This window comes from Gluconobacter cadivus, assembly GCF_015244745.1.
Classification (GTDB): Bacteria; Pseudomonadota; Alphaproteobacteria; order Acetobacterales; family Acetobacteraceae; genus Gluconobacter; species Gluconobacter cadivus.
In genome coordinates this window covers 56,774-114,146 of record NZ_JABCQI010000005.1, presented here as the reverse complement: position 1 = coordinate 114,146, position 57,373 = coordinate 56,774, and the positions used below count along the sequence as shown (strand labels likewise).

The 57,373-nt window shown below is 57.8% G+C and carries 57 protein-coding genes (1 of these 57 only partly in view); 9 read left to right on the top strand and 48 right to left on the bottom strand.

Annotated elements, in window-relative coordinates; translation table 11 throughout:
• Positions 1 to 29 precede the first annotated feature (29 nt).
• The 39 genes from rplO to fzlA form a co-directional block, all read right to left on the bottom strand.
• Positions 30 to 518: a 50S ribosomal protein L15 gene (rplO, locus tag HKD28_RS08725; RefSeq protein ID WP_194262299.1), complete on the bottom strand. Its 489-nt coding sequence runs from the start codon at positions 516 to 518 to the stop codon at positions 30 to 32.
• A gap of 1 nt (position 519) precedes the next feature.
• On the bottom strand, positions 520 to 708 hold the full coding sequence (gene rpmD / locus HKD28_RS08720) for a 50S ribosomal protein L30 (protein ID WP_011251948.1): 189 nt from the start codon (positions 706 to 708) through the stop codon (positions 520 to 522).
• Positions 701 to 1,276, bottom strand: coding sequence for a 30S ribosomal protein S5 (rpsE, locus tag HKD28_RS08715; RefSeq protein WP_099286913.1), 576 nt, complete (start codon positions 1,274 to 1,276; stop codon positions 701 to 703). The genes rpmD and rpsE overlap by 8 nt, the downstream gene beginning before the upstream one ends.
• Before the next feature lie 11 nt (positions 1,277 to 1,287).
• A complete protein-coding gene (gene rplR, locus HKD28_RS08710; RefSeq protein ID WP_099286914.1) occupies positions 1,288 to 1,650 on the bottom strand; it encodes a 50S ribosomal protein L18 in 363 nt (120 codons plus the stop codon).
• Entirely contained in the window at positions 1,650 to 2,186 is a 537-nt protein-coding gene (rplF, locus tag HKD28_RS08705; RefSeq protein WP_062029308.1) for a 50S ribosomal protein L6, read from the bottom strand. The genes rplR and rplF overlap by 1 nt, the downstream gene beginning before the upstream one ends.
• Before the next feature lie 10 nt (positions 2,187 to 2,196).
• On the bottom strand, positions 2,197 to 2,595 hold the full coding sequence (rpsH, locus tag HKD28_RS08700; RefSeq protein WP_011251952.1) for a 30S ribosomal protein S8: 399 nt from the start codon (positions 2,593 to 2,595) through the stop codon (positions 2,197 to 2,199).
• A gap of 12 nt (positions 2,596 to 2,607) precedes the next feature.
• Positions 2,608 to 2,913, bottom strand: coding sequence for a 30S ribosomal protein S14 (gene rpsN, locus HKD28_RS08695; protein WP_011251953.1), 306 nt, complete (start codon positions 2,911 to 2,913; stop codon positions 2,608 to 2,610).
• Positions 2,914 to 3,045: 132 nt separating this feature from the next.
• Positions 3,046 to 3,609: a 50S ribosomal protein L5 gene (gene rplE, locus HKD28_RS08690; RefSeq protein ID WP_099286916.1), complete on the bottom strand. Its 564-nt coding sequence runs from the start codon at positions 3,607 to 3,609 to the stop codon at positions 3,046 to 3,048.
• A gap of 11 nt (positions 3,610 to 3,620) precedes the next feature.
• Positions 3,621 to 3,941: a 50S ribosomal protein L24 gene (gene rplX, locus HKD28_RS08685; RefSeq protein ID WP_146859703.1), complete on the bottom strand. Its 321-nt coding sequence runs from the start codon at positions 3,939 to 3,941 to the stop codon at positions 3,621 to 3,623.
• Positions 3,941 to 4,309: a 50S ribosomal protein L14 gene (rplN, locus tag HKD28_RS08680; RefSeq protein ID WP_011251956.1), complete on the bottom strand. Its 369-nt coding sequence runs from the start codon at positions 4,307 to 4,309 to the stop codon at positions 3,941 to 3,943. Before rplN ends, rplX begins: the two co-directional genes overlap by 1 nt.
• Before the next feature lie 12 nt (positions 4,310 to 4,321).
• On the bottom strand, positions 4,322 to 4,594 hold the full coding sequence (gene rpsQ, locus HKD28_RS08675) for a 30S ribosomal protein S17 (protein WP_062029305.1): 273 nt from the start codon (positions 4,592 to 4,594) through the stop codon (positions 4,322 to 4,324).
• A 13-nt stretch (positions 4,595 to 4,607) separates the two neighbouring features.
• A complete protein-coding gene (rpmC, locus tag HKD28_RS08670; RefSeq protein ID WP_062029304.1) occupies positions 4,608 to 4,841 on the bottom strand; it encodes a 50S ribosomal protein L29 in 234 nt (77 codons plus the stop codon).
• A complete protein-coding gene (rplP, locus tag HKD28_RS08665; RefSeq protein ID WP_011251959.1) occupies positions 4,841 to 5,257 on the bottom strand; it encodes a 50S ribosomal protein L16 in 417 nt (138 codons plus the stop codon). The genes rpmC and rplP overlap by 1 nt, the downstream gene beginning before the upstream one ends.
• A gap of 57 nt (positions 5,258 to 5,314) precedes the next feature.
• On the bottom strand, positions 5,315 to 5,992 hold the full coding sequence (rpsC, locus tag HKD28_RS08660; protein WP_011251960.1) for a 30S ribosomal protein S3: 678 nt from the start codon (positions 5,990 to 5,992) through the stop codon (positions 5,315 to 5,317).
• Positions 5,993 to 5,995: 3 nt separating this feature from the next.
• Entirely contained in the window at positions 5,996 to 6,424 is a 429-nt protein-coding gene (rplV, locus tag HKD28_RS08655) for a 50S ribosomal protein L22 (protein WP_062029303.1), read from the bottom strand.
• Positions 6,425 to 6,426: 2 nt separating this feature from the next.
• Positions 6,427 to 6,705 (bottom strand): 30S ribosomal protein S19, encoded by a 279-nt coding sequence (gene rpsS, locus HKD28_RS08650; protein ID WP_011251962.1) that lies wholly within the window; start codon positions 6,703 to 6,705, stop codon positions 6,427 to 6,429.
• A gap of 16 nt (positions 6,706 to 6,721) precedes the next feature.
• A complete protein-coding gene (gene rplB, locus HKD28_RS08645) occupies positions 6,722 to 7,552 on the bottom strand; it encodes a 50S ribosomal protein L2 (protein WP_099286917.1) in 831 nt (276 codons plus the stop codon).
• A 16-nt stretch (positions 7,553 to 7,568) separates the two neighbouring features.
• Positions 7,569 to 7,865, bottom strand: coding sequence for a 50S ribosomal protein L23 (locus HKD28_RS08640; protein ID WP_194255033.1), 297 nt, complete (start codon positions 7,863 to 7,865; stop codon positions 7,569 to 7,571).
• A 41-nt stretch (positions 7,866 to 7,906) separates the two neighbouring features.
• The gene (gene rplD, locus HKD28_RS08635; RefSeq protein WP_099286919.1) at positions 7,907 to 8,521 is read right to left on the bottom strand and encodes a 50S ribosomal protein L4; all 615 of its coding nucleotides are present in this window, start codon (positions 8,519 to 8,521) and stop codon (positions 7,907 to 7,909) included.
• A gap of 11 nt (positions 8,522 to 8,532) precedes the next feature.
• On the bottom strand, positions 8,533 to 9,216 hold the full coding sequence (rplC, locus tag HKD28_RS08630) for a 50S ribosomal protein L3 (protein WP_041110841.1): 684 nt from the start codon (positions 9,214 to 9,216) through the stop codon (positions 8,533 to 8,535).
• Positions 9,217 to 9,226: 10 nt separating this feature from the next.
• Complete coding sequence (gene rpsJ / locus HKD28_RS08625; protein ID WP_007282720.1) at positions 9,227 to 9,535, bottom strand: 30S ribosomal protein S10; 309 nt, start codon at positions 9,533 to 9,535, stop codon at positions 9,227 to 9,229.
• A 120-nt stretch (positions 9,536 to 9,655) separates the two neighbouring features.
• A complete protein-coding gene (tuf, locus tag HKD28_RS08620) occupies positions 9,656 to 10,846 on the bottom strand; it encodes an elongation factor Tu (protein WP_099286920.1) in 1,191 nt (396 codons plus the stop codon).
• A 115-nt stretch (positions 10,847 to 10,961) separates the two neighbouring features.
• Positions 10,962 to 11,438: a 30S ribosomal protein S7 gene (gene rpsG / locus HKD28_RS08615; RefSeq protein ID WP_011251968.1), complete on the bottom strand. Its 477-nt coding sequence runs from the start codon at positions 11,436 to 11,438 to the stop codon at positions 10,962 to 10,964.
• A gap of 12 nt (positions 11,439 to 11,450) precedes the next feature.
• On the bottom strand, positions 11,451 to 11,822 hold the full coding sequence (rpsL, locus tag HKD28_RS08610) for a 30S ribosomal protein S12 (protein WP_011251969.1): 372 nt from the start codon (positions 11,820 to 11,822) through the stop codon (positions 11,451 to 11,453).
• A 377-nt stretch (positions 11,823 to 12,199) separates the two neighbouring features.
• Positions 12,200 to 16,519 carry a DNA-directed RNA polymerase subunit beta' gene (rpoC, locus tag HKD28_RS08605; protein ID WP_194267931.1) on the bottom strand — a complete coding sequence of 1,440 codons (4,320 nt, stop codon included), beginning with the start codon at positions 16,517 to 16,519 and terminating at the stop codon, positions 12,200 to 12,202.
• An 80-nt stretch (positions 16,520 to 16,599) separates the two neighbouring features.
• The gene (gene rpoB, locus HKD28_RS08600) at positions 16,600 to 20,772 is read right to left on the bottom strand and encodes a DNA-directed RNA polymerase subunit beta (protein WP_194268029.1); all 4,173 of its coding nucleotides are present in this window, start codon (positions 20,770 to 20,772) and stop codon (positions 16,600 to 16,602) included.
• A 240-nt stretch (positions 20,773 to 21,012) separates the two neighbouring features.
• The gene (gene rplL / locus HKD28_RS08595; RefSeq protein WP_099286921.1) at positions 21,013 to 21,387 is read right to left on the bottom strand and encodes a 50S ribosomal protein L7/L12; all 375 of its coding nucleotides are present in this window, start codon (positions 21,385 to 21,387) and stop codon (positions 21,013 to 21,015) included.
• A gap of 67 nt (positions 21,388 to 21,454) precedes the next feature.
• Positions 21,455 to 21,979, bottom strand: a complete 525-nt coding sequence (rplJ, locus tag HKD28_RS08590) for a 50S ribosomal protein L10 (protein WP_099286922.1) — start codon at positions 21,977 to 21,979, stop codon at positions 21,455 to 21,457.
• A gap of 306 nt (positions 21,980 to 22,285) precedes the next feature.
• Positions 22,286 to 22,978 (bottom strand): 50S ribosomal protein L1, encoded by a 693-nt coding sequence (gene rplA / locus HKD28_RS08585; protein ID WP_194267930.1) that lies wholly within the window; start codon positions 22,976 to 22,978, stop codon positions 22,286 to 22,288.
• 4 nt (positions 22,979 to 22,982) lie between these two features.
• Complete coding sequence (gene rplK / locus HKD28_RS08580) at positions 22,983 to 23,417, bottom strand: 50S ribosomal protein L11 (RefSeq protein WP_099286923.1); 435 nt, start codon at positions 23,415 to 23,417, stop codon at positions 22,983 to 22,985.
• Positions 23,418 to 23,516: 99 nt separating this feature from the next.
• Positions 23,517 to 25,172, bottom strand: coding sequence for an efflux transporter outer membrane subunit (locus HKD28_RS08575; protein ID WP_235993381.1), 1,656 nt, complete (start codon positions 25,170 to 25,172; stop codon positions 23,517 to 23,519).
• Positions 25,172 to 26,464 (bottom strand): efflux RND transporter periplasmic adaptor subunit, encoded by a 1,293-nt coding sequence (locus HKD28_RS08570; RefSeq protein ID WP_194262294.1) that lies wholly within the window; start codon positions 26,462 to 26,464, stop codon positions 25,172 to 25,174. Before HKD28_RS08570 ends, HKD28_RS08575 begins: the two co-directional genes overlap by 1 nt.
• Positions 26,461 to 29,628 carry an efflux RND transporter permease subunit gene (locus HKD28_RS08565; RefSeq protein ID WP_194268027.1) on the bottom strand — a complete coding sequence of 1,056 codons (3,168 nt, stop codon included), beginning with the start codon at positions 29,626 to 29,628 and terminating at the stop codon, positions 26,461 to 26,463. Before HKD28_RS08565 ends, HKD28_RS08570 begins: the two co-directional genes overlap by 4 nt.
• Positions 29,629 to 29,798: 170 nt before the next feature.
• Positions 29,799 to 31,199, bottom strand: a complete 1,401-nt coding sequence (locus tag HKD28_RS08560; protein WP_194268026.1) for a sensor histidine kinase — start codon at positions 31,197 to 31,199, stop codon at positions 29,799 to 29,801.
• Positions 31,200 to 31,215: 16 nt separating this feature from the next.
• Positions 31,216 to 31,947, bottom strand: a complete 732-nt coding sequence (locus HKD28_RS08555) for a response regulator transcription factor (RefSeq protein WP_407925765.1) — start codon at positions 31,945 to 31,947, stop codon at positions 31,216 to 31,218.
• Between the two features lie 61 nt (positions 31,948 to 32,008).
• Entirely contained in the window at positions 32,009 to 33,241 is a 1,233-nt protein-coding gene (locus HKD28_RS08550; protein WP_099286927.1) for a DNA recombination protein RmuC, read from the bottom strand.
• Positions 33,242 to 33,284: 43 nt separating this feature from the next.
• Positions 33,285 to 33,530, bottom strand: coding sequence for a hypothetical protein (locus HKD28_RS08545; RefSeq protein ID WP_099286928.1), 246 nt, complete (start codon positions 33,528 to 33,530; stop codon positions 33,285 to 33,287).
• Between the two features lie 123 nt (positions 33,531 to 33,653).
• Positions 33,654 to 34,829, bottom strand: coding sequence for a BaiN/RdsA family NAD(P)/FAD-dependent oxidoreductase (locus tag HKD28_RS08540; RefSeq protein WP_194268025.1), 1,176 nt, complete (start codon positions 34,827 to 34,829; stop codon positions 33,654 to 33,656).
• 11 nt (positions 34,830 to 34,840) lie between these two features.
• The gene (gene fzlA, locus HKD28_RS08535; RefSeq protein WP_194262291.1) at positions 34,841 to 35,509 is read right to left on the bottom strand and encodes an FtsZ-binding protein FzlA; all 669 of its coding nucleotides are present in this window, start codon (positions 35,507 to 35,509) and stop codon (positions 34,841 to 34,843) included.
• Positions 35,510 to 35,586: 77 nt separating this feature from the next.
• Here fzlA and minC point away from each other — a divergent pair, with 77 nt between their 5' ends.
• From minC to HKD28_RS08515, 4 genes are all read left to right on the top strand, one after another.
• Entirely contained in the window at positions 35,587 to 36,315 is a 729-nt protein-coding gene (gene minC / locus HKD28_RS08530) for a septum site-determining protein MinC (protein WP_194262290.1), read from the top strand.
• Between the two features lie 149 nt (positions 36,316 to 36,464).
• Positions 36,465 to 37,277 carry a septum site-determining protein MinD gene (minD, locus tag HKD28_RS08525; RefSeq protein ID WP_062027254.1) on the top strand — a complete coding sequence of 271 codons (813 nt, stop codon included), beginning with the start codon at positions 36,465 to 36,467 and terminating at the stop codon, positions 37,275 to 37,277.
• A gap of 4 nt (positions 37,278 to 37,281) precedes the next feature.
• Complete coding sequence (gene minE / locus HKD28_RS08520; RefSeq protein ID WP_099286930.1) at positions 37,282 to 37,563, top strand: cell division topological specificity factor MinE; 282 nt, start codon at positions 37,282 to 37,284, stop codon at positions 37,561 to 37,563.
• Positions 37,564 to 37,611: 48 nt separating this feature from the next.
• On the top strand, positions 37,612 to 37,971 hold the full coding sequence (locus tag HKD28_RS08515) for a YidB family protein (RefSeq protein WP_194267929.1): 360 nt from the start codon (positions 37,612 to 37,614) through the stop codon (positions 37,969 to 37,971).
• Between the two features lie 74 nt (positions 37,972 to 38,045).
• On the opposite strand, the gene HKD28_RS08510 is transcribed toward HKD28_RS08515, so the two are convergent.
• On the bottom strand, positions 38,046 to 39,242 hold the full coding sequence (locus HKD28_RS08510) for an SMP-30/gluconolactonase/LRE family protein (RefSeq protein ID WP_194267928.1): 1,197 nt from the start codon (positions 39,240 to 39,242) through the stop codon (positions 38,046 to 38,048).
• Between the two features lie 257 nt (positions 39,243 to 39,499).
• Here HKD28_RS08510 and HKD28_RS08505 point away from each other — a divergent pair, with 257 nt between their 5' ends.
• The gene (locus HKD28_RS08505) at positions 39,500 to 41,938 is read left to right on the top strand and encodes a TonB-dependent receptor plug domain-containing protein (RefSeq protein WP_407925767.1); all 2,439 of its coding nucleotides are present in this window, start codon (positions 39,500 to 39,502) and stop codon (positions 41,936 to 41,938) included.
• 52 nt (positions 41,939 to 41,990) lie between these two features.
• On the opposite strand, the gene holA is transcribed toward HKD28_RS08505, so the two are convergent.
• The 5 genes from holA to HKD28_RS08480 all read right to left on the bottom strand — a co-directional run bounded on the left by holA (position 41,991) and on the right by HKD28_RS08480 (position 49,031).
• Entirely contained in the window at positions 41,991 to 42,992 is a 1,002-nt protein-coding gene (gene holA / locus HKD28_RS08500) for a DNA polymerase III subunit delta (RefSeq protein WP_194268023.1), read from the bottom strand.
• A 3-nt stretch (positions 42,993 to 42,995) separates the two neighbouring features.
• Positions 42,996 to 43,667: a hypothetical protein gene (locus HKD28_RS08495; protein WP_194267927.1), complete on the bottom strand. Its 672-nt coding sequence runs from the start codon at positions 43,665 to 43,667 to the stop codon at positions 42,996 to 42,998.
• Entirely contained in the window at positions 43,667 to 46,264 is a 2,598-nt protein-coding gene (gene leuS, locus HKD28_RS08490) for a leucine--tRNA ligase (RefSeq protein ID WP_194267926.1), read from the bottom strand. Before leuS ends, HKD28_RS08495 begins: the two co-directional genes overlap by 1 nt.
• A gap of 7 nt (positions 46,265 to 46,271) precedes the next feature.
• Positions 46,272 to 46,790, bottom strand: a complete 519-nt coding sequence (locus tag HKD28_RS08485) for a DUF3576 domain-containing protein (protein WP_235993380.1) — start codon at positions 46,788 to 46,790, stop codon at positions 46,272 to 46,274.
• Positions 46,791 to 46,922: 132 nt separating this feature from the next.
• Complete coding sequence (locus tag HKD28_RS08480; protein WP_207728925.1) at positions 46,923 to 49,031, bottom strand: AfsR/SARP family transcriptional regulator; 2,109 nt, start codon at positions 49,029 to 49,031, stop codon at positions 46,923 to 46,925.
• 896 nt (positions 49,032 to 49,927) lie between these two features.
• Here HKD28_RS08480 and acs point away from each other — a divergent pair.
• Positions 49,928 to 51,835, top strand: coding sequence for an acetate--CoA ligase (gene acs / locus HKD28_RS08475; RefSeq protein ID WP_194267924.1), 1,908 nt, complete (start codon positions 49,928 to 49,930; stop codon positions 51,833 to 51,835).
• A gap of 21 nt (positions 51,836 to 51,856) precedes the next feature.
• On the opposite strand, the gene HKD28_RS08470 is transcribed toward acs, so the two are convergent.
• Positions 51,857 to 52,168 (bottom strand): hypothetical protein, encoded by a 312-nt coding sequence (locus HKD28_RS08470; RefSeq protein ID WP_194262407.1) that lies wholly within the window; start codon positions 52,166 to 52,168, stop codon positions 51,857 to 51,859.
• 162 nt (positions 52,169 to 52,330) lie between these two features.
• On the opposite strand from HKD28_RS08470, the gene HKD28_RS08465 reads away from it, so the two are divergent.
• The 3 genes from HKD28_RS08465 to HKD28_RS08455 are packed head-to-tail and all read left to right on the top strand — an operon-like array spanning position 52,331 to position 54,744.
• Complete coding sequence (locus tag HKD28_RS08465; protein WP_194262283.1) at positions 52,331 to 53,311, top strand: AEC family transporter; 981 nt, start codon at positions 52,331 to 52,333, stop codon at positions 53,309 to 53,311.
• Positions 53,308 to 53,781, top strand: a complete 474-nt coding sequence (locus tag HKD28_RS08460) for a low molecular weight protein-tyrosine-phosphatase (protein WP_194267923.1) — start codon at positions 53,308 to 53,310, stop codon at positions 53,779 to 53,781. The genes HKD28_RS08465 and HKD28_RS08460 overlap by 4 nt, the downstream gene beginning before the upstream one ends.
• A 30-nt stretch (positions 53,782 to 53,811) precedes the next feature.
• Positions 53,812 to 54,744, top strand: coding sequence for a 2-hydroxyacid dehydrogenase (locus HKD28_RS08455; protein WP_194267922.1), 933 nt, complete (start codon positions 53,812 to 53,814; stop codon positions 54,742 to 54,744).
• A 2-nt stretch (positions 54,745 to 54,746) separates the two neighbouring features.
• Here the strand turns inward: HKD28_RS08455 and HKD28_RS08450 are convergent, their stop codons facing one another.
• A complete protein-coding gene (locus HKD28_RS08450; protein ID WP_194268021.1) occupies positions 54,747 to 55,505 on the bottom strand; it encodes an NAD kinase in 759 nt (252 codons plus the stop codon).
• A 990-nt stretch (positions 55,506 to 56,495) separates the two neighbouring features.
• Positions 56,496 to 57,373: the 3' end of a flagellar biosynthesis protein FlhA gene (gene flhA, locus HKD28_RS08445; RefSeq protein ID WP_235993391.1), read on the bottom strand. It continues 1,216 nt past the right edge of the window; 878 of the gene's 2,094 nt are visible here — the last part of the coding sequence; its start codon lies off the right edge, out of view; the stop codon is at positions 56,496 to 56,498.

The following is a 57,373-nucleotide window of genomic DNA, read 5'->3' as shown; positions in this document are numbered from 1 at the left end:
AACCCGAACAAAGCCCGGGAGAAGAGAACTCAGGCCTCAGCCTGGGCGTCCTTCTTGGTCTCGAGCACCTTAACGGTACCACCAGCCTTCTCGACTGCTGCCAGAGCAGCAGCAGAAGCGCCAGCAACTTCGATGGTCACGCCATGCGAGAGTTCACCATGGGCCAGAAGACGGACACCAGCCAGCTTGCTTCCGTTGACGAGACCAGCCTTACGCAGGGTCTCCTCAGTGACGGTTGCAGCCTTGTCCAGCTTTCCGTTTTCGATGGCCTTGGAGATCGCACCGAGGTTCACCGGAGCATATTCCTTGCGGAAAATGTTCACGAAGCCACGCTTCGGCATACGACGGTACAGCGGAAGCTGACCACCTTCGAAGCCATTGAGCGAGACGCCTTCACGAGCCTTCTGACCCTTGACGCCACGGCCTGACGTCTTGCCCTTGCCGGACCCGATGCCACGTCCAAGACGCTTCTTGCGATAACGAGAACCCTCGTTGTCACGCAGTTCGTTGAGGTTCATTTCAACCCTCCACCTTGATGAGGTGGGCAACCTTGCGGATCATTCCACGCACGGCCGGAGTGTCCTCCAGCGTGCGCGTGGAACCAATTCCACGCAGACCAAGACCAGTGATGGTCTCAGCCTGGCCCGGTTTACGACCGATGACCGAAGCGATCTGCGTAACCTGAACGGTCTTGCCATTCTCAGCCATTTGTCACCTCCGCTTCCGTCTGGCCCTGCTCGCGCTTGCCAAACAGTTCAGCAGCTTTCTTGCCGCGACGGGACGCAACATGACGCGGGCTGCTGGCCTTTTCAAGCGCAGCGAAAGTTGCCTTGATCATGTTGTGCGGGTTCCGCGTTCCCAGGCTCTTGGCCACAACGTCATTGACGCCGAGGCTTTCGAACACTGCGCGCATCGGACCACCAGCGATGATACCCGTACCGGCTTCAGCCGCACGAACAACAACCTTGCCAGCACCGTAATGACCGAACGTGTCGTGATGGAGGGTACGACCTTCCTTCATCGGCACACGGATCATCGTGCGCTTTGCACGCTCGGTTGCCTTGCGGATTGCCTCGGGAACTTCACGAGCCTTGCCCGCACCGTAACCAACGCGACCCTTCTGATCACCGACAACAACGAGGGCGGCGAACGCAAAACGGCGACCACCCTTTACGACTTTGGCAACACGGTTGATGGTGACGAGCTTGTCGATCAGATCATCGCCCTGCTCGCGCTCACGACCACCACGGCCGCCTTCTCTTGGCTCACGTGCCATGTGTGATCTCCTTAGAACGAGAGTCCGCCCTCACGGGCAGCCTCTGCCAGGGCTTTGACCCGGCCATGATACAGATAAGAGCCGCGATCGAACACGACAGTCTTCACACCAGCTGCAACACCGCGTTCGGCAATCAGCTTACCGATAGCCGTAGCTGCAGACACGTCGGCACCGGTCTTGCCAGCATCGCGAAGCGTCTTTTCCAGCGTGGAGGCGCTGGCGAGCGTACGGCCCTGTGCATCGTCGATGATCTGGGCGTGAATATGCTTGCTGGAACGGAAGACCGACAGACGCGGCCGGCCGCCGCTCTTGCGACGAAGCTGGAAGCGCAGCCGCTGACGGCGGCGTTCCTGCAATCCTTGCTGCGTTGCCATTACTTCTTCTTACCTTCCTTGCGACGCAGAACCTCGGTTTCATACCGAACACCCTTGCCCTTGTAAGGCTCAGGCTTGCGGAAGCTGCGGATATCGAGCGCAACCTGACCAACACGCTGCTTGTCGTTACCCTCAACGACAATCGCGGTCGGACGCGGCGTGGTGATCTTGATGCCTTCCGGAATCGGATAGACAACATCGTGCGAGAAGCCGAGGTTCATCACCAGGTTCGAGCCCTGAACAGCAGCACGGAAACCCGTACCCTGAATTTCAAGCCCCTTGGTGAAGCCGTCCGACACACCCTTGACCGTATTGGCGATCAGAGCGCGGGTGGTTCCCCACATGGTCCAGTTTTCACGCGAACGACGACCAAGAGGAGCAACGGAAACATTGCTACCTTCGATCTTGACTTCCACATGACGGGAAACCGGAACGGTCAGTTCACCGAGCTTGCCCTTGGCTTTGAAGATGCCATCAGCAACGGAAACCTGCACGCCAGCCGGAACTTCGACGGGATATTTACCTACGCGAGACATGCGACCCTCCTTAGAAGACGCGGCAGAGGACCTCGCCGCCAACGTTGGCAGCGCGAGCCTCGACGTCCGACAGGACGCCACGCGGGGTGGACAGGATCGACACACCAAGGCCGGCATAAACGCGCGGAAGTTCCTTGATCTTCGAGTAGACGCGACGGCCGGGCTTGGAAACGCGATGGATTTCCTTGATGACCGGCTGGCCTTCTACATACTTCAGCTCGATACGGAGCTGTGCAACACCCTTGCGGAGCTCTTCAGCAGCGAAGCCACGGATGTAGCCTTCACGCTTCAGGGCTTCCAGAACGCTTGCGCGCAGCTTGGATGCAGGCGCAACGCAGACAGCATGACGGGCACGCTGCGCATTGCGGATCCGGGTCAGCATATCGCCCAGTGGATCAGACAAAGACATTCGATCTACCCTTTACCAGCTCGACTTGACCATGCCAGGAATCTGGCCGGCGGAGGCAAGATCACGCAGAGCAATACGGCTCAGTTCGAACTTGCGATAGTTGGCACGGGGGCGACCAGAAAGCTTGCAACGCAGACGGACACGGGTCGCGGATCCATTGCGCGGCATCTGGGCCAGCTTAAGGGTCGCATCAAAGCGGTCTTCAACCGACAGTGTACGATCCTTGATGATGTTCTTGAGAGCGGTCCGCTTTTCCTTGTCGCGCTTCACCAGGGCAGCGCGATGGTTATTACGGTTTACCGCTGAGACCTTCGCCATCTCGAATTTTCTCCCGGAACCTGTCAGGCCTATCCCGACGGTTTTCCAATCAGCGTGTCTATAAAGGAAAGCGGCCTTCCAATGGAAGGCCGAATCCTGATTTTAACCGTGATCGGTCTGAAAAATTATGGATCAGCCGTTGAACGGCAGATCAAAGGCCTTCAGCAGGGCCTTTGCTTCAGCATCAGACTTGGCGCTGGTCACGAAGATGATGTCCATGCCACGAACGGCATCGATCTTGTCATACTCGATCTCAGGAAACACGATCTGTTCCTTGATGCCCATGGCAAAATTGCCGTGTCCATCAAAGCCCTTGTTTGCCGGCAGGCCGCGGAAATCGCGGATGCGCGGCATGGCGATCGTCACCAGACGGTCAAGAAACTCGTACATGCGGGCACGACGGAGCGTGACCTTACAGCCAATGGGCAGACCTTCGCGGATCTTGAAACCGGCAATAGCCTTGCGAGCAAGGGTCTTGACAGGTTTCTGACCCGAAATCACAGTCATTTCCGCAAAAGCGGCATCAAGCTTCTTCTGGTCACCGGCGGCTTCACCAACGCCCATGTTCAGCACGATCTTCTCGAGCTTGGGAACCTGGAGTTCGTTGGCATAGCCAAACTGCTCACGAAGCTGCTTCTTCAGCACGTCTTCGTAACGCTGGTGCAGACGCGGCAAAGCGTTCTTCTGTTCGCTCATTGTTGCGTTCCTCAGCCTTCGATCACTTCGCCGGTTGCCTTGGCAACACGAACCTTGCGACCGTCTTCCAGAATGCGGAAGCCAACACGCGTCGGCTTGCCGCTCTTCGGATCAACCAGCTTCAGGTTGGAGAGATGGATCGGCATTTCGCGCTCGATGATTCCACCTTCTCCGCCTGCGCGGTTGGGCTTCGTGTGACGCTTGGCAATAGCCACGCCACGTACAACAGCCTTTTCGGCCTTCGGCATCACCGCGAGAACTTCGCCGCGAACACCACGGGACTTGCCGGAGAGGACCAGAACCTGGTCACCCTTTTTGATACGAGCAGCCATTACAGCACCTCCGGAGCCAGCGAGATGATCTTCATGAACTTGCGCGCACGCAGCTCACGAACCACCGGGCCAAAGATACGCGTACCAATCGGCTCCTGCTGCTTGTTCAGAAGAACAGCGGCATTCTTGTCGAAGCGGATGGCTGAGCCATCTGCACGACGAACCGGATAGGAGGTGCGAACGATAACGGCCTGATGGACGTCACCCTTCTTCACCTTGCCGCGGGGAATTGCTTCCTTGACGGACACGACAATGACGTCGCCGACCGAGGCAGTCTTCCGCTTGGAGCCGCCCAGCACCTTGATGCACTGCACCCGACGCGCGCCGGAGTTATCGGCGACGTCAAGGTTGGTCTCGGGATGAATCATGTGCCTACCCCCTTATGCGCTGACGGAAGAGGACGCTGAAGCCAGCTCCTCACCGTTGCGCGACACGACAGACCACGTCTTGCGCTTGGAGATCGGTGCGCATTCTTCAATACGAACCAGATCGCCCGTCTGGCAGACGTTTTCTTCGTCATGAGCCGCGTACTTCTTGGAGCGGCGAATAAACTTTTTGTAGAGCGGGTGCATGATGCGACGATCGACAAGAACGGTAACCGTCTTGTCCATCTTGTCGCTCGTGACCCGACCTGTCAGGACGCGCCTTGGCATCGTCCGTCTCCTCTCAGGACTTAGCGGCGGACGTTTTGGCGCCCGCACGGTTCTTCGATGTGTGAGCCAGTGTCTTGATACGTGCTACTGCACGGCGCACGACCTTGACGCGGCTTGTGTTCTCCGACTGCCCCGTGGCAGCCGAAAAACGATGGTTGATCTGTTCGCGCTTGAGGTCGAGCAGAAGAGCATTCAGCTCATCTTCGCTCTTCGCGCGCAGATCGGCAGGCTTGTACGTGTCGGCCATTACGCGTCTCCGATACGCTGAACGAACTTGGTCTTGATCGGAAGCTTTGCAGCCCCCAGACTCAGGGCCAGCTTGGCAACCTCAGGCGGAACGCCTTCGATCTCGAACAGGATACGACCCGGCTTGACACGTGCGGCCCAGTATTCGGGGTTACCCTTACCGGAGCCCATACGCACTTCTGCAGGCTTTGTCGAGACCGGAGTGTCCGGAAAGATACGAATCCACACGCGACCGGCACGCTTCATGGCACGCGTGATCGCACGACGGGAGGCTTCGATCTGGCGAGCGGTAATCCGCTCCGGCTCCAGCGCCTTCAGGCCGAAGGCACCGAAGTTCAGCTGGGTTCCGCTTTTCGCCAGACCGTGAATGCGGCCCTTATGGGCCTTACGAAACTTTGTCCGCTTCGGGGAAAGCATGTTGTTAAATCCTCAAATCAGCACCAGCAAAGGAACTGTGAGCTTTCGCTCACAGTCTTAGCGCTGGGGAGCCTGCTCCGCAGCACGACGATCCTGTGCCAGCGGGTCATGAGCCAGGATCTCACCCTTGAAGATCCATACCTTCACACCGCAGGTACCATACGTTGTCTTGGCAGTTGCCGTACCGTAATCGATATCGGCGCGAAGGGTATGCAGGGGAACGCGTCCCTCACGATACTTTTCGGCACGAGCGATTTCAGCACCACCCAGACGACCACCGCAGGTGATCCGGATGCCCTGGGCACCCAAACGCATTGCGGACTGGATTGCGCGCTTCATGGCACGACGGAATGCAACGCGACGCTCCAGCTGCTGAGCGATGTTCTCGGCAACGAGAGTGGCATCGATTTCCGGCTTGCGGATCTCGACGATGTTCAGCGCCACATCGGTCTTCGCCATACGGCTCAGTTCCTTGCGCAGCGCGTCGATGTCCTGGCCCTTCTTGCCGATCACGACGCCCGGACGGGCAGCGTAGATCGTCACGCGGGGCTTCTTTGCCGGACGCTCGATAACAACGCGGGACACGCCTGCGCCGGACAGCTTGCGACGCAGGAATGCACGAAGCTTCAGATCTTCATGCAGCAGACGCGCATAGTCTTGACCAGCGTACCAGCGGCTGTCCCAGGTACGGTTGACGCCGAGCCGAAGCCCGATCGGATTGACCTTATGTCCCATGGATCAGGCTGCCTTCTGCTCTTTGTTGGTTCCGCGAGACGGCTTCGTCTCTTCCGGTGCTTCCGCACGCTCGGCAACAACAATCTTCAGGTGGCTGAAGAACTTCTGGATCTGAGAAGAACGGCCACGGCCACGAGCGTGGAAACGCTTCATGACAATGGACTTGCCGACTTCTGCAGTCTTGACCACCAGCTGATCGACATCGAGCTGATGGTTGTTCTCAGCGTTGGCCACGGCGCTCTCAAGAGTCTTCTTAACCTGCTGCGCGATACGACGACGCGAGAAGGCAAGAGCGGCGATAGCCTTGTCAGCCGGCTGATTGCGGATCATCGCCGCAACCAGGTTCAGCTTTTGCGGGCTGACGCGGATATTGCGGGCGATAGCCTGCGCTTCCGTGTCAGCAAGCGTGCGGATATGCTTTGGCTTGCTCATTTTCAGCCCCGCTTCGACTTCTTGTCAGAGCCATGACCGGTGTAGGTCCGTGTCGGCGAGAACTCACCGAACTTGTGACCGACCATGTTCTCCGTGACCTGCACTGGCAGGAACTTGTGACCATTATAGACGCCGAACGTAAGTCCAACGAACTGCGGAAGGATCGTCGAACGACGCGACCAGATCTTGATCACTTCATTACGACCCGAAGCGCGAGACGCTTCGGCCTTACCGAACAGATACCCGTCAACGAACGGGCCCTTCCAGACGGAACGTGCCATCTCTGTTTGCCCCCTCTTACTTGCCGGACTTACGGCGACGGATGATCAGGCTATCCGTCTTTTTGTTAACACGCGTCTTGTAACCCTTGGTCGGAACACCCCACGGGGTAACCGGATGACGGCCACCAGAGGTCCGGCCTTCACCACCACCATGCGGATGGTCGACCGGGTTCATGACAACGCCACGGTTGTGCGGACGACGTCCGAGCCAGCGGGAACGACCAGCTTTGCCCATGTGCTGGTTCATGTTGTCCGGGTTGGACACGGCACCAACGGTTGCCATGCATTCACCACGAACAAGACGCAGCTCACCGGACTGCAGCTTGATCTGAGCGTAACCGGCGTCTTTACCGACCAGCTGGGCATAGGTGCCAGCGGAACGGGCCAGCTTGCCGCCAGCGCCCTGCTTCAGCTCGATGTTATGCACGATCGTTCCGACCGGCATTGCACCCAGCGGCATGGCGTTGCCAGGCTTGACGTCCGTGTGGGCGCCGGAGATGACGCGATCGCCAACCTTCACGCGCTGCGGAGCAAGGATGTAGGCGAGTTCGCCGTCTTCATACTTGATCAGCGCAATGAACGCCGTGCGGTTCGGATCGTATTCGAGACGCTCGACCGTTGCGGCCACATCGAACTTGCGACGCTTGAAGTCGACATAACGATAGGACTGCTTGTGCCCGCCGCCACGGAAACGAACTGTGGTACGACCGTGATTGTTACGGCCGCCGGACTTGTTCTTGCCTTCCGTGAGCTGCTTGATCGGCTTGCCCTTGAAGAGCTCGCTGCGATCAATCAGCACGGTGCCGCGTGTGCTCGGCGTCGTGGGATTAAAGTGCTTGAGTGCCATGGTATCCTACCCCGCGTCAGCCCAGCTTGGCTGTAAGGTCAATGGACTGACCTTCAGCAAGCTGTACATACGCCTTCTTGATGTCCGAGCGACGGCCGGGACGACCCTTGACGCGCTTGACCTTGCCCTTCTGGACCAGCGTGCTCACGCCGGTCACCTTCACGTTGAAGAGTTTCTCAACCGCGACCTTGATCTGAGGCTTCGTCGCACCGGGAGCGACCTTGAACACCACCTGGTTACGCTCGGAAAGAAGCGTCGCCTTTTCGGTGATCAGCGGTGCACGGATCACGTCATACAGGGTTTCCTGAGACATGTTCTGTGCAGTCTTGTGTGCGTTCATGACGGTATTGGTGGTCATGCCAGACGCTCCTTAAGACCCTCAAGACCGGCGCGGGTGATGACCAGCACGTCGTGGTTGAGGATGTCATAGACGTTTGCACCAATGGTCGGCAGAACGTCGATCTTCGGCAGATTGGCGATTGCGCGAGCGAACTGCTCGTCAACAGCGCCATCAACGATCAGTGCGGACGTCCAGCCCAAAGCCTTGATCTTCGCTGCGGCTTCACGGGTCTTGGTGACACCGTTGGCTGCGTCGAGAACGATCAGCTTGCCCTCGGCAGCCTTCTGCGACAGGGCGCAGATCAGGCCGAGACGACGGACCTTCTTGGGAAGGTCATAGCCGTGATCGCGAACGACCGGACCATGAACAACGCCACCCGTACGAAACTGCGGCGCACGCAGAGAGCCCTGACGGGCAGAACCCGTGCCCTTCTGACGGAAAGGCTTCTTGGTCGTGCCAGAAATCTCACCCATGCCCTTGGTACGGTGCGTACCGGCGCGGCGCTTTGCCAGCTGCCAGTGCACGACGCGTGCCATGATGTCAGAGCGCGGAGTGACCGCGAAAATCTCTTCCGGAAGCGCGACAGAGCCTGCGCTACCATTATCGAGGGTCTTGATATCGTATTCCATGCCCCTCGTCCTCAACCGGCGGCTGCCACTGTTGCTGCCGGGTACGGCGCATCAGCATGGCGAGCCTTCTTGATTGCATCGCGAATCAGCACAAGGCCGTTTTTCGCACCAGGAATTGCACCCCTGACCATGATCAGGTTGCGCTCTTCATCCACGGCAGCGATCTCAAGGTTCAGCGTGGTAACACGCTCGTCACCCATGTGACCTGCCATCTTCTTTCCCTTGAAGACCTTGCCAGGATCCTGGCGCTGGCCTGTAGAACCATGGGAACGGTGGCTGATGGAGACGCCGTGGGATGCTTCGAGACCTGCGAAGTTATGACGCTTCATAACACCCGCAAAACCCTTGCCCTTGCTCTGGCCCGTGACGTCAACTTTCTGTCCCACAACGAAGTGAGCAGCGGACAGCTTGGTTCCAGCTTCCAGCAGGGCGTCTTCAGAGACGCGGAACTCTGCCAGATGCTTCTTTGGCTCGACCTTGGTCCGGGCGAAATGGCCACGGTTCGCCTTGGTGACATTCTTCACCTTGGCATTACCAAGTCCGAGTTGAATGGCGGTATAGCCATCGCGCTCGTTCGTGCGGGCATCCACAACCTCGACATTGTCAAGGTGAAGGACCGTCACAGGCACATGCGTGCCATCTTCCTTAAACAGCCGGGTCATTCCCAGCTTCTTTGCAATCAATCCGGTTCGCATCGTCTGGACCTTAGAGTTTGATCTCGACGTCCACGCCAGCGGCGAGGTCGAGCTTCATGAGGGCGTCCACGGTCTGCGGGGTCGGCTCGACGATGTCGAGCAGCCGGCGGTGAGTCCGAATTTCGAACTGTTCGCGGCTTTTCTTATCCACGTGTGGCGAGCGGTTCACCGTGAACCGTTCGATATGCGTCGGCAGCGGGATCGGACCCCGAACCCGCGCACCCGTACGCTTCGCCGTGTTTACGATCTCTTTGGTGCTGTTGTCCAGCACGCGATGATCGTACGCCTTAAGGCGAATGCGGATGTTCTGGTTGTCCATGTTCTTGTTCGTCCAACTCAAAAATTCGGGTGTCGTCCTACTGCCATTGCCCCTGAAAGGGAACCCCGGTCAGAAAAAATCTGACCGGGGCTGTCAAAGCCAACAGCTAAACGCAGGACTTTAGGCGGTGATGGAAGAAACCACACCGGCACCCACGGTACGGCCACCTTCGCGGATCGCGAAGCGCAGGCCTTCGTCCATGGCGATCGGAGCGATCAGCTCCACGTCCATGGCAACGTTATCACCCGGCATGACCATTTCCGTGCCTTCCGGCAACGTCACGACGCCCGTGACGTCGGTCGTACGGAAATAGAACTGCGGGCGATAGTTCGTGAAGAACGGCGTGTGACGACCGCCCTCTTCCTTCGTGAGGATATAAGCCTCAGCCTTGAAGTTCTTGTGCGGCGTGATGGAACCGGGCTTTGCCAGAACCTGGCCACGCTCGACGTCTTCACGCTTCGTGCCACGAACCAGTGCACCGATGTTGTCACCAGCTTCACCGCGATCGAGCAGCTTGCGGAACATCTCAACGCCCGTAACAGTCGTCTTGATGGTGTCCTTCAGGCCGACGATTTCGACTTCGTCACCCACGTTGACAACGCCGCGCTCAACACGACCCGTGACAACCGTACCACGACCCGAGATCGAGAACACGTCTTCGATCGGCATCAGGAACGGACGGTCAACCGGACGCTCCGGCTGCGGGATGTAAGCGTCAACCTGCGTCATCAGTTCGAGAACGCGGTCTTCACCGATTGCTGCGTCGCCATCTTCCAGCGTCACAAGAGCGGAGCCCTTGACGATGGGGATATCGTCGCCCGGGAACTGGTAGGAAGACAGAAGTTCACGAACTTCCATTTCCACGAGCTCGAGCAGCTCCGGATCATCAACCTGGTCAACCTTGTTCAGGAACACGACCAGAGCCGGAACACCGACCTGACGAGCGAGCAGGATGTGCTCACGCGTCTGGGGCATCGGACCGTCAGCAGCGGAAACGACGAGAATCGCGCCGTCCATCTGAGCAGCACCCGTGATCATGTTCTTCACGTAGTCAGCATGACCCGGGCAGTCGACGTGAGCATAGTGACGGTTAGCCGTCTCGTACTCAACGTGAGCCGTGGAAATGGTGATGCCACGAGCACGCTCTTCAGGAGCCTTGTCGATCTGGTCGTAGGCGCTGAACGTTGCGCCACCGGACTTTGCCAGCACCTTGGTGATTGCAGCAGTCAGCGAGGTCTTGCCGTGATCGACGTGACCGATGGTGCCGATGTTGCAGTGCGGCTTCGTCCGCTCAAATTTAGCCTTTGCCATCGTCTTTCTCCAAAACCCCGCTCCACCTGGAACGGGAGTAAGACTGAAAGTTCAAACCGGTCAGTGTACGATCCCAAGATCGTGACACTGCCGGAAGCCCTTTAACCGGTTCTGATTACCAGCGATAGTGGCTGAATGCCTTGTTGGCTTCAGCCATGCGGTGCGTGTCTTCGCGCTTCTTGACAGCGGAGCCACGATTGTTGACCGCATCCATCAGTTCGTTGGACAGACGCTCCTGCATCGTGTTCTCGCCACGCTTGCGGGAGGCGTCGATCAGCCAGCGGATCGCGAGGGCCTGACGACGCTCGGCGCGGACTTCAACCGGAACCTGATAGGTTGCGCCACCGACGCGACGCGAACGGACTTCAACCGCAGGCTTCACGTTGTCCAGAGCCGAGTGGAACATGGCCACCGGATCTGCAGTCGTGCCGCCGCGACGGCGCATGACTTCGAGCGCACCGTAAACGATGCCCTCGGCAGTGGATTTCTTACCATCGTACATCAGCGCATTCATGAAGCGCGTAATGACGACGTCTCCGAACTTCGGATCGGGAAGGATCTCGCGCTTTACAGCGCGGTGACGGCGACTCATTCCAAATACCTCTTACTTCGGACGCTTCGCGCCATACAGCGAACGACGCTGACGACGCTTGGCGAGACCCTGTGTATCAAGCACACCACGCAGGATGTGATAACGGACGCCAGGAAGATCCTTCACGCGGCCACCACGGATCAGAACAACGCTGTGTTCCTGAAGGTTATGACCTTCACCCGGAATGTAGCTCACGACCTCATACCCGTTGGTCAGACGCACCTTGGCGACCTTACGCAGAGCGGAGTTCGGCTTCTTCGGCGTTACGGTATACACACGCGTGCAAACGCCGCGCTTCTGCGGGCAGCCCTGCAGTGCGGGGACCTTGTTCCGCTTTGCGGCCGGCTCACGGCCGTTCGCGATCAACTGGTTGATGGTCGGCATGCGCCCTTCCCAATCCTTGTCCTATTTCAGACAGCAACATTGCTGTTCCTGTCGTGACATTTGTTCCAACCGACATGCGGTAGGACCGCCTGCCATTTCCACATCGTGAAAAGGAAACAGCCTGAACTGTTCCCTTCTCTCTCCAGCGTGCGGCCTTGGCATTTTTCCCAAAGGGAAATTAGCGGCACCGCATGCGATTCTTTAAACTTCGTCGGCTTTCTCAGCCTTCCGAGAAGGCATGTGCCGAGGGCGCGGAACCTACGAAGGGTTCGACGCCAAGTCAAGTGGTTCAGCTGAAATGGCCCGATTCTGCATTGAAAGTTTCCAGAATCGGGACGCGATGATCCCCGCCTTCTTTAAAAGCGGGGATCCCATTTTCATTCCGCTGCGTCTTCGACAGCTGCCTGCGACGTTCCACCAACACGCTGACGGTCCTGAGTGGCCGCGATACCCCGCAGACGGTTCATCACACTGCCCGTTCCTGCCGGGATCAGACGTCCGACAATCACGTTCTCCTTGAGACCATTGAGGGTATCGACCTTGCCCGACGTTGCCGCATCCGTGAGGACGCGTGTCGTCTCCTGGAAGGAGGCCGCAGAGATGAAGGACTGCGTCTGCAGCGAGGCCTTTGTGATGCCCTGCAGAACCGGCATGCCCTTCGCAGGTGTATCCCCGTTCTCAAGCAGACGCTGGTTTTCACCCTCGTACTCGATACGATCAACCGTCTCGCCGATCAGATAGGTCGAATCACCCGGCTCGAGGATTTCCACCTTCTGCAGCATCTGGCGAACAATGACTTCGATATGCTTGTCATTGATCTTCACGCCCTGCAGTCGATAGACGTCCTGGATCTCGTTGACGAGATAGTCGGACAGGGCCTCTACACCCATGACTTTGAGAATGTCATGCGGCACGCGCGGACCGTCGACCAGCGGATCACCCTTCTGGACAAAGTCGCCTTCCTGAACGGAAACGTGCTTACCCTTCGGGATCAGGTACTGCGTCTCCTCACCTGTGTCGTCGTTCTTAACGATGACACAACGCTTGGACTTGTAGTCCTTACCGAATTCAATACGTCCTTCGCCTTCGGCGATGATCGCATGATCCTTCGGACGACGCGCCTCGAAGAGTTCGGCCACACGCGGCAGACCACCCGTAATGTCACGGGTCTTGGACCCTTCACGTGGAATACGGGCCAGCACGTCACCGGCATTGACCTCTGCTCCGTTCTCCACCGACAGAATACTGTCCGGAGAGAGGAAGTAGCGGGCATCGTTACCGTTAGCGAGTTTGACGACGTTTCCGGAAGCATCTTTGAGCTGCAGACGCGGACGCAGGTCCACACCCTTTGCTGCCTGCTTGTAGTCAACGACGACCTTCGAACTCAGACCCGTGACTTCATCCATACGCTCGACGAGCGTGATGCTGTCGATCAGGTCGAGATACTCGACCGTACCCGCCTGTTCGGTGATGATAGGCAGGGTGTACGGGTCCCACTCAGCCATCTTCTGGGTCCGCGTCACCGCTTCACCTTCAGAGACCATCAGACGCGCACCGTAAGGTACACGATAGCGGGCACGCTCCACACCGTTCTCGTCGGTCAGCAGGATTTCGCAGTTACGCGACATCACAACCAGAACCTTCTGCGAGTTCTCGACGACGTTCCGGTTCTTGATCGTCACGATACCATCGCGGGAGGCTTCAACCATCGACTGCTCAGCGCCACGCGTTGCCGCACCACCAATATGGAAGGTACGCATGGTCAGCTGGGTACCCGGCTCACCGATGGACTGTGCCGCAATAACGCCAACAGCCTCACCGATATTGACCGGCGTACCACGTGCCAGATCGCGACCATAGCAATGGCCACAGATTCCAACGCGGCTGTCACAGGTCAGAACGGAGCGGATATCAACGCTTTCCACACCCGCCTTTTCGATGAGCTCAGCTTCAGCTTCCTCGATCAGCGTGTTGCGCGGCAGAATGACATCCTGCGTGACCGGATGCAGTACATCCTTGGACAGGGTACGACCCAGAATACGTTCGGACAGGGAAGACACGACTTCGCCGCTATCCATGACGGCGCGAACCGTCAGACCGCGTTCCGTACCGCAATCCGGCTCGACGATGATGCAGTCCTGTGCCACGTCAACCAGACGACGGGTCAGGTAACCCGAGTTCGCCGTCTTCAGCGCCGTATCCGCAAGACCCTTACGGGCACCGTGGCTGGACGTGAAGTAATCGAGAACCGAGAGACCTTCTTTGAAGTTCGCGATAATCGGCTGCTCGATAATCTCGCCCGAAGGCTTCACCATCAGGCCGCGCATACCGGCGAGCTGCTTCATCTGGGCCGGCGACCCACGGGCACCGGAGTGGCTCATCATCCAGACCGAGTTCGTCGGCTTGCCAATGACCTGCTTGGAGATCTCCTTGAGCATCGCAGCCTGGACTTCGTCCGTGCAGCGTGACCAGGCATCGACCACCTTGTTGTAGCGCTCGCCAGCCGTGATCAGACCGTCCTGATACTGCTGTTCGAACTCCTTGACTTCTTCCGACGTCTTGCCGACCAGCGTTGCCTTGGCATCCGGAATGATCATGTCATCCTTGCCGAAGGAAATACCGGCGCGAGCAGCGTGACGGAAACCAAGCCCCATCAGGCGGTCGCAGAAAATCACCGCTTCCTTCTGACCACAGTGACGATAGACCGTGTCGATCACGTCGGACACGTTCTTCTTCGTCAGCTGCTTGTTGATCAGGCTGAACGGGATGGCCTGATGCTTCGGCAGAATCTGCGCGATCAGCGCACGACCCGGCGTCGTGACGATCGTCTGACGGACTGACTTGCCGTCGGCATCAATCGTCGCCAGACGCAGACGGATCTTGTCATGCAGCTTGAGCGAGCCGGAAAGCATGGCGCTTTCGATTTCGGCAACATCCGAATAAGCCGGCGGAGCAGCCGTGACGACCTTACCATCCTTGATGACGGCATCATCCGGCGTCTCGCGGTATTCCGGAACCTCAAGGCTCAGGTAATACAGGCCCAGAACGATATCCTGAGACGGCACGATGATCGGCTTGCCGTTCGCGGGGCTAAGGATGTTGTTCGTGGACATCATCAGGACGCGAGCTTCAAGCTGAGCTTCAAGCGACAGCGGCACATGAACGGCCATCTGATCGCCGTCGAAGTCGGCGTTGAACGCAGTGCAGACCAGCGGATGAAGCTGGATGGCCTTGCCTTCGATCAGCGTCGGCTCGAACGCCTGAATACCCAGACGATGAAGCGTCGGCGCACGGTTCAGCATGACCGGATGCTCGCGGATCACTTCTTCGAGGATATCCCAGACTTCCGGGCGCTCTTTTTCCACCATGCGCTTTGCAGCCTTAATGGTGGTGGCGTGACCATACTTCTCAAGCTTCGAATAGATGAACGGCTTGAAGAGTTCGAGCGCCATCTTCTTCGGAAGACCACACTGATGCAGCTTCAGTTCCGGGCCGACCACGATAACCGAACGACCGGAATAATCGACGCGCTTTCCGAGCAGGTTCTGACGGAAACGTCCCTGCTTGCCCTTCAGCATGTCGGACAGCGACTTCAGCGGACGCTTGTTGGCACCCGTGATGGCGCGGCCACGCCGTCCGTTATCGAACAGGGCGTCGACAGCTTCCTGCAGCATGCGCTTTTCATTGCGGACAATGATGTCCGGCGCACGCAGTTCGATCAGCCGCTTCAGACGGTTGTTACGGTTGATGACGCGACGGTACAGATCGTTCAGATCGGACGTTGCGAAACGGCCACCATCGAGCGGCACCAGCGGACGCAGTTCCGGCGGAATGACCGGCACGATGTCCATGATCATCCAGTCCGGACGCGAACCGCTTTCCACGAAGGCTTCGACCAGCTTCAGGCGCTTGACGAGCTTTTTACGGGCAGCTTCCGAAGTGGCCTTGCGCAACTTTTTGCGCATCATGGTCTTTTCGGAATCGCCTTCCATGACTTCAGCATCATAGTCGAACGGATCCGGAAGGCCCTTCTCCTTTGCCGCAAGACTCAGGTCGCGTTCCTGATCGTTCGGAATACCCCAGTCGTAGCTGGAGAGCGCGCGCTTGATGGCTTCCGCACCGATTCCGACGTCAATGCCTGCATCGGGATATTCATCCAGCAGGTCTTCGCAGCGGATTTCGTCCAGCAGATACTGGTCGCGCTTCTTGCCGTTCTTATAAGAGTCGATCTGATCGGATTCACAGACGCCCTTATCGAGAATTAGGAACTTCTCGAAATACAGAACCGGCTCGACGTCCTTGAGCGGCAGATCCAGCATGGTCGCGATACGGCTCGGCAGCGACTTCAGGAACCAGATATGTGCGACAGGCGATGCCAGCTCGATATGGCCCATGCGCTCGCGACGCACCTTGGCCAGCGTAACTTCAACGCCGCATTTTTCGCAGACAATACCGCGGAACTTCATCCGCTTGTACTTGCCGCAAAGGCACTCGTAATCCTTGATCGGGCCAAAGATACGCGCACAGAACAGGCCGTCACGCTCGGGCTTGAACGTCCGGTAGTTAATGGTCTCCGGCTTCTTGATTTCGCCGTAAGACCAAGAGCGCACCTGCTCGCTGGATGCGAGCTGGATCTTGATCTGGTCGAAGGTCACCGATTGGCCGGTCTGACCCAGAATCTTCATGAGTTCGTTCATGCGCCGAAACCCCAATGTGTCCCGCGGCGTACCGCGGACACTTTAAAAATGAACCGTAGCGAGAAGGAGGGAGCGGGCAATTAAAGCCCGCTCTGCTCGAGTTCGACATTCAGGCCGAGCGACTTCAGTTCCTTGATCAGAACGTTGAAGCTCTCCGGAATACCGGCTTCGAAATCGTCCTGTTCGCGAACGATTGCCTCGTAGACCTTGGTACGGCCGGATACGTCATCCGACTTCACCGTCAGCATTTCCTGCAGCGTGTAGGCTGCACCATATGCTTCAAGGGCCCACACTTCCATTTCACCAAAGCGCTGACCACCGAACTGCGCCTTACCACCCAGCGGCTGCTGCGTAACAAGCGAGTAAGGACCGATCGAACGGGCATGGATCTTGTCGTCGACAAGGTGATGCAGCTTCAGCATGTAGATATAGCCGACCGTTGTCTGACGTTCGAACAGCTCACCCGTACGACCATCAATCAACTGCGACTGTCCGGACTTGTTGACACCTGCCTTCTCGAGCATCTCTTCGATGTCGGGAATGGAAGCGCCATCAAACACCGGCGTGGCGATCGGAAGACCTTTGCGAAGATTGTTCGCAAGTTCGATCAGCTGTTCGTTCGGCAAGGTCGTGATGTCGTCATTATAGACCGCATCGCCATAAACCTCACGCAGACGGTCGAGCAGCTCCTGCTTGCGCTCACCAGTACGCTGATACTCATCAACCATATCACCGATGCTTGCACCGATATTGGCACAGGCCCAGCCCAGATGGGTTTCAAGGATCTGACCGATGTTCATGCGCGACGGCACACCCAGCGGGTTCAGAACGATGTCAACGGCCTGACCATTCTCAAGGAAGGGCATGTCTTCGACGGGAACAACGCGGGAGACCACACCCTTGTTACCGTGACGACCGGCCATCTTGTCACCCGGCTGAAGCTTGCGCTTCACGGCAACGAAGACCTTGACCATTTTCATCACACCAGGCGGCAGCTCGTCACCGCGCTGCAGCTTCTCGACCTTGCTGTCGAAACGCGCATCGATCCGGCGGGTCGCTTCCTTGAACTCACCACGAAGCTTTTCAAGCTCCGCCATGACGTCGTCGGATGTAACCGTAATGCTGGCCCAGGTCGCGCGATGATGCTCGTCCAGAACCTCTTCCGTGATCGGCGTGCCCGAACGGAGGCCCTTGAAGCCGGCACCAGCCGTCTGGCCCACCAGACGCTCACGGAGACGGTTATAGAAGCTGCGCTCCTGAATGCCGCGTTCGTCATCACGATCCTTCGTGAGACGCTCGATCTCGGCACGCTCGATCGCCATGGCGCGCTCGTCCTTGTCCACGCCACGGCGGGAGAAGACACGAACGTCAACGATCGTGCCGGTCGTACCGGGCGGCAGCTTCAGGGACGTGTCACGAACATCGGAAGCCTTTTCACCGAAGATGGCGCGCAGAAGCTTTTCTTCCGGCGTCATCGGGCTTTCACCCTTCGGCGTCACCTTTCCAACGAGAATGTCACCCGGATTCACTTCCGCGCCGACATACACAATACCGGCCTCGTCGAGGTTGCGCAGGGCTTCCTCGCCGACATTCGGAATGTCGCGCGTGATTTCTTCCTGACCCAGCTTCGTATCACGGGCCATGACTTCGAATTCTTCGATATGGATCGAAGTGAAGACGTCATCACGGGCGATACGCTCGGAGATCAGAATGGAATCTTCGAAGTTGTAACCATTCCAGGGCATGAACGCGACGAGCACATTACGACCCAGCGCCAGTTCACCAAGCTCGGTGGACGGACCATCAGCAATGATGTCGCCAGCATGAACCGTATCACCAACCTTCACCAGCGGGCGCTGGTTGATGCAGGTGGACTGGTTGGAACGCATGTACTTGCGCAGACGATAGATATCGACACCCTGCGTGGCACCTGCTTCGTCCGTGGCACGAACAACGATACGGGCACCGTCGATCTGGTCGATCACACCGCGACGCTTGGCAACGATGGTCGCACCAGAATCGTGTGCAACCGCAGCTTCCATACCAGTACCGACCAGGGGGGCGTCAGCCTTCACCAGCGGCACAGCCTGACGCTGCATGTTCGCGCCCATCAGTGCACGGTTGGCGTCATCGTTCTCAAGGAACGGAATGAGCGCTGCAGCAACAGACACAAGCTGCTTCGGCGAAACGTCACACGCTGTAACCTGCTCCGGCGGAACGACGCGGAAGTCACCCGAGCGGCGAACAGAAACCAGTTCGTCCGTCAGACGACCCTGATCGTCCTGCTTGGCATCGGCCTGGGCGACAACGAGCTTCTCTTCTTCCATGGCGGAAAGATATTTCCAGCCATCCTGAAGAACGCCTTCTTCTACCAGACGATACGGCGTCTCGATGAAGCCGTACTTGTTCACCTTGGCATAGGTCGACAGGGAGTTGATCAGACCGATGTTCGGGCCTTCCGGCGTCTCGATCGGGCAGATACGGCCGTAATGCGTCGGGTGAACGTCACGGACTTCGAAGCCTGCGCGCTCACGGGTCAGACCGCCCGGGCCAAGCGCCGAAAGACGACGCTTGTGCGTCACTTCGGAAAGCGGGTTCGTCTGATCCATGAACTGGCTGAGCTGAGAAGAGCCGAAGAACTCACGCACGGCAGCAGCAGCGGGCTTCGCGTTGATAAGATCATGCGGCATGACCGTATCAATATCGACAGACCCCATGCGCTCGCGAATGGCACGCTCCATGCGGAGCAGACCGACGCGATACTGGTTTTCCATCAGCTCGCCGACAGAGCGGACACGACGGTTGCCGAGGTTGTCGATATCGTCGATCTGGCCGCGGCCATCCTTCAGTTCGCACATGATCTTGATCGTGCGCAGAATGTCTTCCTTGCGCAGGACACGCAGGGTGTCGGGCGCATCGACATCAAGACGCATGTTCATCTTCACACGGCCGACCGCGGAGAGATCGTAGCGGCCCTGATCGAAGAACAGTCCACGGAACATGGCTTCAGCCGTTTCCTTGGTCGGCGGCTCACCGGGGCGCATGATACGATAGATATCGATCAGGGCTTCATCACGGCAGCTGTTCTTGTCAGCAGACAGCGTGTTGCGGATCCAGGGGCCGTGCGAACCATCAACGGACAGGAGCGGAAGCTCCGTAATGCCCATCTCTTCAAGCGCCGCCAGACGGTCTTCCGTCAGCTCTTCGCCTGCTTCACCGTAAATCTCGCCTGTATTCTCGTTCACGAGATCATAGGCAAGGAAACGGCCAAGAATATCGAGACGACCAACCTGCACAACGCGGGTCTTCTCGGCGATCTTGCGAACCATGCGCGCGGTCAGCTTGGCATCGGCTTCGGCAACCACCTCACCCGTATCGGCATCGACCAGCGGGCTGAGCAGCTTCAGGCCGCGGAAAGCATCGGGATCAAACGGACGAGCCCACTCGCCACCCAGACGGGTGAAAGGAACGGTCTGGTAGAAATAGGACAGGATTTCATCCTGATCCATTCCACGGATATCGAGACCTTCGACATCACCGCCTTCGACGATCTTCTGCTCACGCTGCGCGAGGTAATTTGCACCTTCAAGCGCATAAAGAAGCGTCGTGACCGGCAGTTTGCGCTTACGGTCGATACGGACATAGATCAGATCCTTGGCATCGAATTCGAAGTCGAGCCAGGAACCACGATAAGGAATGACACGGGCGGCAAAGAGATACTTACCCGAAGAATGCGTCTTGCCCTTATCGTGATCGAAAAACACACCCGGGCTACGATGCATCTGGGAGACAATGACACGCTCGGTGCCATTGATGATGAAGGTGCCGTTATCGGTCATGAGCGGCATGTCGCCCATGTAAACCGGCTGTTCCTTCATGTCGTGGATCGAGCGCGAACCAGTGTCCTCGTCGATGTCCCACGTCGTCAGACGGAGAATGACCTTCAGCGGCGCTGCATAGGTCAGACCACGCTGAATGCACTCTTCAACATCATATTTCGGATCTTCGAATTCGTAGGACATGAAGTCCAGACGGCCGCGACCCGCGAAATCGTTGATCGGAAACACCGAACGGAAGACTTCCTGAAGGCCGGCATCCTGCCGACTGTCAGGGCTTACGTTCATCTGCAGGAATGCCTCATAGGAGGCGCGCTGCACGTCGATCAAATTGGGCATCGGCGCAATTTCGGGAATACGCCCGAAACTTTTGCGGATCCTTTTGCGTCCCGTGAACGATTTGGTGATCGCGTTCATCTCTTCTGCCCTCTGCACCAGACCTTCGAGTCGCCCGTAAACTGCGCTGGAGAACTGGCTCCTGCATTGCGGACGACCGGAACGACCGGCCATTATGAAATTTTCAGTACGTGGCGAGCCGCGCACTATACGCCTCTTCCGCTCCAACGGCAAATCGGGCGGGAACCGCATGCGATCCCCGCCCCATCTGTCTGCCAGGCAGTGGCTGCGACGCGAACGCCGCAACCCGAAATCAGTAGATTACTTGACTTCGACCTTGGCACCGGCGTCTTCAAGAGCCTTCTTGATCTTGGCAGCTTCGTCCTTGGACGCGCCTTCCTTGACGGTCTTCGGTGCGCCTTCGACCAGGTCCTTGGCTTCCTTCAGACCGAGGCCCGTGATGCCACGGACTTCCTTAATCACGTTGATCTTCTTGTCGCCGGCGTCAGCCAGGACAACCGTGAATTCGGTCTGCTCTTCAGCAGGTGCAGCAGCAGCGCCGCCAGCAGCAGCAGCAACTGCAACCGGAGCAGCAGCGGAAACGCCCCACTTCTCTTCGAGCAGCTTGGAGAGTTCTGCAGCTTCCAGAACGGTCAGAGCGGACAGCTCTTCAACAATCTTTGCCAGATCGGCCATGGTCTTATCCTAAATAGATGTACTGTTGATCAGGTTCAGGCCTACGCCGCAGCGCAGACCATCATTCTCAGGCGGCTTCTGCTTCGCCGGCCTTGGCATAGGCACCAAGAACACGAGCAAGCTGGCCAGCCGGCGCCTGGACAACGCCTGCGATACGCGTTGCGGGGGTATTGATCATACCCACCAGCTTCGCACGCAGCTCGTCCAGCGACGGCAGCTCGGCGAGGGCCTTGACTCCGTCGACGCCAAGCGTCTGGGAACCCAGGGCGCCACCAAGCACCACCAGTTTGTCATTCGTCTTGGCGAACTCGACGATCACCTTCGCCACCGATGCCGGGTCCTCGGACCACGCAAGCGCGGTCGGCCCCTTGAGCAGCGGCGCGATGCCGTCGAATTGGGTCCCATCCAGAGCGCGGCTGGCCAGCCGGTTCTTCGCAACCTTGTATGTCGCTCCTGCCGCACGAATGCGTCGACGCAGTTCCGTCACATCGGCAACCGTCAGACCCTTGTTCTGGGTGACGACAACCATGGACGTGCTGCCAAACACATCGGCGAGGAACTCAACAAAGGCCCGTTTTTCCGTACGGTCCAAAACCTGTCTCCTCGTCAGTCCGACTTGCGCCGGACCAGGTTACCCATGGAGTTGGCTCTTTCGAACCTTCTCCGCTCGCCTGTCCACAGAAGTGAGCGAACCCAGCACATCGCAGCAGAGCCACTGAAATACTGTCGCCCCGTCTGACGCCCGCGATTTCGAAAAATCCTTAAGGACCAGAAGGCCCACGTGCGGTCTTGGACAGGTTTGGAAACGACCCGCGAACAGGCCGCCCCTCAGCCATCACACCCGAAAGCGTGACGTCATTTCGTGGAGGTCTTTCCCAGAAGGAAGACCTCCTGTCAATCAGGCTTCGAAGCTCGAAACGTCAACGCGAACGCCCGGACCCATCGTGGAAGACAGAGCTGCCTTCTTCAGATATGTGCCCTTGGCACCCGTCGGACGAGCCTTCTGAACGGCATCGACCAGAGCGTTGATGTTCTCAACCAGCTTGGCTTCGTCGAAAGACGCCTTGCCAACACCTGCATGGATGATACCGGCCTTCTCGGCGCGGTATTCAACCTGACCGGACTTGGCTGCCGTGATGGCACCCTTAACGTCCATGGTCACCGTACCGAGACGCGGGTTCGGCATCAGACCACGCGGTCCGAGGATCTTACCCAGACGCCCCACGAGAGCCATCATGTCCGGCGTTGCAATGCAGCGGTCGAAGTGGATTTCGCCAGCCTGGATTTTTTCAGCCAGATCTTCCGCACCAACGACTTCCGCACCAGCGGCGAGAGCTTCTTCAGCCTTCGGGCCACGGGCGAACACGCCAACGCGCAGGGTCTTGCCCGTGCCGTTCGGCAGGGAGATCAGACCACGGACCATCTGATCGGCGTGACGCGGGTCGATGCCGAGGTTCAGCGAGATTTCGATCGTCTCGTCGAACTTTGCCTTGGCATTGCTCTTCACCAGAGCCACAGCCTCGGTCAGACCGTACGGCTTGTTACGCTCGACAGTTGCCTGCGCGGCGTTCAGACGCTTGTTCTTGGCCATGAAATCAGCCCTCCACCACGTTCAGGCCCATCGACTTGGCGGAACCGGCGAGCATACGCACGGCGCCATCAATGTCGTTGGCGTTCATGTCCTTGAACTTCTCTGCTGCGATTTCGCGGAGCTGAGTTGTCGTCACGGAACCCACTGCAGCGGACTTGCCGACCGTCTGGCTGCCCTTGGAAATCTTGGCGGCCTTCAGCAGGAAGTACGTGTTCGGCGGCGTTTTCGTCACGAAGGAGAACGTGCGATCCGCATAGGCGGTGATAACCACCGGGATCGGCATGCCGGGCTCGAGCTGCTGGGTCTTGGCGTTGAACTCCTTGCAGAACTGCATGATGTTCAGGCCGCGCTGACCCAGAGCCGGACCAACCGGCGGAGAAGGATTGGCTTTACCAGCCGGGATCTGAAGCTTGATGTAGCCAACGATTTTTTTGGCCATATCCGGGACTCCCCTGTTTGTCGTTCCCGAACCGCGGTTCAACGGAGTCGGCCATGCCGCCTCCTCCCGCGTTCGAAGTGAGGCGGACCCCTAGACCAGTTAGGGCTGTCCCGTCAAGCCTTGCGAAACACTGACCGACGACTGATCACCCCGCAGATCATTGTCCAGAGGCGACGCATGGTTGTCGATGCCGCTGACCGGCTTCGGAGTCCGCAGATCCTTATACTGAAGCGGACCAAATGGATCGATCTGCTTGATGCCCGGCAAATCGCTGGCACTCCAGCCACCGCCCAGAGCGCGCACCAGCCGCACGGAAGACTGCACCTGCGCCGTCTGCACCTCGACTTCCGCCAGACGCGCCTGAAGCGCATCCTGCTGCGCCACAAGTGCGTCAAGATAGTTGGATAGCCCGCCTGTATAGAGCGCCATCGTCATGTTCTGCGTCCGCAGCGCAGCTTCCACGGCTTTCTGCTGCTGGTCCTGAGCGGTCTTGAACTGCCGGGTCTGCGTCAGACCGTCCTCGACGTCCTGAAACGCAGCCAGAACAACGGAACGGTAATTGTCCACCATCCCGCGGTACTGCGACCAGGACCGCTGCAATGCCGCACGCCTCAGGCCACCCGTAAAGGCCGGCTCGACCGCCTGCACGGCAATTTTCCAGAAGGCGCGGGAAATACTGGCCAGATCGAAGCCACCATCCTCGAATCCGCCCTCCGCGCTGAAAGTAATGTGCGGATAAAAGGCAGCACGCGAGACACCGATCGCCCGGGCGGACGCCGCCATCTGGCGTTCGGCAATCGCGATGTCAGGGCGACGTTCCAGCAGGGATGCGGGCAGCCCGGCGTTGATCTTCACAGCCCCGAAATGCATCTTCACGTCCTTGACGGGCGCGATGTGAAATCCTGCCGGGGCCGTGTTCAACAGAACGGCGATTGCGTGTTCCATGACATTGCGTCGGGCAATCAGATTGCTTTTTGCGGCCTGCGCTGAATAGAGCTGGGTTTCTGCACGCGAGACGTCCAGACCCGCGCCGATCGACCCGGCCTGACGCAGTTCCGTGATCTCAACGGCCGCACGGAAGTAGCGGATGGAATCATCATAGACCGCGTTCTGGGCATCAAGGCCGCGCAGGGCGACGTAATCTGATGCCAGTTCTGCTTCGAGACTCAGTCGTGCCAGCGCATATTGTCCGGCTGAAGCCTGAGCGAGGTTTTTCTGCATTCGCGTCGTGTTGCGAATGGAATTCCAGAAATCCGGCTCCCACGTCGCAGCGCCGCTGTAAGCCTGATTGGATTCATAAACGAGGCTGCTGCTGCGAGCCGGATTGTTGTACAGCCTCCCGATTGAGCCTTTGTTGTCACTCATATGCGCGGAGCCAGTCACCTGCGGGTACAGGCGACTTTCCGTCTCACGAGCAACATCGCGGGCCTGCGTGAACGCCTCTGCCTCCGCCTGCAGGTCTGGGTTGACGGCCAGCATACGCTGTTCAAGCCCATTGAGAATGGGATCGTTGAACATGGTCCACCAGTCACTCCGGACGACACCATCCGCAGGCTGCGCGTTGACCATCAGCCCCTTCCCTTCCCATCCTTCAGGATAAAGGAATTTCTGGGGATGATAGTCGGGGGACAGATCACAGGACGCAAGCCCGATCGACAGAACGCCGGCCAGCGCTGTCGTGATCCGCCAGATCGAACGATTACGGCCCGTCACATTCGTCTGGGTGGGGGATGACTGGGAACTTTCCGGTTTCATCAGCGCGATCCGGCCTCTTCGGGGTTTGCGTCATGCTGGCGGACAGGCTGCTGATCCGCATCCTGCACCGCCTTGCCTGGCGTGTTGTATCCCGGTGTGGTCGGGACGATCCTGACTTCGTCCCCTTCCAGCAGATCAGCCGTAGGGTTGGCAACCACGCGGTCGTCTTTTGTAATACCGCTGAGCACCTGAACTGTCGTCCCGAAATTGATGCCCACGGTGACGTTCACCAGATGCGCATGGTTGTTGATGACTTTTGCCACCTGCGTCCCTTCAGCCCGATAGATGATCGAGCCTTCCGGCAGAATCAGGATATTCGGGTTTCCGGGAGCCGAGATATGCGCTGTCGCATAGGAATTCGGCCACAGCAAATTATCATCGTTATCCAGCGTCAGCTCGGTCGTCACTGTGCGGGTCGCGGCATTGAAGGCATTGGCGGTTGCGAGGAACGTCGCCTTAAAACGGCTGCCCGGATACTGCGGCACCGTCAGTTCAGCTTCGATCTTTGGCGAAATCACACTCGCAAAATCCTGCGGCACTGAGACGAACACACGCATCCGGTGCACGTCGGCGACCGAGAACAGTTCGGATGCCGCACCGCGGGAATTGACGTTACCACCGCCCGCATTCACATAATCGCCCACATTCACCAGACGGGACGTAACGATGCCGTCAAAGGGTGCGACGATCTTTTTGAAGTCCTCAAGTGCCTGAAAACGGTCCACGTCATGACGTGCGGCTTCAAGCTCGGCTTTCTGGGCAGCAGCATTGGCAGCCTGCACGTCCACTTCCTGACGCGAAACAGCCTGCGTTCCTTTCAGCGCCGTCCAGCGCTGTGTGGTAATGACGGCCAGATTATAGCGCGCCAGAATGACGTTGTAATGCGCTTTGGCAGCCTCGAACTGGGCGTCGATGCTGGGTGTGCTGATTTCCGCCAGAACGTCCCCGCGCTTCACATGCGCGCCATAGTCCTTGTACCACATCTTCACATAGCCCGAGACCTGCGCGTAAATCGGCGCCTCGTACCATGCGGCAAGATTGGCTGGCAGATCGACCTGCCGCGTCTTCGGTCCCGGCTGCGGCGTAATCAGCGTAACGGGCGGGATGGCGGCTTCTTCGGTCGCGCCGCGCAGGGCATGATAATGCGTTCCCCGCTGCACGATCCCCCAGGCCGCCAGAGCAATCGCCAGCAGGATCACCACCAGCAGGATGAGTTTGCCGCGCGCGCCTGAACCCGTGCGGACCGGATGGTTTGTCGGAGGCACGTGCCCCTGATCCGTAGAATGGCTCACGCGCGGTCTCCTTCAGGCCCAGCAGGCCGCTTGTAGTGCATAAGGGCAAAAACACAGGGAACAAAAAGCAGGGTGGCAACGGTCGCGACCAGCAGGCCACCAATCACTGCCTTGCCCAGCGGGGCATTATCAGAATTGCTGATGGACATCGGGATCATACCGATGATCATGGCCATCGCCGTCATCAGGACAGGCCGGATACGCTCATATCCCGCCTCCAGAGCAGCAAGAACAGCATCGCCGTGCTCCTCCATCCGCTCACGGGCAAAGGCAACCACGAGAATGGCATTGGCCGTGGCCGTTCCCATGCACATGATCGCTCCCGTCAATGCTGGAACCGACATCGGGGTGTGTGTCAGGAAGAGGCTCCATGCAATGCCACCCAGAGCGCCGGGAAGCGCAGAGATGATGACGAACGGATCAAGCCAGGACTGAAAATTCACGACAATGATCAGGTAAACCAGCACGATCGACAGGGCGAGACCACCCACAAGCTGGACATACGCATCGTTCATCGTCACGGCCTGTCCACGGACCACCATGGTCGAGCCATGAGGCAGGAGCTTGCGCTCTTCATCCACGACCCGGTTCACGGCTCTTGAGACAGTTCCCAGATCCATGTCCTCCGGCGCGGCATAGATGTCGAACACGGGCATGATGTTGTAATGCGCGACCTCTGAAGGCGTCCCGGTCTGGACCAGAGCACTCAGCCCTCCCAGAAGCTGCGGCGTCTGGTTGGTCGGGTTGCCGTCTCCCTTGTCGATCGGGAGGATTTCCAGATCGTTCATGGTCTGGAGATAGTTTGCCGGCGTCTGTACATCGATAAGCTGCGACGTTCCTTGCGCGTTCAGATAATAGGTCTGGCCAACCTGTCCGCTACCGGACAGCGTGACAAGAGCATTCAGCGCCACGTCCCGCTCGGTAATCCCCGTCCCCAGCGCGAAGCTGCGGCGGTTGTTCACCAGAATGGTCGGCTGCGTCATCGGTTCCTGAATGGAAACATCGGCAATTCCAGGAATATGCCGCAGTTTCTGGGCAATCTGTGTCGCGAACTTGAAGTTCCCGCTCAGATCACGACCCACGATCTGCACGTCAATCGGAGATGGCAGACCGAAATTCAGAATCTTGGCCGTCAGATCGCCCGGCTGGAACGTAAACACCGTGCCTGGGAAATCGTTCGTCAGACCTTTACGGAGCTTACGACGGTATTCGGGGATCGGGCTTTCGGAATTACGAAGCTGGATAGTGATGTCGCAGTCCTGTGATCCCACGGTCGGAGACGGGATCATGGCCTGATTCAACTGACTGAACGGCAGGCCACAGTTATTGACGACATTGACCACCTGCCCCGGCAACAGACTCCGGATGCGACGCTCAGCCAGCCCTGCGATCTTACCCGTTTCTTCAAGCCGGGTACCGACCGGCGCACGCATGTGCATCTGCATCGTTCCGGACTTGATCTCAGGGAAGAAGTCCTGACCGATGAAGAGAATCAGCGCCATGGACGACACGGCCGCCAGCAGGAACAGCAGGACGAAGCGTCCGCGGATCGCAATCAGGTTTTCAAGAATGACCTTGTAATGCTCGCGGAAACTCGTGAACCGCGCCTCAAATCCCCGCTGGAACCGCCCGAAAAAGCCGGGCTTGCGGTTGTGCCACTCGGGGTCACGATGCATCCGCACCTGAGCCGCCAGCATCCAGTTCGCCATGGTTGGCACCAGCGTCCGAGACAAGATGAAGGAGGCGATCATGGCAAAGATGATGGCCTCAGCCATCGGCATGAACAGCCAGCCTGAAATTCCGGTCAGTTCGAACAGCGGCAGCCACACGATGCAGATACAGGTCGTGGATACGAAAGTCGGGATGACGATCTGGTTGGCGGCATCAATGATGGCGTCCTCAAGATCTTTCCCGGTTTCGAGATGCGCGTCGATGTTTTCGATCATGACTGTCGCGTCATCGACGAGAATACCAACCGCCAGGGCCAGACCGCCCAGCGTCATAACGTTGATGGACTGCCCCGCTATGCTCAGCCCGATGATCGAACACAGCATTGCCAGCGGGATGGACGTCGCCACGATGATGGTTGAGCGCCACGAGCCGAGAAACAGCAGAACCGTCAGGCTGGTCAGGATTGCGGCCGTGATCATTTCACGCACCACGTCCACAACCGATTCCTTCACGAAGCTTGAAGCATCGGTCAGGACATTCACCGTCGTTCCGGCCGGCAGCGTTGCCTCGACCTGTGGCAGGAGTTTCTTGATGCCGCTCACAACGGAAAGCGTGGAGGCGTCACCGCTCTTGAGAACGACGATCAGCACCGCCTGCTGGCCTTTCACAAGGACCGCATTGATCTGCGGTGGCCCTCCCCGATGCACCCACGCAACGTCGCGCAGATAGATCACGGAATTGCCGACCTGCTTGATCGGCATCTTGTTGAAGACCTCCAGATCAAGGGGCGTCGAGTTCGTTTTCACCATCCAGTCAAGCTGGCCAATCCGCTGATCGCCTGCCGGAAGAACGATATTCTGCAGGTTCAGCGCCGTCGCCACGTCTTCCGGGGACAAGCGATGCGCCAGCAGCTTGATCGGGTCGATATCCACCATGATGTCCGGAGCCAGACCGCCATAGGGATTAGGGATCGCGGCCCCGGGCACGGAAATCAGTTCCGGCCGGATCAGGTTGGACGCCATGTTGTAGATTTCCGACCCGGACATGGTCGGATTGTTGACCTGCAACGTCAGAACCGGAACGGACGACGCATCCATTGCCAGAATCAGCGGTGGGGTCGAACCATTCGGCAACTGTTTGATGACCGTCTGGGACACCGACGTAATCTGCGTCTGCGCAACCGCCGTATTGGTTCCCGGCTGGAAGAAGACCTTCACGATGCCACGTCCATAATAGGACGAGCTTTCGATATGTTCGATATTGCTGACGGTCGCCGTTAAGGAGCGTTCGTAATAATAGACGATACGCCCCGACATGTCCTCGGGCATCAGGCCCGTATAGGACCAGATGACAGCCACGATCGGGATCTTGATCGAAGGAAACACGTCCGTCGGCGTCGAAACGATAGCCCGAACCCCGAAGATCAGGATCATGATCGACAGGACAACGAAAGTATAAGGCCGCTTCAGCGCGGTAACGACAATAGCATTCATGCGATCAGACACCCCCTTGGGGCTCTTCCTGGTCCGGTCATTCTCAACGGGCGTCCCCTTGCAAATTGATCCGAGTCATATCCATCGAGACTCAGACGACAAGGAAAATTCTGTTTAAATATCAAGACACACGGCAAATATTGACATGTTGCGCAATATTCCGTGTCTTTTCAGACAGGCGTCGCAGGCGCGAAATGAATGGTAAAAACCGCTCCAGGCAGCGTGTGACCGGGCCTCGCAGACACGATCTCCACCGATGCTCCATGCAAGCGCAGGATCGCCGAAACAAGACTCAGTCCCAAACCACTTCCGGGAACATGGCGACTTTTATCCGAGCGATAAAAACGCCCCATGACGGCCTTGCGCTCATCTTCGGCAATGCCGATTCCCGTATCACTGACACGCAGCCAGCTTGATCCGTCTGCTCCCTGCCCCGCACTCAGCCGGACCATTCCGGGAGCGGGCGTGAATTTGATCGCATTGTCCACGAGATTGGCCAGAACCTCGTTCAGCAGGTCCATATCCCCGAACAACGGGACCGCTTTCTCCGAGTCTACAACCTCCAGCAGAATACCTTCCGTCTCGGCGATCGGTTCGTACAGATCCACCACTCCGGCCAGCAGTTCTCGCAGATCGAGCATCGCAAACCCGGCCCGGCGGCGGCCATTCTCAATCTCGCCGATCCGAAGAAGAGCCGTAATCACGGAGAAGCATTGCTCCAGATCCAGCGTGGCACGCTCGATCGCCCCCTGAAGCGCTGCGGGGTCGTTGGTAACGGACGACACCCGCTCCAGCCGGGCCTTCACCCGCGCCAGAGGTGTTCTCAGATCATGGGCAATGTCGTTGCCCACGTCCCGGATCTCGTCGAGCAGATGCTCCAGACGGTCCAGCATCCGGTTGACCGACACGGCCAATCGCTCAATGTCGTCGCGTTCGCGCCCGGTCGGCAGACGTTCGTGCAGGTCTCCATCCATGATGCGGTCGATCGCCTCATGCATATCCTTGACGCGACCCAGCGCCCGATGGCTCAGGAAAATTCCTGCCATCAGGGCGAACACAACGATTGGCACCACGGACATCAACGCCGCACGCTTGGTGATGTAGCGCAGTTCGTTGGCCATATGCAGAGAGCGCGCCAGAACAAGAATACGGTCCCGGTTTCCCTGCACCCCCTCTACCTCAACGGCCAGATAGCGCATTTCATAGGGCGTATCGCCAGGCGGCGCGTCCCAAAGACGCTGGGTTCTGGGAGAAACTTCCAGTCCGACAGGCCATTTCTTGATGTCGCCCGCAATCCGGTTGCGGTTCATATCAAAGAGCGCAGCCCCGTTGAGGATCACACGCAGGTCCGTCTTGCTGCGCTCCCGCACCTCGTATTCAAGCTGGGCAGGGCTTTCCTGAATGAGTTGGTCCGCTTCACGCTGCAGCAGATCTGTCGAGCGCTGTTGCTCGTATCCATTCATCTGCTCGTAGACGAGCCCGAACTGCAATGCCATTGCGGCGATGATGGCCACGACAAAAGCCAGCGTCAGGCGGAAGGTCGCGGTACGGAAAAGATCAGCCCGGAACAGTTCGGAAAAGCGCAGTTCAGCCCGTGACACGCAGACTGAACCCGGCACCGCGAATACTGTGAATGAGCGGCGGCTCGCCAGGCAGATCAATCTTGCGACGCAGCTTTCCGATATGGACGTCCACCAGATTTGTCTGCGGAACAAAGCGGTAATTCCATACGTCTTCCAGTAGCATCGTCCGCGTCAGCACCGTGTCCGGGCGACGCATCATGTATTCCAGAAGGCGGAATTCCCGCGGAAGCAGTTCAATTTCCTGTCCGTTCCGGAACACCCGACGCTCGATCAGATCCATTTCAAGCGGACCAACGCGAAGCACCGTCACACGACTATCCGTCGGACGCCTCAGCAAAGCTTCCAGACGCGCAGCCAGCTCTTCCATCGCGAAGGGCTTGGTCAGATAGTCATCGCCCCCCGCCTTGAGGCCACTAACACGGTCGTCCACAGCGGAAAGCGCCGAAAGCACCAGGACCGGAATGGTAATGCGCTGCGCCCGCACACTCTCAATCACCGTCAGCCCGTCGAGTTCCGGCAACATCCGATCCACGATCATCAGATCGAACTGCCCGGTACAGGCCTGATCCAGACCTTCGACGCCCGTCGCGGCCCGCGTGACATCATAGCCGCGCGTCGTGAGTTCCTCCACGACCTCGGCCGCAATGCTGTCATCGTCTTCGATCAGCAGAAGCCGGGGAGAAGGTTCGGAAAGGCGCTCAGGCGCTCCGGAATCATGTGCAGACGTCATGGTCATGATCTTCACATGGGGCAGCCCCCGATGTCATCCAATTAAAATCGGTCTTAAAGGCAGGATCTCAGGGGGAGGACGGATCTTCCAGAGCCTCTTCCATCTCGTCGGTCGTTCCGTCCAGCGCCCGCAGCCGCCTCCCGAGCACACGTGTCCGCCGACGGGCTTCTTCGATCGTATTGCCCATCGTCCCGGCATTGCGATGCAGCTTTTCCAACACCTGATCCATCCGCAGCATTTCCTGCCGCGTCGCCCCCAGAAGCCCGGCAATCGCCTCTGTCCGTTCTTCAAGCGTGAGCGTGACATATCCCAGATGCACCGTCCGGAGCATCGCCGGAAGCAGCGAGGGTCCCATCACCATCACGCGATGCAGCCGCCCGATTTCGTCAATCACGCCGGGCATCCGGGCAATTTCGGCATAAAGCCCGTCGGTCGGCAGATACAGCACGGCAAATTCCACCGTCACAGGCGGAAGAATATATTTCGACGCAATTTTCTTGGCTTCGAACCGGATCACGTTTTCCAGTTCGCGCCGCGCCTGACGTTCCGCCAACGCATCCCCGGCATCCGAGGCGTTCAACAGCCTTTCATAGGCTTCGGTTGGGAATTTACTGTCAATCGCCAGCCGTGGCGGCGTTTCCGTGCCGCGCACCGGCATCTTGACTGCGAATTCGACATTCTCACCCGCCATTCCCAGCCGGAAATTCGTATCGTAGCTGCCCTCAGGAAGAATATCGTCAAGAATGGACCGGCACTGCGCCTCACCCCAGCCACCACGCGTCTTCACATTGGAAAACAGCCGCTTCAGATCGCCGATCTGCGCGGTCACACTCGTGACCTCGCCCAGCGCCTTCTGCATGGCGCTGAATTGCTCCACCACACGCTGGAAACTGGTCTGCATCTGCTTTTCCACAGCACCGTGAAGCTGTTCATTCACGGTCGCCCGGATCCGCTCGATCTGCTCGTTCTGGCTTTGCGCCATCTCACGCAACGCATCTGATAACAGAAGGCGACCTTCTGCCTGATCCTGCCCCAGATTACGCGCCAGCAGACTCAGCCGCTCGCTGGTTTCCAGCCTGAACTGATCCAGCCGTCCCGACAGAACGCGTTCGACTTCCGACAGATGGGCCCGATGATATTCGACGTCCTGCGAGCGCTCCTGCGCCTCACGCTCAAGAAGGCGCTCGAACCGTCCGCTGCCATTACCGCTCCGCAGGATCGCCAGCAAAGCAACCACCAGCGCGACCGCCGCAACAATCCAAGGGAAAAACTGCGCCATTCCGGAAATATTCTCCTGCATGGCGCAGTCCTAGCCGTTCAACGCAAACCGGCCAATGCCGCGCTTACGGCTGATGGATATTTCCGTAAGACGCTGCCCCCAGACCGGGGCAGGAACACGGCGCGCCAAGCGGAACCTGCGTCGGCATCTTGCAGGTATAGATCCCGGCCTTGCAGGTGTAGCCATAGCCGGCGATGGGCGTTCCCGGCGCAATCGGCCCGGGCGCTGCTGTCCCGACACATGCGCCCAGCCCCAGAAAAGACAGACCTGCCGCAGTACGCAGAACATGACGGAAAACGGAACGAGACATAATGGATGTGTCCTTACATCGGCTAGGGTGAAAACCGGTCCTTAGAGAAGCGCAAACGGATCGCCACGTCATCGGTTTCCGCCTGATCGAACGCCAGCATGGCAATCCTGTGGCAATGCCACCTCAGCGATGCCCGCCTGCGGCCTGCCCTGCCGCCACACCGCTGGCCCAAGCCCACTGGAAATTGTGTCCGCCAAGCCAGCCCGTGACGTCCACAGCTTCTCCGATCGCGTAAAGCCCGGGAATTTCCCGGGCTTCCAGCGTCTGGGACGACAGATCCCGCGTGTCGATCCCGCCACGCATGACTTCCGCCTTGGCGTAGCCCTCCGTCCCGGCGGGACGAAGCTGCCAGTTCGAAATCCGCTCAGCCAGTGCCTTGATCGCACGGTCCGGCTGGTTCGCCAGCATCGTATCGCCCATTCCCACCGCCAGAGCACGCGCCAGCCGTTGGGGCAGAGCTTCCAGCAGGCTCGGCGGGAGCGCTTTCGGACGGTCTTTTTTAACCTTCAGCAACACGTTCAGCGCATTCTGCCCTGGCAGCAGATCAATCTGCGCCGCATCACCGTTTTCCAGATAGGACGAAATCTGCAAAATCGCCGGACCTGACACGCCGCGATGGGTGAAGACCATCCCGTCCTCAAAGCGCGGCCCTTTCTTGCCCACCCGCGCCACAATCGGCAGCGAAACGCCTGCAAGCTCCGGATCGGCATCTTCCAGAACCAGCGGCACGAGCGCCGGGGCCGTCGGCACCACGCGCAGTCCGAACTTCCGCGCCAGCCGTAACGACAGATCAGAAGCCCCGAGCTTGGGAATGGACAGCCCACCCGTCGCAAGGATCACAGAGCCCGTGCGGATCTCGCCGCCATCCGTGACGACAATAAATCCGTGCTCTGCCCGGCGCACGTCCAGAATCCGCGTCTGCACCCTAAATTCGCAGCCAGCGGCCCGACATTCCGAAACCAGCATATCCACGATCTGCCCGGCCGAGCCATCACAGAAAAGCTGTCCACGCGCCTTCTCGTGCCAGGCAATGCCATAGCGGTTCACGAGTTTCAGAAAATCCTGCGGCGTATAGCGTGCCAGCGCGGAGCGGGCGAAATGACGGTTCTGGGAAATGAAACAGTTCGGGCCGGTTTCGAGATGTGTGAAATTGCACCGCCCGCCGCCCGAGATCAGGATCTTGCGTCCCGGCTCCGCCCCGTGATCCAGAACCAGAACCCGCGCACCGTTCTGCCCTGCAACAGCCGCCGCCATCAGCCCCGCTGCACCGGCTCCGAGCACAATCACATCGGGGTTCATCATAGCGGCTCTCAGAAATCCAGATTGGCGTAATGCGCGGGCGGCGTGATGCCACTGACCTTGTCAGAGAGCAGGCCCCGGAAACAGGGCCGGGACTTTACCCGGGCATACCAGTCCTTCGCGGCGGGTGCCTTGGACCAGTTCACGTCGCCGATGAAATCGAGCGCCGACAGATGCGCCGCAGCCGCGAAATCCGCCAGTGACAGCGCAGGCCCCGCCAGCCAGGACCGCGTTTCCGCCAGCCAGCCGATATAATCGAGATGAAAACGCATGTTCGCATAACCGGCCCGCAGCGCATTACCGTCCGGATGGCCACGCCCGAACTGGCGCTTGTCCACCTTCTCGCCCAGAAGGTTCCGGGTGACTTCCTGTGCGAAACGGGTCTCGAACCAGTCCACGAGCCGCCGGGTTTCGACACGGTCGGCAAAAGTACGCCCCAGAAGCGGCGTATCGGGATAGGCGTCCTCCAGATATTCGCAGATGACGCGTCCGCCAGGCACGGCCAGACCATTTTCCTCAACTAGCACAGGCACTTCGCCTGCAGGGTTGAGATGCAGAAATTCCTCACGCTGCTCCCACACCCGCTCGATGACGGGTTCGAACGGGAGTCGCTTCTCGGTGAGGGCAAGCCTCACGAGACGGCATTGCGGAGAAAGTGGAAGGTGATGCAGGATACGCATTGCCACTTTCTAAGTCAGCCGATACCCGCTCACAAGAGCCTCACCGACTGCCCGACACAGGTCCGACGATTTTCACGATGCCCGATCCCGTTTCCGTACCCTCTTCAACCGCCCCCATGCGCATCCGTGCCCGTGGCCGTTCCTTCCTTGCGCTTGTCCTGTCGCCCGAGGCGCCCCTCCCCCTCTGGCTGGACGGTCTGGACTATCAGGTCGCCCGGTCCGGCGGATTGTTCACCGGAAAACCGATCATTCTGGATCTGGGTCTTCTTGATGAAAACACGCCGGGCCTTGCGACGCTTTTGGACGACATCCGGGGCCGAGGCGTCCGGATCATCGGCCTTGAAGGAGGAAGCCGTCACTGGCCGGCTGTCGCGCACTGGGACTGGCCGGAAATGCTGGACGGTGGCCGCCCTGCCGGGGAAGTCGAAATTCCGGAAGACCCGTCCACCAGCGCCGCTGGGCCGGTTTCGGGCGGTGGGACGCTCATTATCGATCAGACCGTGCGGTCGGGCCAGAGCATCCAACATATGCAGGGCGATGTGATCATCCTAGGATCGGTGTCTTCTGGTGCTGAAATCGTGGCTGCGGGTTCAATCCACGTTTACGGAACCTTGCGTGGGCGAGCGATTGCGGGCGTGGGCGGGCAGTCCCAGAGCCGTATTTTCGCCAGCCGCATGCAGGCCGAACTTCTGGCGCTCGATGGCTATTATGCCGTGACGGAAGACATCGACCCCGCCCTTCTGGGGCAGGCCGCACAGGCTGCTCTGGATGAAGACCGTGTCCGTGTTCTGCCGCTCCCCGTGTGATCCGGGCAATAACGTGATGCGGGCTGCCATGAAAGCACCCCTATTCGCAGGTTGCCGCGACGCATAAAACATTCATAGAATAAGATATCGGCCCGCGTTGGCCTGTTATGGGCAGGCGCAGACCGAAGAGACGTTTTTCTGGAGTATTCATGTCCAAGGTTCTGGTTGTCACTTCCGGCAAGGGTGGCGTCGGCAAGACGACATCGACCGCCGCGCTCGGCGCCGCTCTCGCTCAGAGCGGACAGAATGTGGTGGTGGTTGATTTCGATGTCGGGCTTCGGAACCTCGACCTGGTCATGGGCGCCGAACGCCGGGTGGTTTTCGATCTCATCAATGTCGTGCAGGGCGATGCCCGCCTGTCGCAGGCGCTGATCCGCGACAAGCGCTGCGAAACCCTGTCGATCCTTCCGGCCTCCCAGACCCGGGACAAGGACGCCCTGACCTCCGAGGGCGTCGCCCGCGTGATGGATGAGCTTCGGGAGAAGTTCGACTGGGTGATCTGCGACAGCCCGGCCGGTATCGAACGTGGCGCGCAGCTTGCCATGTATCACGCCGATATGGCCGTGATCGTCACCAATCCCGAAGTCAGCTCGGTGCGTGACTCCGACCGGATCATCGGCCTGCTCGACAGCAAGACCAAGAAGGCCGAGCAGGGCGAGAAGGTCGACAAGCATCTGCTTCTGACCCGCTATGACCCGGCTCGTGCGGCACGAAAAGAAATGCTGAGCGTCGAGGACGTCCTCGAGATCCTCTCCATTCCGCTGCTCGGCATCGTCCCGGAGAGCGAGGACGTGCTGAAGTCCTCCAATGTCGGCGCGCCTGTCACTCTGGCTGCGCCCACAAGCCTTCCTGCCCGCGCTTATTTCGAAGCAGCCCGTCGCTTGAGCGGCGAGAAGCTCGAAGTCTCGGTACCCGTCGAAAAGCGCGGTTTCCTTGACTGGCTTTTCAAGAGGGACGCATGAGTTCATGAGTTTTCTCGCAAACATCTTCGCGCGTCGCCAGCAGTCCAGCAGCGTCGCCAAGGATCGGCTCCAGATCCTCCTCGCCCATGAACGCAGCGCAGGCGGTGAGAGCGGCGAGTCCGATCTGATCCGCCAGCTTCACAAGGAAATCATGGAAGTCATCGCACGCCATGTCGCCGTTGATCAGGACAAGGTCCAGATCAAGGTTGATCGTGGCAGCGGCTGCTCCATGCTCGAAATCGACGTCGAAGTTCCGCAGGAACTCAGCGGCAAACGGACTTCGTAACACAACTGCGGCCCGAAACGCCGCGTCTGAAAGAACGGAACAACACGGATGAGCGGCTTTCTCGGAAACCTCATGAACCAGGCTGTAGGCGCGATCGGCGGCCAGCTGGGTGACAAGTTTGGCGGCAGCATCGGCGAATTCCTCAAGGGCGATGGCCTCAACATGCTCATCAGTCAGGCCCAGAGCGCCGGTCTGACCGACAAGATCCATTCCTGGATCGGCAATGGCGAGAACCTGCCCATCACCACTGACGAACTGCGCAGCCTGCTGACGGACCAGCAGATCCAGACGATCGTCGCCAAGACGGGCCTGCCTGCCGGAACGATCCTGCCTGCGCTGGCACAGCTTCTCCCGGCTGCTGTCGACAAACACACACCCGAAGGTCAGGCACCGTCCACGACGGCCTGACATCCGGTTCAGACAGACAACAGGCCTTCAGACGCCCCGGTGGAACTGTCCACCGGGGCGTTTTGCGTTCGGGTTCAGGTTTTCTGACCGTTTGGTAGCGCATCATAAGGCTGCTTCTGTTCGATCGGAAAGCGGATCAGCAGATAGGGTGTGACCCTGCGGTCCTTACCGTCATTGAACGACGCCAGACGGTTCCACTGCCCGAACGTGCAATAAACATGATCCGCCGTTGCGAAAATGCCGTCGGGTGACAGGGCGCGTGGATCACGGAGCATCATTTTGAAAGATCCATCCTGATCGCGCCTCAGGATGCAGTCATGCTCATAATTCGTCGTGTAAAGCCGGTCATGGTCATCCAGCGCCAGTCCGTCCGCCACCCCCTTTTCGCCTTCGTCGCGGATGGCAGGCGCCAGAACCGTGTCGTCCGATGTCGGATCTGCCAGCAGGTCCACAGGCAGGCTGTAGAGCCGACGGCTGGTTAACGGCGCGAAATAGAGAGTTTTTTCGTCTTTCGTCAGGGCAATCCCATCTACGCCACCAGAGACCAGTTGGGGATGTCCGGGAATGTAACGACGGGGTTCTCCCTCCACGATGGCCAAAAAACCGGCCTCCGGCAGAATGGCGGGATGTTTGGTCAGGAGCCGCCGTGCCTGCTGGGTGGCAACATCGACAACCACAAGAGCGGGACTGGTTCCGAAAGACGAATCCGTCACGAAAACCGTCCCCTCAGCGCCGTGGGACAATGAAACCCGAAGATCGTTCATGTGACTGTCCGGCAACAGGGCGGGCGCTTTGAGAATGATTTTGTGAGCGACACGATTTGTCGTCGGGTCGATACAGACGATCTTGGCGGCTCCGGGCTGAAGAGGATGCCCGGCGCGCTTGCCGTCATCAATCACCCAGAGGCGGCCCTCACGATCCGTGGTCATGCCGTGAACGGAAACAAGGCACTCTGCCGGAGCATTGCCCGGAAGACTCATCTCGGCGTTGGGGTATGGCACGACCTTTCCGTCCACCAGTTCGCCAAGCGTTGCGCCCTTATGATCCACCGCATGGCGCGGAAAACCGACAAAGGTCCGGCCATTCGGAAGCACGACGATCCCGGAGGGACCGGGGCCGTCAAATTCGGCGACGACATCAAGCGCGCCATAGGGGCCGGTTCCGTTATCCTCGTTTCCGGCGGCCCGTGCCTGAGAACTTGGCAGGGCTGCCGTGACTGCAAGAGATGCCGGGGCTGCCGACGCTGCCTGCAGGAAATGACGTCGTTTCATGTGCATTCTCCGAAATTCATTTTCAAAACAAACCGTTTCCATAACGCCCGATCCGTGTAAGGAACGCCACAGGCCCTGCAAAATGTGATCGGAATTTTTCTGGAACCGGAAAATTATGTTGACCTTCCGCAAATACGAACCAATTTTGTGGCTCATATAAAATACTAACCTATTGCGTGGTAAAAGTGCTGACCCAGCTTTCCCTTCGTCATCTGACCCTTCTGGGCACGTCTCTTCTCGGCTCCACATTCCTCCTTGTGACCGCCGAAGGCCGTGCTGCAACACCGCAGCCAGTTCCGGCTCACTCCGTTTCAGGCGCGCATAAACAGGCGCGGACAACGCCTGCGGCCAGAAAGGCGAAGCCTGTCCAGACGCCACGGCATGAAACCGAGGTTTCGGGAGGAACAGAAGCGGTCGTCGTGACGGGAACGCGCGAGTTTGGCAAAAAGGCGCGGGATTCGATCGCTCCGGTCGATATTGTAACGAACCGCCAGTTAACAGGAACGGGTCAGCCCACGCTGCGTGACTCCCTGGCACTGCTGCTGCCTTCCCTGACCGTTCCCACAGGTGGCTTCGATGCGGGTGCGCTGACCGACAGCATTTCGCTGCGTGGCCTCAACCCCAATGAGACGCTTGTGCTGGTGGATGGCAAGAGGCGCCACACCACAGCCAATATCTATGCCGATGGCGGACCAGCGCAGGGCTCCACGCCTGTCGATATCGACATGATTCCCATGGCCATGATCGACCATATCGAAGTCCTGCGTGACGGTGCGTCCGCACAGTATGGGTCCGACGCCATTGCGGGTGTGGTCAACATCATTCTCAAGAAGCAGAACCATGGTCTGACCATGCGTTCGAACACCGGGATCACGAGCGAAGGCGATGGTTTCCAGCAGGGCGTGTTCATTGATGGCGGCCTGAACCTGAACAATCGCGGTTTTGTTCATATCGGCGGCGATTTCGTCCATCAGGACCACACTTTCCGCTCGGGGAACGACAACCGCACCCACACCGACGTCAACCAGCTTCTGGGACAGCCTGAACAGACGCGTGAAAGCGTCGCCATCAATGCGGGCTATGACATCACCGATGATATCCAGGCCTATGCCGGTGCGACCTATGCGCATCGTCATGCGGAATCCTATCAGAACTACCGCCTGCCCTCTTCGCTCGCCAAATATCCCGGCTACGCGGCGATCTATCCGTATGGCTATTCCCCCATCGAGGCTCTGGAAGAAGACGATTACGAACTGACGGCTGGCCTGAAAGGCACGCTGGCGGGCTGGCACTGGGACGTGTCGTCGGTTTTCGGTCGGGATTATGATGCTGTAAACGCCGACAGCACCACGAATGTGGGACTGTACACAGCCACGGGCGAGACGCCGACATCATTTGCCGCGCAGTCCTATAACAACACGCAATGGACAAACAGCGTCGACCTCAGCCGCAAGTTCCGGACGTCGTTCTGGCCATATGCCATCAACGTCGCAGGCGGTGCGTCCTATCGCTATGAAGCCTATGCAATCGGAACCGGCTCTCCGGCCAGCTATAACTATTCCAGCTCGGACGGCTTTCCCGGCACCAACCCGGCCAATGCCGGAAAATGGTCCCGTGACGTTGCGGCAGGCTATCTCGACATCTCCACCAACCTGATGAAGCACTGGCAGGTCGATCTTGCCGGACGCGTCGAGCATTACACGGATGTCGGCAACACCAAGACCGGCAAGATCTCTACCCGTTACGATTTCAGCCCGCGCTTCGCGATCCGCGGTACGTTCAGCAACGGTTTCCATGCCCCGACGCTGGCGCAGGAGCATTATTCCGCGCTATCCGTCTCGCCGACCGCTGCCAGTGGCATCATTGCAGCAAACTCCCCCGGTGCGCTGTCCAACGGCGCATCAGCATTGAAATCGGAGTCCTCCACGAGTGCTGAAGGCGGCATCATCGTCGAACCGATCAAGAAGCTGCATGTCACGGTCGATGTGTACCAGATCGATCTGCGAGACCGGATCATGCCGGGCGGCTCGATCTATGGCGACCAGGCCCGCAAGGCTCTCCTCGCCGATAATTTCAAACTCCCGCCGGAAGCTTCTACTTGGACCGGCAGTCAGCTCGCCACGCACTGGTTTGCCAATGTCGCCAACACCCGGACGCAGGGACTTGACCTGACAGCAACCTATCCGACCGATTTCGGACGTTATGGCCATGCGGACTGGGATGTTGCGATCAACCTCAACCGCACGCGCCTGCGCCATCAGGCCAGCAGCTCGAATGGCACGCCGCTTCTGACGGCGCAGTATATCGCCTACATCACCACCGCATATCCGCGCAGCAAGATCATCTTCGGCGGGACCTGGCATTCCGCGCGCAACAAATGGGCGGTCTCCGTCCATGAGATCCGTTACGGCGAGACGACGTCCCAACTCACCTATTACACAGGGCCCTACGCCTACTCCACGAGCCACTATCTGGAATTCCAGAATGTGCCGAAATGGACGACGAATGCTTCCGTGACCTACAATATCAGTCCCAAATGGAGCGCCACGATTGGGGGTAACAATATCTTCGCCAAGTTCCCGTCTGTGGTGCCTGAAGGAAACCGTTATCTCGGCGTGCCCAAGTACTACATGAGCACATCGCAGCTCGGCATGAACGGCGGATATTATTACCTGGACGTTTCGGCGCGCTTCTAAGCCGTATCGGGGCATGCGAAGAGGAGCGCATGTCCCAAACCAGCTTGTTAAATCAGGCTTTTCGAACTGTACAAAGCGACGCGATATGGCGTCTGCATAGCGCCATATCGGGCGAAGCGCTCTGCTTGCAGGCCAGTTCGAAAGCCTGTGTTTCCCGTGCTGCCAGTGCCAGCGCCGGGAGAGACCAGCGATCCAGTGCCTGACCGAAAGCCGCGGTGCGTTTGAAAAATACAGGCGGCTTCAGGGCCTTCATGGCTTCAGCCCGCCCCTGCCCGTCCTGCACAGCCTGAGCAACTTTCTGAAGCCGCACCAGCACACCCAGAACCGTACGCGCCACCGCTACAGGATTTGCCCCATCAGCCAGAGCCCGTTCGAGCGCCTGATCGGCCATCATGCGATTTCCGCACAGAGCCGAAAACGCCGCATCTTCCAGAGAATTACCACCGGCATCGCCAACGCAGTCCTGAACAGCCTGCACATCAAGACGGCCATTCGGCCCGGCATACAGCAGAAGTTTTTCAACTTCCCCCCTCACCCCGCTGCGGTCAGACCCCAGCACGCCCAGAAGCCAGATAAGGGCATCGCGATCAATGGTGACGCCCGCCTGAGCCAGTGCTTCCGTCACAGTTTGGGAAAGAGCGCGCCCCTCTTCGGGGTAGCAGGCGATGGACGCAACCTGTTTGTGGGCTTCCGCCAGAGCACGCAGCTTCGAGCGTGCTGTAATCCCCGGAGCTTCGAGCACGACCAGAGCGTCCGTATCTGCGTCCAGTACCCGTTTGAATAGGGGAGCAAGGCTATCCTGCCCGTCCCGCACCCAGACGACACGCCGGCCCCCGATCAGGGAGAGCGCGGTGGCTTCTTCTTCAAGACGGTCCTGCGTTTCCCGATCAAGCTGCGCCACCTGAAACGGATCGTCCGTCGTGCCGGCAACCCGCCGGACCGCCTGCGCAGCCCGTTCCCGGATAAGGCCGGTATCCTCTCCATGAAGCACGATCGCCCGCCAGGAGCCGGCATCATCCAGTGTTCGCCCAATATTCCGCGCGTCGATTTTCACCACTTACTGGGCGGATGTGCTGGTCGTGCTACGGGACAGACGGCCGGTGGCAGATGCCGGGAAGCCGTCAACGCCCGTCCGATCCGTCGCTGCGTTCCCGTTGTCGTCAGGCATCCGGTCTGTGTTCAGATAGCGCGGCAGTTCATCGGGAGCCGCTTTCTCGGGCATGTTATGACTGCGGAACCAGATCGCGAGCTGCTGCGTCACGGTCTGTGCCAGCGTATCGGAAACACGCGCCTGAAGAGTTTCATCATTCAAGGTTTGAGCAAAATACTGCTCGAAACTCGTATTAAAACCATCCAGCGTCGTCGCATCACCCTGCGCCAGCATACGCGGGTTCTGCTCCACCGTTATAAGCACCCAATGCGCCGAACCCGTACTGCGTGTCCGGCCCGAGGTGTTATCCTGATGGATGTCGACAGCTTCCTCATTCATGCTGGAATAGACTTTCAGCATGTATTTGTGAGGATCTTCCGGCCCGGCGCCCGCCAGATTTTTCTGCAAAGCCAGACGCAGCAACTGGCCGTAACGCCCTGGAATATTGTCCACATAAACCTGGGCCAACTCTTCCGACATATCGGTTTTTGGCGTCAGCTTTCCATAGAGGGGTGAGAAACCACACCCCCCCAGCAGAAGACAAGCCGTGAGCAGAAAAGTGCCGCGACGGTCAGACATCACCCGGCAACCACGAAGTTGACGATCCGGTTCGGAACATGAATTTCCTTCACCAGACGCTTTCCTTCAAGCAGACGCGCCACGTTCGGCTCGTTTTTGGCGGCGGCAAGCACATCGTCTTTCGGTGCGTCCGGCGGAACCTCAATGGTCCCGCGCAGCTTACCGAGGATCTGCACGCCAATCGTCACACTCTGGACGGCAAGCCACTGTTCTTCGGCTTCCGGCCATGGACGATCCACGACCAGTGCACTTCCCGGCTCCAGAATCGCCATCATGTCTTCCGCAAGATGCGGCATCATCGGTGCTGTCAACAGACACAGGACCTGCGCCGCTTCACGGCGGGCCGCCGCGATGCCGTCTCCTTCAAGACGCTCGGCCTCGGCCAGTGCCGAGGTCAGTTCATGCAGACGCGCCACAGCAACATTTGGCGTAAAGGCTTCAAGCGCCTCACCTACAGCGACGATGGCCCTATGGGTCACACGACGCAGATCTTCCCCGACGGGACCGTGGATGCTCTCGGCAGCATCACGGCTTGCAACCGATGCAACCAACCGATGCAGCCTCTGGCCGAAGCGGGCAGAAGCTGCCACGCCGGAGGCCGTCCACTCCATATCCCTTTCAGGCGGACTATCGGACAGAACGAACCAGCGGGCCGTGTCAGCGCCGTAATGCTCAATGATGTCGACGGGAGACACCGTATTGCGCTTGGATTTAGACATTTTTTCGGAACGGCCGATCTGCACCGGCGCTCCCGTGTCCCGACGCACAACCGTGTCACCACGACGCTCGATTTCTTCGGGATAAAGCCAGCCGCTCTCGTCACGGTAGCTTTCATGCGTCACCATACCCTGAGTGAAAAGACCGGCAAACGGTTCGTCCACATCCAGATGACCGGTTTCATGCATAGCCCGAGTGAAGAACCGTGCGTAGAGCAGATGCAGGATCGCATGCTCAATGCCGCCGATATACTGATCAACGGGAAGCCAGCCATTCGCCGCAGCCGGGACCGTCGGGGTCTCGGCATGGGGACTGGTGAAGCGGGCGAAATACCACGAACTGTCAACGAAGGTGTCGAAGGTGTCAGTTTCCCGGACAGCGGGCGTGCCGCAATGCGGGCAGTTTACATGCTTCCAGGTCGGGTGATGGTCGAGCGGATTCCCTGGACGGTCAAAGGTCACGTCTTCCGGCAGGATAACGGGAAGCTGATCGTCGGGAACAGGAACCGGACCACAGGTCTCGCAGTGAATGATGGGTATCGGGCAGCCCCAGTAGCGCTGACGAGAGATGCCCCAGTCGCGCAGGCGCCAGTTCACGACGCCTTTTCCTGCCCCCAGACCTTCGAGACGCTCGATCACCTTCGTGCGGGCGGTCGCGGGATCCAGTCCATCCAGAAAGCCTGAATTGAACAGGGTTGCATCGCCCGAAACGGCCTTTTTGCCCAGAACGAAAGTTTCAGCATCCTGTCCCGCAGGCAGCAAGACCTGCGGAACCGGCAGATCGTATTTACGGGCAAAATCAAGGTCGCGCTGATCGCCACAGGGACACCCGAAAACAGCGCCGGTACCGTAATCCATCAGCACGAAATTGGCGATCCAGACGGGAGCGGTCTTTTCAGGATCGAGCGGATTGGCAACACGCAGTCCGGTATCAAAGCCACGTTTTTCAGCAGCTTCGATCACCTCTTCCGACGTTCCGAGACGACGACATTCTTCAATAAACGCAGCGGCCTGCGGGTTGCTCTCGGCAACCTTGCGCGCCAGAGGATGCTCCGCCGAAATCCCGACGAAGCTGAGACCGAACAGCGTATCAGGGCGCGTCGTGAAGACTTCGATACTGTCCAGATCCGCATCATAGCCCACAGGAGGCTGATGGAGAGCAAAGCGCACCCGTGCGCCTTCGGAACGTCCGATCCAGCGCTCCTGCATCGTGCGGACGCGCTCGGGCCACCGGTCCAGCGTCTTGAGGTCATCCAGCAGCGGCTGGGCAAATTTCGTAATCTTCAGGAACCACTGGGAAAGCTTCTTTTTCTCGATCAGAGCCCCCGAGCGCCAGCCGCGTCCGTCGACGACCTGCTCGTTCGCAAGAACCGTCTCATCGACCGGATCCCAGTTGACCAGAGAGTCCCGGCGCTCAACTAACCCAGCCGCCAGCATATCGACGAACAGTTTCTGCTGTTTGCCGTAATATTCGGGGAGGCAGGTTGCGATCTCACGATCCCAGTCCAGCGAGAAACCAAGACGCTGGAGTGTGCCGCGCATGGCTGCGATGTTGTCCATCGTCCATTTGCCGGGATGAACATTCCGCTCACGAGCCGCATTTTCCGCCGGAAGGCCGAAGGCATCCCAGCCCATCGGATGCATGACCGCAAATCCGCGGGCCCGCTTGTAACGCGCCACCACGTCCCCGAGCGTGTAGTTCCGCACATGCCCGACGTGAAGCTGTCCGGACGGATACGGAAACATCTCCAGCACATAATATTTCGGGCGGTCGGCCGGAGGAACATCAGGAACGGCAAAAGTGTTCCGGCGTTTCCATTCATTCTGCCAGAAGGGTTCGCGGTTCTGGAAATCGAATGCGGGGGCTGGGGTATCGTTCATGTCTGGCTCAGTTGTCCCGCTCGCCATTTTCAGCGCGCAACTGACGCGCGCGCGTCAGGATACGGGTAGTGATATCGGAGGTTGTCGTTGCGGAAACAGGGGTATCTTCCCACTGCCCATCCTGAAGAACCTGCCGGAAGACGGAAACCCGCAGAGCATCCGAACGCAGGCGGCGGTCCAGAACATAGGCCGCAATTTTGAAGCGCTCATTCTGAGTGGCGGAAGGCTGGTACCAGTCCGTCAGAATGACGCCACCCACAGCATCGGCGGACGCCAGCGGCATGAACGACAGCGTATCGATCGCGCCGCGCCACAGATAGGCATTGACCCCGCCACGAAGCTCGTCGGCACCGCCTTCAGCGCCACGGTCCACGCCCAGAAGATGGTTGCGTGGAGCAGTCAGGGTGCTGGGATCACGTCCACCACCGCATGCGGAAAGCGCGGTAAGAGCCAAACATCCAAGGGCAAAGCGGGCCGCTGGTCGGTGGAAGGGTCGAAGAACGGTCAACTGGATGCGAGACATCATGGGTGGTCCTGCGGGCCGCGCCAGGGCCGGTCACAAGCAAGGATACAGACTGGCGAGGCCTGTAGCCGGCAACTTCTTGAGTGTTCATATCGCGCCGACGTCGCAAGGCCAAGCGCCTGAAGGAAGATGTTGCTATTCTGCGGCCATACCTGTCTGCCTCAGCACCTCAGCCAGTCTCGCCTGCTGTGCAGGTTTTGCAAACGCAAAGCGGCTGACAACTCTGGAAATCGTCAGGTCAGGCACCAGACGCAGAAGATGACGACAGACCTGATGGACCTCTTCCGCTGCCCCCCCTACCTGAAGCAAAGCAACAAGGTAGTGCACCAGAGCGCTCGGATAGGATGGATACAGACCAGACATCAGTCGTCCCATTGAGATGACGTCCTGATACTCTTCGCCCAATAACAGGATCATCATGAAAACAGGCCGCAAAAGTTCAAGGAACTGAGAACGGCATCCGTTTTCCAAAAGAATCTTCACGCTACGGGTGGCGGATTTTGTTTCTCCCCGCAAAAGATTCATAACGACGCCAGCCATCAGAGCATCTGGAGAATCCTGGTGATTGCTGTCATTGCGAACGATGCTCCCGATTGCATCCTGAACAATCGATACAGCCATACCGTGCTTGGCAGGATCATACATGAGATATGCGGCCAACAGGACTTCGACCGCATGTAAATCAGGCATCAGCAAAATAGCTGCACGCACACTTCGCAGCCCACGAGCAAAGATGGAATCAGCTTCCGGGCCCCATTCATTCTGAAAACGGATATAGCAATACATCGCGTCAATAAGAGCGATCGTCCCATCATCCTTTTCACAATCGACAGCACGATCCAGGAGAGAATCGATCCTGTCGAAGAGCGAAAAATCGTGCCTTAAAAGCAGTGTGAAAGCTCTTAGGGCCATTCCTAATGGAGACAGTTCGTTGTCCGGGCGCCCCGCAATACGTCGGGCTTCCGCAACGAAAATACTCCACTGCATGGCCTGCGCGGGGGCCATGATGCTGTTTTGGGCCTGCTCGGGCGCAGATGACGGAAAGTCATAATGCGTTCCCCAGATGATGACACCACCCCGTCGCACATCTAGCACACGAAGAATGAGGCGGCTGTCAGCACCATCTGTCCCGGCCCGCAGATTGCCTGAGATGATATAGTCTGCACCGAGCGCCTGGTACGCCATCGCGGCATTGATGGAATCAGAAGGAGGAGTATCGGGAGGGGAAATAATATCGAAGGTTCCCATGCTTACAAACATGAGTTCCAGTTGGTCCCGAAAAGTCTGTCCATGCCGCACAAGGCTCTCATCGGCACAGGAGGGAGCCAGAAAAACCAGCGAGATCTTACGCAATTCTGCTTCGGGGAAATGGGAGGAAGCGTAATGCGGCGGCAATGTCAGCATCGGGTCTGACCGCTGCATGGCAACAGAAAAAAGCGCATCCGAACCGGACGGGAGCAGCGTCGGCTGGGACGATATCTTCAGGTGTTCACTACTGGAGTTTTCAGCCCCGATACCATTGAGCAGCGTCTGTGTTGCGGGAGCAAAACTATGCCCCTCGACACTTCCAAAAATACAGATCATCTGCTCGGCAAGTGCCGCTGCCCGTGCCTGATCCCCACGATGAAGAGCCGTCTGTACTCGCGCGCGCCAGGCAACTTCGTTGAGGCTATCGAACCTCAGAAGGCGTTCGGCTATTTCTTCAACCTGATCCGGATCCGTCAATTCTCGGACAGCACTTTCATAAAGCTGCCGAAGATGAGTTGTAAGGCGCTCCCTTTGCTGGCCGATCCACTCATCAAGCGCGGGATCCACGCCTACCAGTTCGCCGAGCAGAGGTTCGCTTGGCAGGGCTACACTGTCGATCGTTCGAAGACTGGCTGTTAGAAGCCTTTCAGCGTCCACAGACGTCAGCGCAGGCTTCAGGGCAAGAGAATGCCTCTGAACGTCGATGACCTCCACACCCAGCGGACTTAACGCGTCGAGAAGACGATGTATTTCCTGCCGGAGAGAAGCACGGGCCATGTCTTCGGGGCGTTGGCTCCACAGAAGTTCCGCCAGCCGGGATCGCAGGACAGGTTTTCGGTCAGCAAGAGCAAGAATGGCCAAGAGCGCCCGCGTCTTGCCCCCCACAGGAAGAACACTCCCTCCCGTAAGAGTTTTCGCCTCCATCTGCCCGATCAGTTTCAGACGCAAGAGGGTTGGATCAGCTTCTCGGACATAACGGGCTGAACTGTCCATCATCTTCATTATCCCCACGGTCAGCGCCCCATTGCCGAAAGCACAGAACCATCAAACCGCTTCAATATATCGTCGCAAGCAACGCAGATCATGGCCATTCTCAACTCTGTCAAACCCGCAAAACCCCTCACTCAAGAGATATATATGTAGGATGCCAGAGGCGAATACGCTCTATCCTACTCAGGATTTGGTGCTACCAGAAAAACAGCCCTCCTCCCCCTTGGCAGGAAAGAAGTGCACTGCAAGTGCCGTAGCAGAAGCACCGCCTCCAAGAATACCCGCAAAAGGTTTAAATAGCCTAAACAAACCCTGCCATTTTCTCCTTACCTGCGCATCGCGGATGTGACAGTTCGGATTCTCCGGCTTCTCCTGATGCAGAGCATCCGTAATTTCACTCTCCTTCGAATATGATACAGGCATGGTTGCAGAGACAGCATAACCGCGATATCAGCGAGATGGTTTGTCCGCGTAGCTCAGCAGGATAGAGCACAGGATTCCTAAGGTTTGAATTGGGCGCCATGAGGGGAAACCGCATGGTGGATTTGCTCAAATTCGGGGAACGCTCTGATCGTCTTGATCGTGCCAATCCCGAGCCAAGCGTTCCGGTGCGCTGGAACGAAGGTGTAGAGACTGTACGGGCAACACCTTGACTGTGTTTTTCGCAGTTGTGGTGAAGAGACAGTCCAGACCACGAACATGCTTCGCAGCATGGCGGTGAAAACCGAAGTGGTAAGAATCCTGGGGCCGGAGGTTCGAATCCTCTCGCGGACACCACCAATCCCTTGCGGAGCTTTTCTGCAAGAAGACAGAAATTCTCTCTGTTTCAGAACCTGCAAGCCAAATATATAACAGCAGTCTGCTCTGTGGCGTCTGCTTTTTGTGCGTAAGGTTTCAGGTTTATGCCCTCCTCTCCTCACTCTCATTCATTCCGCCTGACACCGACGGATTATAACGCTCTGGTGGAACGGGCGACTGCCGGGCCCGAGCTTTACTGGATGCGCGAAAGCGAAAGACTGTCCTGGAACACCGTGCCGACGCACGCCCAGAGCGAACAGCAGGGCTGGTTTCCCGGTGGAACGCTCAATGCAAGCGTCAATTGCCTGGACCGCCACCTCGAAACCCGCGGCGATCAGAAAGCCCTGATCTGGCAGGCTGAGGACGCCGGGCGCGTCCTGACCTTTACGTATAAAACCCTTCATGAACATGTCTGCCGGATGACGAACGTCCTGCGGCAGCAGGGCATTCAGGCGGGGGATCGGGTTGCCATTCACCTGCCTTCCGTTCCCGAAGGCCTGATCGCCATGCTCGCCTGCGCGCGGATCGGCGCGATCCATGTGGTGCTTTTCGGCGGCTTCTCCCCAGAGGCGATCGCGGACAGACTGGCTGACAGCGGGGCGGTTCTGGTGATCACGGCCAATGTCGGGCGGCGGGGCCCTAAAAGAATTCCGTTCAAGGCCACACTGGATGCGGCGCTTGACCTCCGGCCGGACACCCTTGCCGTCAACACTGTTCTGGTCGTGGGCGTGACGGACGACGAGATAGGTATGAAGCCTGAGCGCGACAGATGGCTTGCCCCCCTTCTGGACAAGGCCGCCTCAGATTGTGCGCCTCAGAACATGCCCTCCTCGGCTCCGCTTTTCCTGCTTTACACGTCGGGCAGTACCGGCAAGCCCAAAGGCATCGTGCATGGAACGGGTGGATATCTGGTCTGGGCGTCCTACACCCATGAACTGGTGTTTGATCATCAGGACGGAGACATCTTCTGGTGCACGGCTGATATCGGCTGGATCACTGGCCACACTTACGGAGTTTATGGCCCTCTCCTGAACGGCGGGACGGTTCTCCTGTTCGAGGGAATGCCGTCGTATCCCGGACCGGGCCGCTGGTGGAATGTGATTCAGGATCACAAGGTGACGACCTTCTACACGTCTCCAACCGCCATTCGTGCGCTCATGCGGGAAGGCGATGAGGTCGTGCAGCGTTATGACCTGTCGTCTCTGCGTGTTCTGGGGACTGTGGGAGAACCTATCAGTCAGGAAGCCTGGTCCTGGTTCAACGATCATGTCGGTGGCGGGCGCTGCGCTTTCGTTGACACCTGGTGGCAGACGGAAAGCGGCGGCATCATGATTTCTCCCGTTCCGGGCGCCGTTCGTGAAAAGCCCGCCTCAGCAACGCTCCCCCTCCCCGGCGTGCATCCGGTTCTTCTGAACGAACAAGGCGTGCCTCGCGAAGGAGCCACAGAAGGCGTACTTTGCCTCAAGGGATCGTGGCCCGGCCGCGCGCTCTCCATCTGGAACGATGATGCTCTTTTCGAGCGCACCTATCTTCAGCCCTATGCCGGATATTATTTCACGGGTGACGGCGCGCGTCGTGATGAAGATGGATACTACTGGATTACCGGGCGGGTGGATGACGTCATCAATGTCTCGGGACACCGGATCGGCTCTGCTGAAATCGAGGATGCACTGGCGACTGAACTGACCATCGCGGAGAGTGCAGCAATCGGGATCCCGCATGATCTCAAAGGACAGGGAATTGTCGTTTACGTCGTCCCGCGCGACAACGCTCCCGACGATCTTCATGTCCGGGCTGCAAAAGCGATTACGTCAAAAGTGGGTCGCTATGCGGCGCCCGAGCACATCCATGTTGTGCCGGATCTGCCCAAGACCCGTTCCGGAAAAAGCGTTCGCCGTCTGCTCCGCAAGATTGCCTGTGGCGAGACTGAAGGATTTGGCGATCTGTCCACCCTCGCCGATCCCGAAATCGTGGAGACGCTGATCCGCATCATCCAGACGCCAGCGGACTGACTGGTCCGCAATTGGCGGCGTTCAGATATCGGTCGTCGCGCTCGATGTCTGAACCGGGATGAGCGCATCGCTCAGAACGCCGAAGACGACATGTACGAAATAGACGGAAAACGCAGCGACCAGCAGAACGGCAAACAGTTTTCCGAAAACTCTGAACGCCCCGAGAATCAGCCCACCCAGCAGCAGAAACAGCAGAACAGTCTGGATCTGTCCCTGTATTCCTAGGCTGCTCAGCACGGAACGGGCCATGACCTCGATGATCGCCACGCCGGCCACCACAACGCCCAGCAGGCCCAGGATCAGACCCCACAACGTATCGAGTATGGATTGCATCACGTAAGCTGGCACCGATAGAAAGAGGACAAGATCACTCCACAAAGCCATTCTCCGTGGCTTTGGTCAACTGTCATCTGCTGTGGGGATAGACGAATGTGAGGGTGACCGTTACGAAAGGTGATCTTTTCCTGACCGGATTTCTGTTTTTATGGGTCATTTATGACGAATTCGCCTGCCCTGCTGCTGACGATCGTTCAGTCCATTCTCCCGATTCTCGTGACATTGGGCTTTGGCTATTTCGCGGCATACAGAAAAGATTTTGACGCCCAGCAGGCAGGTGTTCTCACACGTCTGGTCATGCTGTATGCGCTCCCTCTGGAGTTGCTGGTTTCCATCCTGAGTACGCCGCGCGGTCAGGTTCTGGCTGCAGGGCCAGTCGCGGCGCTCATCCTGCTGGCCATGATTGGTGGCTATGGGTTGATCTTTGCCATCCTGCGCGGCCTGCTCAAACGCCGCCTTGGAGAAGCAGCACTGATCGCGATGACCATCACCGGTCCGTCCGTTCCCTTCATTGGTATTCCTGTTCTGGGCCAGATTTTTGGTCCCGCGAGTTCCGTGCCGATTTCGATCGCATCTTTGGCGATGAATCTGGTGCAGCTCCCGATCACATTGATCCTGATGGGGCATGATCGTGGCACAAATCACCGCGTCGGAAATAACAACCAGTCGCGTAGTGACGTCCGCGAATTGTTTGGACATCTAATCCATTCCTGCCGCGAACCTGTGGTCTGGGTGCCCATGATGGCGCTTGTTCTGGTCAGCGCAGGTGCGTTCCTGCCGCAGTTCCTCAAAGGCTCTCTCCAGCTTCTTGGACGGGCGACAGGCGGTGCGGCGCTCTTTGCCTCAGGTGTGGTTCTTTTCACCCGCCAGGTGAAGTTCAGTCCTCTTGTCGGTGTCATTGTCAGTGTCCGGAACGTTGTCATTCCCGGTATCATCTATGCCTTGGCCCGCGCATGGCATCTGCCCTTACCTGCGCTTCAGGAGAGTGTCCTGACGATGGCCATTCCTAGCGCATCCATCAATGTTATCCTTGCCATGCGATATCATGTTCTGGAACGTGAAATTGCATCCGTTCTGTTCTTCGGAACGTTATCCTCCATCTTCACCATGGCATTTTTCATTTGGCTAACAGGCGCATGAGCAGTTTCCTTTTTGTCTGCACAGGCAATATCTGTCGATCTCCTCTGGCCGAACTGGCCATGCGCCGGGAAGCGCGCGAACGAGGGCTGGAACTGGATATTGATTCTGCCGCTACCGGACGGTGGAATCTGGGCGAAGCACCGGACCCACGCGCATGCGTCATCGCGTCCCGACAAGGTCTGGACGCTTCAACACTCCGCTCACGTCTTGTCACGGTAGATGATTTCAGCCGCTTTGATCATATCATCGCTCTGGATCGCTCCCATCTGACAGTCCTTAAGAAAATGCAGCCCCGCGCTTCAAAATCGCATCTTTCGCTCATGCTGGATCATATTCCGACCCGCATGGGACAGGACGTTATTGATCCCTATTATGGACCTGACGAAGGCTTCGTCAGAACATGGGAAGACGTTGAGGCTGCCTGTGCCGCGCTCGCAAACGCAACTCTCGGACGACGCACCAAAGAGTGACGCCCCCATAAATCAGTAATGGAGAACTTCATGTCATCCAGGCCCGGCATTCTGACGATTGATCCCATTCTTCCATTCATGAGAGAACGGCTGGAGCAATCTTTTGAACTCCATCCCTACACCACACCCGAAGATCTACAGCGCTTCGCTCCGAGCATCCGCGGCATCACGACTGGAGGCGCCTCCGGAGTTCCAGCCGAAATCATGAACGCGCTGCCCAATCTGGAGGTCATTTCGGTCAATGGCGTAGGCACCGATCGCATTGACCTGCAGGAAGCAAAACGCCGGAATATCCGCGTTGCGACAACCCAGAATACCCTGACAGAAGATGTGGCCGATATGGCCGTGGTCCTGATGATGACCGTTATGCGGGATGTCGTGAATAATGACCGCTTCGTTCGGGCGGGGAGCTGGCCTCATTCTCCCCTCCCCCTAAGCCGCAGTCTGACAAAAAAACGGGTCGGGATTGCAGGGTTCGGTCACATAGGACAGGCCATTGCCAAGCGTATCTCAGCTTTTGGTATGGAGATTGCCTATTTCAACTCTCATGCAAAGCCTGACGTGCCCTACCGCTTCGAGCCTGACCTGAAAAGTTTGGCAGAATGGTGCGATGTCCTGATACTCGCAGTGTCTGGAGGAGTGCGCTCCGCACACATGATCGATAACGATATCCTGACAGCGCTGGGAAAAGGCGGTTTTTTGATCAATATTGCCCGGGGTACAGTCGTGGACGAAAAGGCCCTTCTGGAGGCCTTGAAAGAAAAGCGCATCGCTGGTGCAGGACTGGACGTTTTTCAGAATGAACCTGACATAAACCCGGCTTTTTTCGCGCTCACGAATACCGTTCTGCAAGCTCATCAGGCATCAGCAACAATCGAAACCAGAACAGCCATGGGCAATCTGGTTGTGAATAATGTGATTGCCTATTTCACCGACGGAACACTCCTCACTCCCGTCGTGTAAGCTTATGCCACGAACTGTTCGGCAATAATCCGCTCCGAAAGGCCATGATCCGGATCGAACAGGATCGTGGCTTTTCGGGTGCGGTCTTCACGCACCACAACTTCTGCCACATCACGAATTTCCGTAAAGTCCGCTACGGCTGCTGTCGCTCTCTTCTCCGTATCCAGAAGCGTCAGCTTCACCACAGCACTGGAGGGCAAAAGTGCCCCTCTCCAGCGACGAGGACGAAAAGCGGAGATTGGCGTTAAAGGAAGAATATTGGAGCTCAAAGGAACAATAGGTCCATGAGCTGAAAGATTATACGCTGTAGACCCCGCCGGAGTGGAAACAATAATTCCATCACAAATCAGTTCTTCAAGACGCACCCGACCGTCAATTTCAATTTTTATCCGAGATGTTTGTCTCGTTTGCCTGAAAAGAAAAACGTCATTGAACGCCAATGCGCTCCTGACGATGCCCGTGGAAGTCGTCGCCGTCATATGCAATGGATGAAGAACCGAGGGCTGGGCATTTTCTAAACGACGCAAAAGATCCACCTCATTAGCGGCATTCATCAAAAAACCAACCGTGCCGTAATTCATACCGTAGATGGCAGTCCGGCTGTCCAGAACCTTGTGAAGCGCTTCAAGCATAAATCCATCCCCCCCCAGACAAACGACAAAATCTGCGTTCTGAAGCGGGGCATTCCCATACTTCTGTGAAAGGCGCTCTAAAGCTAGCTGGGCAGAATCACTAGGAGACGCAACAAAATGAATTTTCATAATTGACGTCATATCAATCCAAATGCCGCAAAAAAACACTTTCGTATTAATAAGCAGTTTAACAGATTCCCGCCCTCTAGCAGAGGAAGAGATATGATGACCGCACACTTCCTTGAGAAAAACATTCAACGCTCAGGCTAAGGCCGCATTGATTTTAGAAAACTGATTGAGACTCGGTGAAAAGACTGAAGACAAACGGCCTGTAATGGCTAGGGGAGAACCAGAAGGACCATCTACGGCCCTTTCCCTCAAGCGTCGCGACAGACCGCACGTTGATGATTAGTAAGTGTTACGCGGGATCATCTTTGTTAATCCGAACGGCCACTCTGGTGTGTGATGTTCGCCGGAGATACGTTCAACCTAAGACGCCTAACAATCGCTAGAAGCGGTAGATGATACAAATATCCTTCTGCGGATGATAGGAGGTCGTCTGACTGCCGTCCCAGGTTTTCAAACAGTCAAAGACCGATGATGATTGACGCAACCAATCTGAAAGCGCACTGCACGATTTCAAGCCTGTGGGTAAAGAGAAGGGTGAGGCCGCCTGATTGGGAACACAAAAGGCAGCATGAACAGCAACTTTCACACCATTACCGATGCAAAAGGCCGTCCTTTGATCTTATTCATGACCTCAGGCCAGATTAGTGATTATATCGAAGCCACTGTTCGGCTGAATGATTCGCTGCACGCCCAATGGCTATAAGCTATAACGTCGACTGGTTCAGGGACCCTTGCAAGGAAAAAGGAGGGCGAGATCAAGTCTGCATTCCGGACCGAAAATCCCATAACAGAGCCGTCAAATAAGACAAGCGCGACTAAAAACGGCTCGACCGTATAGAGATCATGTTCAGACACATCAAGGACTTGGCACCGCGTTGCGTCCAGCTACAACAAGCTCTCAACAGACTTTTTCGCAACTATTGCACTTCCTACCACCATTATCTTCCAATTCTAATCAGTAAAATCTCGAATTTAATAGAGTGAAAAATATTACGATATCAATCCAATATTGATTATTTTAATTCTTGGAAAAATCTCCTCTTGAGATAACACACTTATAGAAGGTTGAACGCGCTCTACTATTCTTCTTAGCGGAAGACGAAGATTACGAGAAGTCAATATAACTGGAATAACTCCTTCCCTAGAAGAAGATTCGATAGAATACTTTAAAACTGAAACAAATTTTTGCATTTGAGAAGGAGAAAAATTAATTTGCTTTTCTTCAGTCGAATTAGACAAACTTTCATAAGCAGAAAGCTCCCATTCGGGACTAAGAGTCAAAATTGGGATACACCCCTGAGCATTAATCATCGAAGAACTAATTTGACGAGCCAGTCTAATGCGAACATGTGCAACCAATGAGGTAACCGTTTTGAAACCTAAACTATATCCCTCCTGAACCGCCTCCAAAATCCCTGTTAAATCTCTGATAGAAACTTTCTCATCAAGAAGGGACTGTAGTATTCTTTGTAAAATTCCTACAGAAACCTGCGACGGAATCAAATCTACAACCAACTTCTGCTGGTCTCTAGGCATACCATCCAATAATTTCTGTGTTTCTGCGTATGACAAAAGCTCGGCCATATTTTCTTTAACTAACTCAGTTAAATGAGTAATAATAACACTAGCCGGATCTACAACGGTATATCCACGTACTATGGCATTTTCACGCAAATTCTGATCTATCCATAATGCTGGGAGACCAAAGGCAGGTTCTCTAGTTTTTTCGCCCTCAATATTAGGCTCCCCCCCCTGAGGATTCATGGCCAGAAGCTTGTTAAGCCTAACTTCCCCTCGTCCCACTTCAATTTCTTTGATACAAATTGAATAACAATCAGGCGGCAAAATTAAGTTATCTTGAATACGAA

Excerpts from the sequence above, each read along its gene's own strand:
- HKD28_RS08555 (WP_407925765.1), bottom strand. The coding sequence starts at position 31,947 with ATGACCATGACGTCTGCACATGATTCCGGAGCGCCTGAGCGCCTTTCC.
- rpsL (WP_011251969.1), bottom strand. The coding sequence starts at position 11,822 with ATGCCGACCATCAACCAGTTGATCGCGAACGGCCGTGAGCCGGCCGCA.
- HKD28_RS08550 (WP_099286927.1), bottom strand. The coding sequence starts at position 33,241 with ATGCAGGAGAATATTTCCGGAATGGCGCAGTTTTTCCCTTGGATTGTT.
- HKD28_RS08540 (WP_194268025.1), bottom strand. The coding sequence starts at position 34,829 with ATGAACCCCGATGTGATTGTGCTCGGAGCCGGTGCAGCGGGGCTGATG.
- rplR (WP_099286914.1), bottom strand. The coding sequence starts at position 1,650 with ATGGCAACGCAGCAAGGATTGCAGGAACGCCGCCGTCAGCGGCTGCGC.
- rpsQ (WP_062029305.1), bottom strand. The coding sequence starts at position 4,594 with ATGCCAAGGCGCGTCCTGACAGGTCGGGTCACGAGCGACAAGATGGAC.
- HKD28_RS08450 (WP_194268021.1), bottom strand. The coding sequence starts at position 55,505 with ATGAAAATTCATTTTGTTGCGTCTCCTAGTGATTCTGCCCAGCTAGCT.
- rpmD (WP_011251948.1), bottom strand. The coding sequence starts at position 708 with ATGGCTGAGAATGGCAAGACCGTTCAGGTTACGCAGATCGCTTCGGTC.
- rpoB (WP_194268029.1), bottom strand. The coding sequence starts at position 20,772 with ATGAACGCGATCACCAAATCGTTCACGGGACGCAAAAGGATCCGCAAA.
- rplA (WP_194267930.1), bottom strand. The coding sequence starts at position 22,978 with ATGGCCAAGAACAAGCGTCTGAACGCCGCGCAGGCAACTGTCGAGCGT.
- rplE (WP_099286916.1), bottom strand. The coding sequence starts at position 3,609 with ATGAGCGAACAGAAGAACGCTTTGCCGCGTCTGCACCAGCGTTACGAA.
- rplC (WP_041110841.1), bottom strand. The coding sequence starts at position 9,216 with ATGCGAACCGGATTGATTGCAAAGAAGCTGGGAATGACCCGGCTGTTT.
- rpsJ (WP_007282720.1), bottom strand. The coding sequence starts at position 9,535 with ATGGACAACCAGAACATCCGCATTCGCCTTAAGGCGTACGATCATCGC.
- HKD28_RS08545 (WP_099286928.1), bottom strand. The coding sequence starts at position 33,530 with ATGTCTCGTTCCGTTTTCCGTCATGTTCTGCGTACTGCGGCAGGTCTG.
- rpsS (WP_011251962.1), bottom strand. The coding sequence starts at position 6,705 with ATGGCACGTTCCGTCTGGAAGGGCCCGTTCGTTGACGGGTATCTGTTC.
- HKD28_RS08510 (WP_194267928.1), bottom strand. The coding sequence starts at position 39,242 with ATGAAACGACGTCATTTCCTGCAGGCAGCGTCGGCAGCCCCGGCATCT.
- HKD28_RS08460 (WP_194267923.1), top strand. The coding sequence starts at position 53,308 with ATGAGCAGTTTCCTTTTTGTCTGCACAGGCAATATCTGTCGATCTCCT.
- HKD28_RS08480 (WP_207728925.1), bottom strand. The coding sequence starts at position 49,031 with ATGATGGACAGTTCAGCCCGTTATGTCCGAGAAGCTGATCCAACCCTC.
- acs (WP_194267924.1), top strand. The coding sequence starts at position 49,928 with ATGCCCTCCTCTCCTCACTCTCATTCATTCCGCCTGACACCGACGGAT.
- rpsH (WP_011251952.1), bottom strand. The coding sequence starts at position 2,595 with ATGTCTTTGTCTGATCCACTGGGCGATATGCTGACCCGGATCCGCAAT.
- HKD28_RS08515 (WP_194267929.1), top strand. The coding sequence starts at position 37,612 with ATGAGCGGCTTTCTCGGAAACCTCATGAACCAGGCTGTAGGCGCGATC.
- rpsC (WP_011251960.1), bottom strand. The coding sequence starts at position 5,992 with ATGGGACATAAGGTCAATCCGATCGGGCTTCGGCTCGGCGTCAACCGT.
- rplN (WP_011251956.1), bottom strand. The coding sequence starts at position 4,309 with ATGATTCATCCCGAGACCAACCTTGACGTCGCCGATAACTCCGGCGCG.
- rplV (WP_062029303.1), bottom strand. The coding sequence starts at position 6,424 with ATGAGCAAGCCAAAGCATATCCGCACGCTTGCTGACACGGAAGCGCAG.
- rpoC (WP_194267931.1), bottom strand. The coding sequence starts at position 16,519 with ATGAACGAACTCATGAAGATTCTGGGTCAGACCGGCCAATCGGTGACC.
- HKD28_RS08455 (WP_194267922.1), top strand. The coding sequence starts at position 53,812 with ATGTCATCCAGGCCCGGCATTCTGACGATTGATCCCATTCTTCCATTC.
- minC (WP_194262290.1), top strand. The coding sequence starts at position 35,587 with ATGCCCGATCCCGTTTCCGTACCCTCTTCAACCGCCCCCATGCGCATC.
- rpsG (WP_011251968.1), bottom strand. The coding sequence starts at position 11,438 with ATGAGTCGCCGTCACCGCGCTGTAAAGCGCGAGATCCTTCCCGATCCG.
- rplP (WP_011251959.1), bottom strand. The coding sequence starts at position 5,257 with ATGCTTTCCCCGAAGCGGACAAAGTTTCGTAAGGCCCATAAGGGCCGC.
- HKD28_RS08470 (WP_194262407.1), bottom strand. The coding sequence starts at position 52,168 with ATGCAATCCATACTCGATACGTTGTGGGGTCTGATCCTGGGCCTGCTG.
- rplD (WP_099286919.1), bottom strand. The coding sequence starts at position 8,521 with ATGGAATACGATATCAAGACCCTCGATAATGGTAGCGCAGGCTCTGTC.
- HKD28_RS08495 (WP_194267927.1), bottom strand. The coding sequence starts at position 43,667 with ATGTCTGACCGTCGCGGCACTTTTCTGCTCACGGCTTGTCTTCTGCTG.
- fzlA (WP_194262291.1), bottom strand. The coding sequence starts at position 35,509 with ATGCGTATCCTGCATCACCTTCCACTTTCTCCGCAATGCCGTCTCGTG.
- HKD28_RS08485 (WP_235993380.1), bottom strand. The coding sequence starts at position 46,790 with ATGATGTCTCGCATCCAGTTGACCGTTCTTCGACCCTTCCACCGACCA.
- rpsE (WP_099286913.1), bottom strand. The coding sequence starts at position 1,276 with ATGGCACGTGAGCCAAGAGAAGGCGGCCGTGGTGGTCGTGAGCGCGAG.
- HKD28_RS08575 (WP_235993381.1), bottom strand. The coding sequence starts at position 25,172 with ATGAAACCGGAAAGTTCCCAGTCATCCCCCACCCAGACGAATGTGACG.
- leuS (WP_194267926.1), bottom strand. The coding sequence starts at position 46,264 with ATGAACGATACCCCAGCCCCCGCATTCGATTTCCAGAACCGCGAACCC.
- rplF (WP_062029308.1), bottom strand. The coding sequence starts at position 2,186 with ATGTCTCGCGTAGGTAAATATCCCGTCGAAGTTCCGGCTGGCGTGCAG.
- minE (WP_099286930.1), top strand. The coding sequence starts at position 37,282 with ATGAGTTTTCTCGCAAACATCTTCGCGCGTCGCCAGCAGTCCAGCAGC.
- rplO (WP_194262299.1), bottom strand. The coding sequence starts at position 518 with ATGAACCTCAACGAACTGCGTGACAACGAGGGTTCTCGTTATCGCAAG.
- rplL (WP_099286921.1), bottom strand. The coding sequence starts at position 21,387 with ATGGCCGATCTGGCAAAGATTGTTGAAGAGCTGTCCGCTCTGACCGTT.
- rplK (WP_099286923.1), bottom strand. The coding sequence starts at position 23,417 with ATGGCCAAAAAAATCGTTGGCTACATCAAGCTTCAGATCCCGGCTGGT.
- HKD28_RS08640 (WP_194255033.1), bottom strand. The coding sequence starts at position 7,865 with ATGTCTCAGGAAACCCTGTATGACGTGATCCGTGCACCGCTGATCACC.
- tuf (WP_099286920.1), bottom strand. The coding sequence starts at position 10,846 with ATGGCAAAGGCTAAATTTGAGCGGACGAAGCCGCACTGCAACATCGGC.
- rpsN (WP_011251953.1), bottom strand. The coding sequence starts at position 2,913 with ATGGCGAAGGTCTCAGCGGTAAACCGTAATAACCATCGCGCTGCCCTG.
- rplB (WP_099286917.1), bottom strand. The coding sequence starts at position 7,552 with ATGGCACTCAAGCACTTTAATCCCACGACGCCGAGCACACGCGGCACC.
- minD (WP_062027254.1), top strand. The coding sequence starts at position 36,465 with ATGTCCAAGGTTCTGGTTGTCACTTCCGGCAAGGGTGGCGTCGGCAAG.
- rpmC (WP_062029304.1), bottom strand. The coding sequence starts at position 4,841 with ATGGCCGACACGTACAAGCCTGCCGATCTGCGCGCGAAGAGCGAAGAT.
- rplX (WP_146859703.1), bottom strand. The coding sequence starts at position 3,941 with ATGGCTGCTCGTATCAAAAAGGGTGACCAGGTTCTGGTCCTCTCCGGC.
- HKD28_RS08565 (WP_194268027.1), bottom strand. The coding sequence starts at position 29,628 with ATGAATGCTATTGTCGTTACCGCGCTGAAGCGGCCTTATACTTTCGTT.
- HKD28_RS08465 (WP_194262283.1), top strand. The coding sequence starts at position 52,331 with ATGACGAATTCGCCTGCCCTGCTGCTGACGATCGTTCAGTCCATTCTC.